Here is a 43,403-nt window from a genome sequence, read left to right as displayed (position 1 = left end):
CATAATTCGCTGCTGTCGCTGATATCGGGCCGTAACAGTTCGGACGGGAAGGGAGGCCGCTGATGCGCTACATCTTCGCATTGTGGGCCGCTCCAATGGCGCTGTTCTGGGGCTGGTTCTACCTGTCGCTCAACGACATGAATTTCGGCTATGTCATGCTCACCCGGCAACTGCACGATTTTGTGTTCCAGCTCTACGGCCAGATGCTCGGTATCGATCCGGCGATCATCCCCGGCATGGTGGCAAAAGCCTGCATATTCGACGGCCTGCTGCTGGTCGCGATATGGGTATTCCGCCGCCGTCGCGAAATCTGGGGCTGGATCAACCGGCGCCGGGCGGTTCAGGTTCCGTTCGAGAGGCTGCATCGAGTGACTGAAGCCGGTCCAAAACTCCCTGCAGAATAAAAGCGGCCGCCGCCGAATCGATCTTGCCGGCGCGTTTGGCGCGCGAGAAATCCATCTCGATCAAGGTGCGTTCGGCCGCCACCGTCGACAGCCGCTCGTCCCAGAACACGAAGGGCAGGTCGCTGAGTGGCGCCATGTTGCGCACGAATGCGCGCGATTTCTGCGCGCGGGGCCCCTCTGACCCATCCATGTTTATCGGCAGCCCGATCGCGACCGCGCCGACATTCTCTTTCCGCAGCAGGGCCAGAAGCGCGGCGGCATCGAGCGAGAATTTTCGCCGCATGATGACCGGACGCGGATGGGCGAAGGAGAATCCCTGGTCGGAAACCGCGACGCCGATCGTCTTGTCGCCGAGATCAAGCCCCGCAAGCGTCCTGCCAGCGGTGAGCCGGTCCGGCAATTGCTCGATCGTGATGACAGCCAACGGCTTTCCCTTGTCTTTTCGGCAACGCGCATCTTTCCGGGCGCGGCGAGCACTATACCCTTTGATCTCGGGGCCATCGGCGTTCTATCCTCTGGCGAGCCAAAAATCGAGGAATGCAATTCATGAAACTGACCTGGTACGGCCATTCGGCCTTCCGCATCGAAACCGGCGACGCCAAGATCCTCATCGACCCTTATCTGATCGGCAATCCGTCCTGGACAGGTGGTTGGGAAGGGCCTGCGGAGGGGATTACGCATGTGCTGCTGACGCACGGCCACAACGACCATATCAGCGGCGCTCTGGAAGTGCTCGGCAAGAGCGGCGCGCAACTGGTCGCCAATTTCGAGATCTGCATGTATCTGGTCGGCAAGGGCGCCGACGGCAGCAAGATCAATCCTGGCAATATCGGCGGCACCGTCGATTGCGGCGGCTTCACCACCACTTTTGTCCAGGCGGTCCACTCCTCCTCGTTTGGCGAGGACGGCGGCAAAAATGTCTATCTCGGCAATCCGGGCGGGCTGGTCCTGCATTTCCCGGATGACAAGACGCTCTACCACATGGGCGATACCGATATCTTCTCCGACATGGCGCTGATCAATGAGTTGCATGAGCCCAAGATCGGCATCGTGCCGGTAGGCGATCGCTTCACCATGGGCGGCGCGGTGGCGGCCCTGGCCTGCCGGCGCTTCTTCAATTTCGACACGGTTGTCCCTTGCCATTTCGGCACGTTTCCGATGATCGATCCGACACCGGAGAAGTTCGAAGCCGGATTGGAAGGCTCGGGTGTCAAGATCGCATTGCCCGGGATCGGCGAGACGATTACCATCTAGACAAAATGGAATGAAACCATGGCGTTGAGGCGATCTCTTTGCGTGTCGATGCTTGTCGCGGCGTCGTCTCCCGCGCTCGCCGCCGATGATTTCATCGAAGGGGTCTATCTTCAGTCCGAGGAGCTTTGCGCGCAGGCCAGGAAGGACACGCTGCAGACACTGATCGATACCGGCAACATCGTGCTCTCGGCGCACGGGTTGCAAGGTGTCGAGTACAACTGCGAGTTCGTCCAGATCAGCAAGGCGGCACGCTCTCCAAGCTGGGCGGTGACGGCCGTCTGCCAGGAGCCGGGCTATGTCTTTCCCGATGTGCTTTCAGTTACCCGGGTCAGTCCGACGCAACTCGATCTCGTGTCGGTCCGGCCTATCGATGACGAAAGCGAGGCGAGAGGCAACAGCGGCAGCTACTATCTGTGCGAGGGTGTTGCCCCGCCATGAGACTGCTGAATCGTGTGCAGTCGCTTTTTCGCCGTGAGCGGCCAGTGTTCCCAAAACTGGAACTGCATGTCGCGCACGGTTGCAATCTGTCCTGCGAAAGCTGTTCACATTACTCCAACCACCGTCATTCCGGAACCGTCTCGCTCGAAGAGGCGGACCGTTGGATGGGGTTTTGGAGTCGGCGCGTATCGGTAACCTGGTTCAATATCCTGGGCGGAGAGCCCACCATACACCCGCATCTGCCCGCCTTCGTCGGGCTTGTGCGGCGGCACTGGCCGGACGCCACGATAGAGATCGTCAGCAACGGCTTTTTCCTGCACCGTCACCCGACATTGCCGGCAATTCTCGCCGCCGATCGGGACGCCCGGCTGACGGTCTCGGTTCATCATGATTCGGAGGAATACCGGGAGAGACTGAAGCCGGTTTTCGATCTCCTGGATGCGTGGCGCCAGGAGCATGGGTTGCGCATCGACATTCGCCCGTCCAACAAGAACTGGACCCGGCGCTATCAGGGCTTAGGCGACGCCATGATGCCCTTCGAGGACGGCGATCCTCGCGCCAGTTGGGAAATCTGCCCGGCTCGCCACTGCAAGCAGCTCTACCAGGGGCAGATCTGGAAGTGCGCGCCGCTGGCCTACCTGCCGATGCAGAAGGCGAAATACCGCTTGTCGGAGAAATGGGAACCTTATCTCGCTTATCGGCCGCTTGAGCCTAGTTGTTCCGAGGTCGAGTTGAGGGCATTCGCTGCGCTGGAGGATGAGGACGTCTGCGGCATGTGTTCGGCAAAGAAGCGGCTGTTCGAGTTGCCCGATCCGCTGCGCCCCCGGAAGGCTCCGGTCAGCGCTGCGATTTGATCTGCGGCCCGACGAGCAGGCCGGCAACCGCCGTAGCCCCCATATCTCTGCGAGGGCGTCAATTTGCCTTGATCGTTGAGGATCGTTCCCGAACTCGGGGCGATACGGAGAGCGATTTGAACAGGGTTTCGAAGCTGAGTGCGGTGCTGTTGAACTCGGTTTTTTTAGGTCTCCTTTTGCCGTCCGGCAAAGCAACTGCCTGTGCAACCATGCACGATCTTGACCTGAACTACTTCAGCAATGCGCAGGTCGTCGTCCGCGCCAGGATGATATCCTATCAACCCGTATTTGACCCGGAACTCCAGAAGCGGCGGCGCGATTTTCTCGAAGCGATAAGCAAGGAAGGCTCCGGGCGGCTGGCGGATAAGCTATCGGATCGGTCGGCTGATAGCATTCGGATTAAGCTTGAAGTCGTAGAAACGATCTCCGGCGATCCGCGATTGCACAGTTGGGAGGCAAACTGGGTCCATTCGACATTCGGTATGGCGGAGCAATGGACCGGTCCGCAAAATGTCATCGTCGGTTTGCGCGCCGCCATCGATCGCCATGGAATGCCGTTTGTTCAGGTTGTCCAGCAACCTTGCGCGCCGACGATGATCCTTGGAGACAACCCCGAAAACCGCAAGGCGGTCATCGACGCCATTGCAGCGCAAAGCCGCAGACGTGCAGGCTATGTCTTTCAGTGAGATGTAGCTGATTGGTACCACGTGTAACCGAACTGGCACCAATATGTTGCGCGCGCCGCTCTGCGCCGCTATAGCGCGATCTGGTTTTCCCCGAGGCAAGAATATGTCCGTTGACGTCAAGACTGTGAAGCGCGTCGCGCGTCTCGCCCGCATCGCGGTGAGCGAGGAAGATGCAGAGCGCATGACCGGCGAGCTGAACACCATTCTGGGTTTCGTCGAGCAGCTCAATGAAGTCGATGTTTCCGGCGTCGAGCCGATGACCTCGGTGACGCCGATGGAGATGAAGAAGCGGCAGGACATCGTCACCGACGGCAACAAGGCGGCCGATATCGTCGCCAACGCGCCGGCGACCGAAGAGAACTTCTTCCTCGTGCCGAAGGTCGTGGAGTAGCGGGCCGATGGCAATCGAGATCGCCGTCGAGACGCCGCTGCAGGACGACGTGCGCGGCCTTGTCGCGGAACTCAACGCGACCTTGCTCGAACTGACGCCGCCGGAACATTGCTACCACCTGACCGTCGAACAGATGGCGGGCAAGGACACCACCGTCTTCATCGCGCGTGACGATGGCGTTGCCATTGGCTGCGGCGCGCTCAAGCGTCACGGCGTCGAGATCGGCGAGGTCAAGCGCATGTACACGCGGCCTACCCATCGTGGCCGCAAGATCGGCGCCAAGATCGTCGAACGCGTCGAGGCGCTGGCCCGTGAAGAGGGGTTGAAGCGTCTGGTACTGGAGACCGGAGACCGCCATCCGGCCGCCTGGACCGTTTACGAGCGCGCCGGATTTTCACGCTGCGGCCCGGTGCTGGATTATCCCGACTCCGAGTGGTCGGTGTTTTACGAAAAGAGCCTTTGATGAGCGACCTGACCCGACTGACGATTTCGCAGGCCCGCGCCAAGCTGCGCGCCAAGGAAATTACCGCGACCGAGATCACCGAGGCTTATCTCCAGGCGATCGATCGCGCCAATCCGGCGCTCAACGCCTATGTCGCGGTGACCGGCGACAAGGCGCGCGACATGGCCAAGTCATCCGATGCCAGGCTGGTGAAGGGCGAGGGCGGCGCGCTGGAAGGCATTCCGCTTGGCATCAAGGACCTGTTCGGCACCGAAGGTGTCCATACCCAGGCCTGCAGCCATGTACTTGATGGTTTCAAGCCTCGCTATGAATCGACCGTCACCTCTAATCTGTGGGCCGACGGCGCGGTCATGCTGGGCAAGCTCAACATGGATGAGTTCGCCATGGGCTCGTCCAACGAAACATCCTATTACGGCCCGGTCATCAATCCGTGGCGGCGCTCGCGCCTCGACACGGTGGTGATGCCGACGACGCACCAGGGCGACGGCGGCTTTGTTTCTGCGGGCGGCAGCAAGACGCAGCGCAGTCTGGACAATGCGCAACTGGTGCCGGGCGGCTCTTCCGGCGGCTCCGCCACCGCCGTCTCTGCCTTCCTGTGCGCCGGCGCCACAGCCACCGATACTGGCGGTTCGATCCGCCAGCCTGCCGCCTTCACCGGCACGGTCGGCATCAAGCCGACCTATGGCCGCTGCTCGCGCTGGGGGATCGTGGCCTTCGCTTCGTCGCTGGACCAGGCCGGACCGATCGCGCGCGACGTGCGCGACGCCGCGATCCTCTTGAAGTCCATGGCTTCGGTCGACCCGAAGGACACCACCTCCGTCGACCGGCCGGTGCCGGATTACGAGGCGGCGATCGGCAAGCCGATCAAGGGCATGAAGGTCGGCATTCCCAAAGAGTATCGCGTCGACGGCATGCCCGAAGAGATCGAGGCGCTGTGGCAGAAGGGCATTGCCTGGCTGAAGGACGCCGGCGCCGAGATCGTCGACATTTCGCTGCCGCACACCAAATACGCGCTGCCGGCCTATTACATCGTGGCGCCGGCCGAGGCGTCGTCCAACCTGGCGCGCTATGACGGCGTCCGCTACGGCCTGCGCGTGCCGGGCAAGGACATTGTCGAGATGTATGAGAAGACCCGGGCCGCCGGCTTCGGCCGCGAGGTCAAGCGCCGCATCATGATCGGCACCTATGTGCTGTCGGCCGGCTATTACGACGCCTACTACCTGCAGGCACAGAAGGTGCGCAACCTGATCAAGCGCGACTTCGAGAACGTCTTCGCTGCCGGCGTCGACGTCATCCTGACCCCGGCGACGCCGTCCGCCGCCTTCGGCATCGCCGACGAGGACATGGCCGCCGATCCGGTCAAAATGTACCTGAACGACATCTTCACCGTGACCGTCAACATGGCTGGGTTGCCGGGCATTGCCGTGCCGGCCGGGCTCGACCCCAAGGGATTGCCGCTCGGCCTGCAACTGATCGGCAGGCCGTTCGAGGAAGAGACGCTGTTCCAGACCGCGGCCGTCATCGAGCAGGCGGCCGGCACGTTCCAGCCGGAAAAGTGGTGGTAGATGGCTAAAGTTGCCAAGGTAATTGTCAGAACTATCCCACGAAAGCATAAAGAAATTCATGAGTATGAACTTCTGTGCTACGACGATGGCCTTTTCCCGATTTACAAAAAGATCATCTCCGCACGGAAAACAGAAGACTTTTTGGCAAGACGGCCTTCTTCGATAGATGAGGCCGCGACTTTGATACTGAATGGCCATCCAGCTCGCTTTGTCGCTAATGGGCCGACCTATTTCGGGCCCTCTGTGCTCTCACTGAAGAAACACAATGTCATTGTGGAGTATTCGGCCTAGCGAGGTCGGATAACGATGTTCTTCTATCTGTCGAAGATATTCTGGTTCTTCATCCAGCCGATCAACCTGGCGATCTTCCTGCTGTTGGCGGGCCTGATCTCGGTGACGATCGGCCGCCGGCGGCTGGCTGTAACCGGTAGCGTTCTAGCGTTTCTGATCCTGGCGCTGTCGGCGTGGACCTCGCTCGGCGCCATGATGCTCAATCCGCTCGAGGAGCGTTTCCCCAAACCGCCATTGCCGCAGAAGGTCGACGGCATCGTCGTGCTCGGCGGCGGCTTCGAAGGCGCCATCAATCTCGCGCGCGGCGGCTATGAATTGAGCACCAGCGGCGACCGCATGGTGGAGACGGCGATCCTCGCCCGGCGCTTCCCGCAGGCAAAGGTGGTCGTGTCCGGCGGCAATGGCTCGCTTTTCCTGGAGGGCGAGGGCGACGCCGACACCGCGCCCCGTCTGCTCGTCCCGCTGGGTGTGTCGGCCGATCGTCTCGTTCTTGAGGACAAGTCCCGCAACACCTATGAAAATGCGATCTTCAGCCGCGAACTTGTCAAGCCGAAGCCGGGCGAGACCTGGCTGTTGGTGACATCGGCCTTCCACATGCCGCGCGCCAAGGCGCTGTTCGACAAGGCAGGTTTTCCAACTGTCCCATGGCCGGTCGACTATCGCACGTCCGGCAAGGAAGGTGTCGGCATGTTCCGCGACAATCCGGCTGATTCCCTGGAGAATACGACCATGGCGATCCGCGAATGGATCGGACTGCTAGCCTATTGGCTTTCCGGCCGCATCGATCAGCCCTTTCCGGCGCCGGGCGGCTGACCGATGACGGCGCGCCGCGCCGCCGAGAAGAACTGGCGCCGCACCAGCACGGCCAGAAGCAGCACCGTCGAGAGCACGAACACCACCGGATCGACGAACCAGCCGAGATAGCCGATCGAGAAAAACACGCCACGCAGGCCGGAGTTGAAATGCTTGCCGGCCAGCATGTTCATCTGCGTCGCGCGCCACACGGCTGTCTGGCTGGCTGGACTACGTGAGGCCTCTCCATGGGGGATCGGCACGGCGCCGATCAGGATCGAACAGTAGTTGAATAGCCGGTAGGCCCAGCCGAACTTGAAGAACGAAAAAGCCAGGATCAGCACCAGTCCCAGGACCTTTATCTGGAAAGCCGGCCGTGACGGTGGGCCGCCCAGGGGCAGATTGCTCAAGACCTCGAGCACCCGGTCGGACGCGCCGAGCAGCGCGAAGCAGCCGCCGAGCGCGATGAGCGAACTGGAGGCGAAGAAGGCGGTGCCTTGCTGCAGGCCGCTCATGATGGCGGTGTCGACGATGCGGATTTCGCGCTCCGCCATGGTGCGCATCCAGGCCTCGCGCTGCGCGTTCATGGCAGTCGTCAGCGACATGCGGCTGACCAGCCTGCCGTCCGAGGCGAGCGTGTGCAGCACCCATGCCAGCAGGAAGAACGCAAGCGCGGCGATATCGGCCGTCGACAGGTAGGAGCTGCCCATTGGCTCAGGTCGGCAAAGCTTCGGCGGGTTCCGTCCGCAAGGCCGCGACGACCATGTCGGTCGTGGTGACCCATCCCAAGGCATTCTCGAAATTCCACAATGTCGACTGACGATTGAAGTCCGGACCCGAATGGTTCATTGCGTCCTCGACCAGGATCGGCCAGAACTCCCGCGAGTAGGCGTCTCGCGCGGTCGCATCGACGCAGATGTTGGTGGCGACGCCTGTGAAGAGCAGGTAGCGGGTACCTCGGGTCCGCAGATAGGCCTCCAGCTCGGTGTCGCAAAAGCCGCTGTAACGTGACTTGCGGATCACCTTGTCGCCGGCTTCGGGCTTCAACGCATCCACGATCCGCCAGTCCCAGCTGCCGTCGATCAGCAGTTTGCCATGAAGTTCGGGACGCTCGCGCATCATCACCATCCCCAATTCCTTGTGGTGGTTGGGGGAGGATATGTCCCCTCCATCGCTGAGGTCGGGTTTGTAGGACATCTGGAGGTAAACCACCGGCACGCCGTTTTCGCGGGCGGCGGCCAGCAGGCGCTTGTTGGCTTCGATGGCTGGCGCCGCGCCTGAAATGTCTATGCCCGCAAGGTCGAACATGCCGCCTGCCGAGGCAAAGGCGTTCTGCATGTCCACGACGACCACGGCTGTCCGGGCGGGGTCGATGCGCACAGGTTTGGGTCTGGCTTTCAACATGAACATAACATCCCCCTCGGCAAGCTTGGACCACGCTGGCGCGTCCGGTGCAGAATAGCCGCGCCGGGATGGTCGGGCAATCAATGTCGCTGCCGGAGCAAACAAGGTCGGCGGATGCCGCGCCGCGATTGTCAAAAGAGCGGAAACATCCCGCGAATTCCTATATGTAATTTCCGACGCACGACCCAGGAGACAACGTGTTCCTTTCGGTTTTCGACCTGTTCAAGATCGGCATCGGCCCCTCGAGTTCGCACACGATGGGGCCGATGACGGCCGCGCGGCGCTTTCTCGACGAGGTTGCGGGGGACGACTGGCCGCGTCCGACCGGCGCCAAGGTTGCCCGCATCGGCGCCAGCCTGCACGGCTCGCTCGCCTATACCGGCATCGGTCACGGCAGCGACCGCGCCGTCATCCTGGGACTTGCCGGCCAGACCCCGCAGACGGTCGATCCCGACCAGGCGGATGGTATCGTCAGCCGTATCGCGGCCGACAAGGCGATATCGCCGCCCGGCCATACCTCCTACCGCTTCGATCCGGCGACCGATCTGGTGCTCGACCGCAAGACGCCGCTCACCGGCCACGCCAACGGCATGGCGTTCTACGCCTACGATGCCGGCGGGCGCCTGCTGCTCAAGCGCATCTATTATTCGATCGGCGGCGGCTTCGTGGTTTCGGAAGAAGAGCTGCAGCGCATGAAGGCCAAGGGCTCGGTGACGACGGAAGGCAAGAAGGTGCCGTACCCCTTCAAGAACGCCGTCGAGATGCTGAAGATGGCCGCGAAAAGCGGTCTTTCCATCGCCGAGATGAAGCGCGTCAACGAGGAGACGCAGATGTCGCGCGAGGAGCTCGATGCCGGTCTCGATGCCATATGGGGCGCCATGAAGGGCTGCATCGACCGGGGCCTGTCGCAGGATGGCATTATGCCGGGCGGGCTGAAGGTGCGCCGACGCGCCCGGCAACTCCACGACAAGCTGCAGGAACAATGGCAGCAGAATCGCCCGAATCCGCTGCTCGCCAATGACTGGCTCTCCATCTATGCCATGGCCGTCAACGAGGAGAATGCGGCCGGCGGCCGCGTCGTCACCGCGCCGACCAATGGCGCGGCCGGCACGCTGCCCGCGGTGCTGCGCTACTGGCTTCATTTCCATCCCGAGGCCGATCAGCCGAGCATTCGCGACTTCCTGCTGACGGCCGCCGCTGTCGGCGGCATCATCAAGTCCAATGCATCGATCTCCGGCGCCGAGGTGGGTTGCCAGGGCGAGGTGGGTTCAGCCTCTGCAATGGCCGCGGCGGGGCTCTGCGCCGTCATGGGCGGCACGCCCGAGCAGGTCGAGAATGCCGCCGAGATCGCGCTCGAACATCATCTCGGCATGACCTGCGATCCGGTCGGCGGCCTCGTTCAGGTGCCGTGCATCGAGCGCAATGCACTCGGCGCCGTGAAGGCTGTGACGGCCGCGTCGCTGGCGATCAAGGGCGACGGTGTCCATTTCGTGCCGCTCGACGCGGCGATCGAGACCATGCGCCAGACCGGCCTCGACATGAACGAGAAATACAAGGAAACCAGCCTCGGCGGCCTGGCCGTGAATGTCGTGGAGTGCTGAGCGGCGGCGGCCTCGATCCGGCTATTCGCCTCCCGGTCAGGGGATGCGCCTGGCGCGATAGTCCTGACCGTCCTGATGGATGGTCAATCGCTGGGCGTCGGTTGAACCGTCGGTGTCGAACGTGAACACCGAATCGAACGCGGTCGTAAAGAAGTCCCGGTCGCTTTGCGGAAACAGTTGGAATTTCGCCTGTCCCGTCGCCTGCGAAAACAGATTTCCGCCTTCGTTCGAAATGTGAAGGACTGTGGTCGGGTTCAGTCGATAGTTTCCGGTAAAGCGGTCCAGCAGCCTTGGATCGATCGTCGCCAGTTTCCGCTCTTTTCGGACCCAGTCAGGCCATTGGTATTCGGCGGCGATGCTTTGCATGATCTCGGCGACCAGCACGTCGCCCTGATCGCCGTTTGTCATCACGATGGCGCCGTCGCCCGTTTCACCGGCGATCATCGAACTGATGAAACCCGCATTGACACCGTCATGGCCGAAACGGCGATGTGGCGGCGAGCTTCGGACGATGAGGCCCAGCCCGTAATTGCCCAATCCCGGGGTCAGCATTTGAATGACCGCCGGTTGGGAAAGGACCGGCATTGGCCGCCCCGCCCAGGCATCGAGCAGGGCCAAGTCGAAACGAGCCAGATCGGTCGGCGTCGTCCACATGCCTGCTGCGGCCAGTTCCGGATAGATGTGGGGACCGCCGGCCACGGGATCACCAGTTACGGTGTGAGGCATGGCGGCGTTGCCGAGCTCCCCGGCGGGCAGGGGCTGGCGATAGCTGGTGCGGGTCATCCCAAGCGGCGCAAGCACCATCTCATCCAGCAATTCGGCGAATGGCTTGCCGGTGACATCGATCAGCAGCTGCTGCACGATCGTATAGCCGCCGCCGGAGTACCGGAAGCGAACGCCCGGCCGCTGGTCGACGACAATGGGAGGATTGTTCGCCGGCGGAACGCCGTTCAAGACCTCGATGAGAGTGGGAACCGGCGTCCCGGCCTCATATCCGGCAAAGCCATGCACGGTCGTCCCGGCGGAGTGGCTGAGCAATTGCCGAAGTGTGACCTTCTCCTTGTCGGTGTAGGAATTCGCCGGAACCTTCCAACTCCTGAGATAGGAGTTCACGTCGGCATCGAGGTCGAGCCTTCCTGCCTGAACCAAAGCCAGAACCGCCATTGCGGCAACCGGCTTGCTGATTGATCCCGCCTGAAACAGCGTGTCCGGTCCGATCGCATGGCAATCATTCGTGGTGAGCCCGAAACCGCGCGCCCATTCAATGCTCCCGTTGTGGATGACCGCGACGCTGACGCCGCAAACATGCAGCGCCGTCATCCGGTCGGCCAGCGTCGCAAGAGGTTGGCCGGCAAATCCGATCGGCGGCCGGAGTCCAGCAAGAACCCGCTGGATGCGCCCTTCGATATCGGCGCCGGTTGTCTTCATCGGCGTTTTTCCATTGGCGGCGGCAATCCCGCTTTGACCTCTGACATCCGTGGTGATGGCGGATAGCGTCAGCGCCGCTGCCAGAAGCACGCTACGCCGATCCAGCCCTTGCTGGTTTCGGTCATGTGCCAAGATGACGATCACTCCGCATTTCGCCAGCATAGTCGCGGCGACGCGCCTCGCCACATCTTTCATTCCTGCTATCTAGCGTGCCAGGCTATCCCGCTGGCACTGTGGAGAACTCGTCCAGGCGGTTGACGCGTTCGCCCGCCGGATTAAATCTTCCGGCATGGCTCTCAATCTCTTAAAGCTCTGCGTCGGCTGTGACAGCGTCGAGGATCTCGAAGAATGGATCGAGTTTCGCCTTGATGAGCGCCGGCGGGCCGGTGAACCTGCCGAGCACTGGCACACGACCCGCATGGTGCCGACGCGCGGCGACGAGGTCACGGACGGCGGCTCGCTCTACTGGGTGATCAAGGGCAGCGTGCAGTGCCGCCAACTGATCACCGAAATCCGGCCCTTCACCGATGGCGAGGGCATCGGCCGCTGCCATCTGGTTCTCGACCCGCAAGTCGTGCGCACCGACTGGCAGCCGCGCCGGGCCTTCCAGGGCTGGCGCTATCTGAAGCCGTTGGACGCGCCGCTCGATCTCGGCAAGGGCAAGGCAGGATTGGTCGAGATGCCGCCGAAACTCAGGCGCGAGCTTGCCGATCTCGGCTTGCTGTAGGTCGGCAGGCCAAACCGCGGCCCATCTCCGTTACGGCCCCCTTTTCTGGCCCTAAATCTGGGCTGGCGCTGGACTTGCAAGCCGCGCGGCAACGCCACATCTTGAAAGTCGTGCGCGGGAAGCCCGTTGGGTTCGACAAAATCGCGGCGGCGAAGTCTGTCCGCGTCGCGGCCGTTCTGTAAGGGCAGGCCATGATTCCGGCGCAGAAAAAGTGTTGAAGTACATCGCGTGGCTATCCAGGTGGACGCAGGCCCGCGGGGCGGTAGGGAATGTTAGGCGCAATTATCGTTCTTGTCGCATTGTTGCTGGTGCTGCTGATCGCAGCCACGGCTTTCCTTCGCGCCGATCCGGGCAAGCTGGCAAACGACATGAGGACAGTTGGGCCGATCCTGCTGGGGCTCGTGGGCGGCGCCGTGCTGGTGGTCGGACGTAGCGGGATCGGTGGCATCATCCTGTTCGTTGCGGTCGCATGGTACGGCGCCACACGCGCAAACCGGCCGAATGCCAGGCTGACATCCGCAAAACGCTCGACAGTACGCACCGCTGCGCTCGAAATGGAGCTTGACCACAATACCGGCGGCCTCGAAGGACTGGTTCTGGCCGGCCGCCATGACGGCAAGATGCTCGGCTCGATGGGCCTTGCCGAGTTGCAGCATCTTTATCGCGAACTCTCCGGCGATGCGGAGAGCCGCCAGTTGCTAGAGACGTATCTTGACGGCAGATTTCCCGTCTGGCGCAAAAACACTGAGGCGAACGGTGGCGAAAGGCTGGGTGTTGCGCCAGGTCCGGGCGCCATGACTAAGGAGGAGGCCTACAAGGTCCTTGGTCTTGAAGCGGGGGCCGCCGCGGCGGATGTCCGCAAGGCGCACCGCCGCCTGATGCAGCGCCTGCACCCCGATATCGGCGGCACGTCTTTCCTGGCGGCGCGGATTAACGAAGCCAAGGACGTCTTGCTCTCCAATCACGACTAGTCTCCTTCGACGCAGAAAATTTCCGGGAGATCGTTTTCCACGCTGTCCTACTGTTGGACGGCGTAGCACTCGATTTTCTTCTTCTTCAAAGCGGTGCAGGCCTTCCAGGCGGCGTCCTTTGACCCGAACCCGCCGAAACGGGCGCGGTAATAGGTGACGCCGTCCTTGTCGAAGGCGACGGTAAAGCCGGACGCATCAGCAAGAACCTTGGGTGCCTGCTTGGTGGTCTTGTCTAGGAAGGCCTGGGCCTCGGACTGCTTCGGCGACGAAGCGACCTGAATGGCCCAGCCCGACGGCACGGAAGCGGTTTTCACCGGATCGACCGCCTGCGGCGCAGGCTCGGCATAGGCTGCCACGACCTGGGCCGTCGCGACCTTGGGGGCGGAGACGATGACCGTCTTCACCTTCCTTGCCGGAGCAACCAGCTTGGGCGCCTCGGCCTCGGCGCTGTCCTCGTCCTCGCTGTCGCCCTGGGCGATGGTCGCGTCGTCGGCTGCGGCGGTATCGGCTTCCGCCACGGCCACGGGCTTCTCATCGGGGGTCGGCGCATCGTGCTTGGGCAGCAAGACCTTGGCGAGCGCTTTGATCGGATTGCTGTCGGCCTTGGCGACGAGATCGCCGCCGCCACGGGTCGAAGCCCTCGGCATGTAGGTGTTGATCAGGCTTGCCATCTGGTTGTCGCGGCTGCCGCCCGATGTGCCGCCCATGACGACGGCGACCAGGCGGCGGTTGCCGTCGGACACCGACGAGACGAGGTTGAAGCCGGAAGCCCGGGTATAGCCGGTCTTGATGCCGTCGACACCCTTGATGCGGCCGAGCAGGCGGTTATGGCCGTTGATGCGCTGGCGGCCATAGAGAAAGGAGCGCTGCGAGAAATAGCCGTAATACTGCGGGAAATGCTCCCTCAGCGCGATGCCGAGCGTGGCCATGTCGCGCGCGGTGGTGAACTGGCCGGGGTCGGGCAGGCCGTTGGCGTTGCGGAAGACGGTGCCGTTCATACCGAGCTGCCGCGCCTTGGCGGTCATCATGCGGGCGAAATTGGTTTCGTTGCCGCCGATCATCTCGCCGAGCGCTGTCGCCGAGTCGTTCGCCGACTTGGTGACCATCGACAGGATGGCGGTCTCGACCGTGACCGAACCGCCTGGCTTAACGCCAAGCTTCGTCGGCGCCTCGGCGGAGGCCTTGGACGAAAACACGACCGGCGTGTTCTTGCTGATTTTGCCCTTCGCGAGAGCTTCGAAGGTCAGGTAGAGCGTCATCATCTTGGTGAGCGAGGCGGGATAGCGCCTGCCGTCGGCATCGGCCGAATAGAGCACCTTCCCGGTCTTGGCATCGACCACGATGGCCGCCGACCGCGCGGCGAACGACGAAGCGGCGCCGGCGACGACGAACGTCACCGCCATGGCGATGATCATGATCGTTTTGAGAGGGGAGATGGATTTGGAAACGATGCCCGACAACGCCTGACGCACTGGTAGTTCCTTTGAATTTCTCGTTGCGTTGGAGGCGGCAAAGGGATCCTGCCTCACTTCCGGCCAAGCTACCGGGGCAGCGTTACCAATCCGTTTATGGTAACCGCCGTGTTCACCATTTTGTTCGGGCTTGAAGCTCTCTTTATTTGATTTTTAGCAGTTGGCCGCGCAGCCGGCGGTGGCCCATTTGAAAATGTTGACTTTTGTGCGCCGCACAATATATTAGCGTGCATTGCACAAGAGCGCCCCGAAGAAGGACGCTTCAACCGTCAAGGGAATCGCGAAATGACCCAGACCTATGAAGACCTCAGCAAATTCGGCAAGGAGTTCACCGACACCGGATTGAAGAGCTTTGCCTCTCTGTCCAAGGGCGCTCAGGCGATCGCCACCGAGGCCGGCGAATACACCAAGAAGAGCTTCGAAGCCGGCAGCGCCGCTGTCGAGAAGCTGTTCTCGGCCAAGTCGCTGGACAAGGCCATCGAGATCCAGTCCGACTACGCCAAGCAGTCCTATGAGGCGTTCGTCGCCGAGGCCACCAAGATCGGCGACCTCTATGCCGAACTCGCCAAGGAAGCCTACAAGCCGTTCGAATCGATCGTTGCCAAGGCGAAGTAATTTTCGCCTGACAGTTTGAGATCCGGCCCTTTGGGGTCGGGACAGAACCCGGTCGCGCTTACGCGGCCGGGTTTTTTCATGCCGATTTCCGGTCCGCGGCAGCGTACCGCTTCACGATTGCGAAAATCCGCCACGTTGGTCACCTAGCCATATTGTCAGCTAACCAGAAGGGCTTAAAATCGTCCATCGAACACCTACATGTCGAACTCGCATGAGGATTCGAAAGAGGCAGGATTACGTGACGATCGGTTTGACTGCCACGCGATATGTGGCGCGGATGCAAAACGGCGGCGGTGACGGCAATGATGCCGGCCGCGGGACGGCCGTTATCACGCGCACCAAAACCAAGACCAAGAAGCCCAGCCTTTATCGGGTCCTCATCCTCAACGACGACTACACTCCGATGGAGTTCGTGGTTCACGTGCTGGAGCGTTTTTTCCAGAAGGACCGCGAAGCCGCCACACGCATCATGCTTCATGTTCACAATCATGGAGTGGGCGAGTGCGGGGTCTATACATTCGAGGTGGCCGAGACCAAAGTGTCTCAGGTCATGGATTTCGCCCGACAGAATCAGCATCCGCTGCAATGCGTGATGGAGAAGAAGTGAGGTAACATGCCGGCTTTCTCCCAAGGCCTGGAAAAGGCGCTTCACCAGGCGCTGACGCTCGCCAATGAGCGGCACCATGAATATGCAACCCTGGAACATCTGCTGCTCGCGCTCATCGACGATACCGAGGCCGCCGCCGTCATGCGCGCCTGCAATGTCGATCTCGATGAGCTCAAGCACACCGTTCTGACCTATATCGACACCGAACTCGACAATCTGGTTACGGGCTACGACGAGGATTCCAAGCCGACCGCCGGCTTCCAGCGCGTCATCCAGCGCGCGGTGATCCACGTGCAGTCGTCCGGTCGCGAGGAAGTGTCCGGCGCCAATGTGCTCGTCGCTATCTTCGCCGAGCGTGAAAGCCACGCCGCCTATTTCCTGCAAGAACAGCAGATGACCCGTTACGACGCGGTCAACTACATCTCGCACGGCATCGCCAAGCGCCCCGGCGCATCGGAAACGCGCTCGCCGCGCGGCGCCGATGACGAGCAGGGCGGCCAGAACGGCGCTGAGCCGCAGGAGGAAGGCGGCAAGAAGAAGCAGCAGCAGGATGCGCTGACGGCTTATTGCGTCAATCTCAACAACAAGGCCAAGGCCGGCAAGATCGACCCGCTGATCGGCCGCGAAAGCGAGATCAACCGCACCATCCAGGTGCTGTGCCGCCGCTCCAAGAACAATCCGCTCTATGTCGGCGACCCCGGCGTCGGCAAGACCGCGATCGCCGAGGGCCTGGCCAAGCGCATCGTCGAGGGCGACGTTCCGGAAGTGCTGCACAATGCCACCATCTTCGCGCTCGACATGGGCACGCTTTTGGCCGGCACGCGCTATCGCGGCGATTTCGAGGAGCGCCTGAAGCAGGTCGTCAAGGAGCTTGAGGACTATCCGGGCGCCGTGCTGTTCATCGACGAGATCCATACGGTGATCGGTGCGGGCGCGACGTCTGGCGGCGCCATGGATGCGTCGAACCTGTTGAAGCCCGCGCTGTCGTCGGGTGCGATCCGCTGCATCGGCTCCACCACCTACAAGGAGTTCCGCCAGTTCTTCGAGAAGGACCGCGCTCTGGTGCGGCGTTTCCAGAAGATCGACGTCAACGAGCCGACGATCGAGGACGCCATCGAGATCATGAAGGGCCTGAAGCCCTATTTCGAGGAGTTCCACAAGGTCAAGTACACCAGCGAAGCGATCAAGGCCTCGGTCGAACTGTCGGCGCGCTACATCAACGACCGCAAGCTGCCTGACAAGGCGATTGACGTGATCGACGAGACCGGCGCCTCGCAGATGCTGGTGCCGGAAGCCAAGCGCAAGAAGACCATCGGCATCAAGGAGATCGAAGCCACGATCGCCACCATGGCGCGCATCCCACCGAAGACGGTTTCGGCCGACGACGAGAAGGTGCTGCAGGGCCTCGATATCGAGTTGAAGCGCGTCGTCTACGGTCAGGACACGGCGATCACCGCTCTGACCTCGGCGATCAAGCTGGCGCGTGCCGGCCTGCGCGAACCGGAGAAGCCGATCGGCTCCTACCTGTTCTCGGGTCCGACCGGTGTCGGCAAGACCGAGGTCGCCAAGCAATTGGCTGCTTCGCTCGGTGTCGAGCTGATCCGCTTCGACATGTCGGAGTACATGGAGCGCCACACAGTCTCGCGGCTGATCGGCGCCCCTCCCGGCTATGTCGGCTTCGACCAGGGCGGCCTGCTGACCGATGGCGTCGACCAGCATCCGCACTGCGTGCTGCTGCTGGACGAGGTTGAGAAGGCGCATCCGGACCTGTTCAACATCCTGTTGCAGGTCATGGACCACGGCAAGCTGACCGACCACAACGGCAAGCAGATCGACTTCCGCAATGTCATCCTGATCATGACCACCAATGCGGGCGCATCGGATGCGCAGCGCGCGGCGATCGGCTTTGGTTCGACCAAGCGCGAAGGCGACGATGTCGAGGCGATCAACCGGCTGTTCACGCCGGAGTTCCGCAACCGTCTCGACGCGATCATCCCGTTCGGCTCGCTGCCGGTGCCGGTCATCCATCAGGTGGTGCAGAAGTTCGTCATGCAGCTGGAAGCCCAGCTTTCCGAGCGCGGCGTCACGTTCGACCTGTCGCCGGACGCGATCGCCTGGCTGGCCGACAAGGGCTATGATGAACGCATGGGCGCCCGGCCGCTCGGCCGCGTCATCCAGGAGCACATCAAGAAGCCGCTGGCTGACGAGGTGCTGTTCGGCAAGCTCAAGAAGGGCGGCACGGTGCGTGTCACCGTCGAGAAGAAGGAAACCGGCGAGACCGGCCTGAAGCTCGAATCGCTCGCCGACGAGGCGCCGGTGCAACCGAAAAAGGAAGAGCCGGAAGACGCGCCCAAGCCGCGCAAGGCCGTGGCCAAGAAGCCCGCCGCCAAGAAGGCCGTGGCGCAGAAGCCGGAGCCCAAGGGCAAGGATGGCGGCAAACGCAGCCTCGTGCCGCAACTGCCTCGCAAGGGCTGAGCCCCGTCGAAAATCGGAAAGAGCCCCGGCAACGGGGCTTTTTTCATTTGGGAGGTAGCCCATGGCAGGTCAGATCATCATCCTCAACGGTGCACCGCGATCGGGAAAGTCGAGCATCGCGCGAGCCATTCAGGAAAGCTTCGATGGCGCGTGGATGAACCTGGGCGTCGACAGCTATGAGCAGGTCACGCCGCCGCGACTTCGCCCGGGAATCGGATTGCGTCCTGGCGGAGAGCGGCCCGACCTCGAAGCCTTGGTGCCGCGTTTGTATGCCGCCCTCTACGAATCGATCGCGGCCCATAGCCGGCTGGAACTGAACGTCGTCGCCGATGTCGGCCACCACGACGCCTATTCTAGGCCCCTCGGCTGCCTCGCCGATTGCATGCGTCGGCTCGCCGGCCTGCCGGTGTTGTTCGTCGGTGTTCGTTGTCCCATTGACGTCATCATGGAAAGGCGTGCCGCCGGCGAACCGGGCAGGGCGTATGTCACCGGCTCATCAGACGATCCCCTGCCTTTGCCGGTGCGCTTGTGGCAGGAGGAGGTGCACCGACCCGGCACTTACGATCTGGAAGTCGACACCTCGATCCTGCGTCCCCAGCAGTGCGCCGATGAGATACGTAAGAGGATTCTAATAAAGGAAGCATAGTAGAAGGCGTAGTTACCGTGGTATCCTATTCCAACACTGCGGTCCGTACCTTCTGATGACATTACCAGCAGCGTTTTTCACCCTGAATTAACTCCGGGTGGTCATGTTGCCGGCATGATCTTGTTGCCCGCGGAACGGACGATATTCGCTATAATTTTAGCGTTGGTGGCTGTTTGCTTGTTTCTTGCCTGGGACAAGGAAATCACCGTTGCGCTCGATAGCCACAGCTTTTCCATCGGCTTTGCGGTCGTGATGGTCTTGCTTGGGCAATTTTATCGTCAGGTCCGTCGAGCCGAGCGGATTGCGCTTACCGCGCATGCCCTTGCCTTGTTCATCCTCTTTTCGGTGGTTGCCTCGCTCTTCAACCTTCTGCTTCTGCCGCGATACTCACCTCCGATCGACGCCACCCTGGTGGCGATCGACGCTTGGTTTGGCTATTCTTGGCCGGATGCCTGCGCATGGATCTCTCAATACCCGTTGCTTTCCGACATTCTCAGGCAGGTCTATGCCCTGACACTGGTCCAGATTCTGTTTGTCTTTCTCTTTCTGGGTATGGCCAAGGATCGGCGGCAATTGCATGCAGCCATGTTGGCGACTGTGTTTGCCGCGCTGGTCACCATCTTCTGCTGGGCGCTGCTTCCGTCCAGCGGGGCGTCCGCGTACTGGACCCTGGATCCCGAGATCGACCGTGTTGTTCGCCCGATAGTCAGTTCCGCTTACGGAGCGGAACTGAATCGTATGCTCGTTGACGGCATCAAGGACATTTCGGCCATACACGTTACAGGCTTGATAGGGTTTCCTTCATTCCACACCGTCATGGCGCTGATGTCCCTTATGGCGATCTGGCCGTATTTTTTCGGGCGTTTGGGGCTGATCCTCGTCAATGTCGCGCTGTTGCCGGCAATCCTCATCCATGGCGGGCACAATCTGATGGATGTCTTCGGCGGTGTTGTGGTCACGATCGGATGCTGGAGATTGGGCATGCGCGCATTCGAAGCGCAGCAACGCCGGTCGTGCTCCAGCGGCACATTGGAAGCGCCGGCGGCCCAGGGCTGAGCGTTACTGCTGCTTCAGCGCCGTCCGTATCTTTTCGGCGTTCTCGGCCAGAACCTCGGGTTTCTCCATCGCGCCGCTATGCGGCTTAAGCGGGATGCCGTCGAAACGGGGTATGACATGGACATGCAGGTGATAGACGGTCTGGCCTGACGCGGGCTCGTTGAACTGCATGATCGTGACGCCATCGGCATCGAGGGCTTTCCTGACCGCGAGCGCCACCTTCTGAACGACGGTGAAGAGCGGTCCGAATGTCGACGGCGCGGCGTCGAGCAGGTTGCGCGACGGTGCTTTCGGCACCACCAGCGTGTGGCCTGGTCCCTGCGGCATCACATCCATGAAGGCAATCACGGCTTCGTCCTCATAGACACGGTGCGAAGGAATCTCGCCGCGCAGGATTTTCGCGAAGATGTTGTCGGTGTCGTAGGTGGTTCCAGCCATGGCCGCACTCCGGATTGTGCCTCACCGTCCGGTGTAGCGAAGCGGCTCCAAAGCGGCAAGACGACGAGGCGATGCTATCAGGCGAGATCGACCATGCCGGCTTCGACAAGCGCGCGATGGAAGCTCCTTTTGCGTGGCGAGGCGCTGTCGAAATAAGGCGCCGCGCAATCGTGCAACAGAGCGGCACGGGTGGCGAAGATGGGGTCCAGCGGCAGTCCGGCGGCTTGCAGCGTCAATGTCGATAGGAAGGCGCTATCGAGCACGGGTGGTGCGGCGAGATCGTTTGGCAGCGAGCAGTTCACCGCCTCGACCGTATAGAATGTCCATCGCAAAACCGGATCCGACGGCGGCAGTCCGGTAAGCGTCGTGGTGAAGGACGGCTGGTGATCGCCGTAGCGCACGATGACGGCGGGCTGGCCGCTCAGCATGATTTCGAGCTGCTCGCGGAAGGCGTCGTAGGCCGCGACGCTCTCGGCCAGCCTTACGGCGTATTCGCCATAGGAGGGAATACCTGTCGCCGCCACGGCCTCGCGGCGCAGGTCCGCATGACGCTCGATCGGAAAGATCCGGCGGCGGTGATCACCATGGTTCATCAAAGTCGTGATCGACAGGAAGCAGGAGGCGCCGCCCTGCAGGCGGTTCGTGAGCTGCCCGCGCGCGTGGTCGTAGAGTTGCTCGTCATGATTCTCGCGTTTCCAGCGCGCTGCGTCGAACGGTGGCGGCAAAGTCTCGGCGTAGCTGACCACGTCAAACCCGGCCGATCGGTAGAATCGGCCGCAATTGACGAAGGAGGGCCGGTCGCAACTGATGTGGGACGTGCTGTAGCCCAACCCTTTCAGCGCCAATGGAAGCGTATGCCGCACGCGTCCGCTGAGCAGATGGAAGACATAGCGGCTGTCATTGCCGAAGGAGAGCGAGGAGAGGCCGGTCAGCACGGAAAACTCGGTCTGCAGGGTGCTGCCGCCGAAGACATCGACATGCAGCGCCCCTGAAAGGGCGCCCGGTGGCGTGAAGAACCGCTCGAACGTGTTGCTGATCGGAATGCCCAACTGCCTCGGATCGAAAGTCGATTCGTGCATGATCATGACGATGTGCGGCATTCGCTCGCCCGCTGGCCGTTTTGACGGCACGGGTGGCAAGAGCGGCAGGGCTTCCTTGTCGATGTCGATGAATGCCGGCCGCCGGGAGGGGCCGGCGCCGAACCATGAGGCGACGAAGGCGGAAAGATGAAACCGACCGTCGGTCAGATGGTGAAAGCGAAACCGCTTCGGGCCGCCGCTTGCCCAGAGCACGCACAGATAGACAAAAGCTGCCACGCAGAACAAGGCAAACCGCTGTGGGAGTGGCATTGCCGGTTCGGCGAGTGCCAGCGCCAGCGCAATTATTCCCAGCACGATCGTGATCATGGCGGCGAGAGCCGGGATGGTCATGCGCGCATGATCGGCAAGCACGCTTCGAAAGCTGGTCGCGGCGAGGTGGTAGATGTCACCAGCGAGAAAATTGAAGCCGAGATGGCGATATTTCAGCTTGGAGACGATGCCGATGATCGCCGTCAGCATCAGCGCCGCCCACAGGGCGACGATATTGCCCGCAAAGGGGAGATGCGTGAGGCCGAACAGAAGAAAGAAGGTCGCGAAACCGAGAGGCCAGGCGGTGCGCCTGCCCTCGAGCCAGGCAACCAGTGGCGGCGCGACCACCAGCCCCGCTGCACCGAGCCATTGCCCGACACCCAGAGATGCCAAACCCTGCATTCTACCCCCAGGATGCTTGCGCACCCATGCCCGGGGCATGACTTAGCGGATTCCAGCCGGACGGTAAACGGTGACCAGTGGAATGCCGAAAGGCGGCTAGTCCTCGAGATCCTTGCGGAACGGCGTATGCTCTTCCAGGTATTCACCCATCCGCTCGACCTCGCGGCGCTCGCGCCTGAGATAGTCGGCGACCGCGTTGCGCAGCCCTGGATGCGAGATGTAGTGCGCCGAATGCATCGTCACCGGCCGGTAGCCGCGCGCCAGCTTGTGCTCTCCCTGCGCGCCTGCCTCGACCACCTTCAGCTTGCGTTCGATGGCGAAGTCTATGGCCTGGTGGTAGCAGACCTCGAAATGCAGGAAGGGGTGGTCCTCGATGCAGCCCCAGTTGCGGCCGTAGAGCGCGTCCGAGCCGATGAAATTGATGGCGCCGGCAACGTAGCGGCCGCCGCGCTTGGCCATCACCAGCAGAATGTCGTCAGCCATGCGCTCGCCGATCAGCGAGAAGAACTGGCGGTTGAGGTAGGGGCGGCCCCATTTGCGGCTGCCGGTATCCATGTAGAAGGCGAAGAAATCGTCCCAGGCCTTTTCGGTCAGGTCCTTGCCGGTCAGCCAGTCGATCGAGATACCATCGGCAAGCGCTTCGCGCCGCTCTTTCTTCATCGCCTTGCGCTTGCGCGAGGCAAGCGTGGCGAGAAAGTCCTCATAGGTCGCAAAACCTTCGTTGAAGAAATGGAACTGCTGGTCGGTGCGATGCAGGAAACCCGCCGCCTCCAGCGTCACGACGTCACTCTCCTGCGCGAAGGTGACATGCGCCGAGGACACGCCGAGCTTGTCGGTGACCATCTTCAAACCGGCGGCAAGCCCGGCTTTTGCCGCTTCGGGATCCTCGTGCCTGCCGACCAGCAGGCGAGGGCCGGTGACCGGGGTAAACGGCACGGCGCATTGCAGTTTTGGATAGTAACGTCCACCGGCGCGTTCGAAGGCATCGGACCAGCCATGATCGAACACATATTCGCCCTGGCTGTGCGATTTGAGATAGCAGGGAACCGCACCGAGCAGCCTGCCTTGCGCGGTCTCCAGCCGCAGATGGTGTCCTTGCCAGCCGGTGCGCCGCACGGCACAGCCGGAATCTTCAAGCGCGCTTAAAAAGGCGAATGAAACGAGTGGGTTGTACCCATTTTTGGTATCGTCACGTGTGGTGCCCGCGAACCCGTTCCATTCATCGCGCGTGAAGGAGCCTATGCTTGCGGCGACGCGGATCGAATAGTCCGCGTTCGCTGTTTGCCCGTCGCCTTCGTCGCCCTGATCCATGAGGCTTATTTAAGCTCCATCCGAGCCGCTACAAGTCACGTTTCGGGCACTCTCATCAGGCAACTTTCATCAGGTCGGGCTCGAACCCCTCGAACGTCATCTGATCGGCATATTTCACGGTGAGATCGATCGCGGGCTGGTCATGCACCGTCCAGGTGATGACAGGCATTTTGAGTTTTTCACGCACGAAGCTGACGAACGGATTCGGCAGATCGCCGGCGGCGTAGGACGTGAAGGAGAGCTCATGTGCCAGCATGGCGAAATGCGCCTCGATCAGCTTGCCGTCCTTGCCGTACGCGGTCAATCCGGCCGGAATGCCGGGAGCATGCTTCGGGAAGTCGCGGATCAGCCAGTGATCGAACGACATGATCGCCGCCTTGCCCTTGTAGCGCTTCAGCATCTTGCCGACGCGCGCCACCAGGCCTTCGTCGCGACCCGGAATGCCTTTCAGTTCGATAACCATCGGCACGCGGCCGTCAACAAGGTCGAGCGCTTCCTGCAGCGTCGGCACGTGGTCCGCCGTGCCGCCGACCTTGAGCGCGGTGAGTTCAGCCGCGCTACGCTGCCAGACGAAGCCGTCCTCTCCGGTCAGCCGTTTCAGGTCGTCGTCATGGATGACGATGGGAACACCATCCGACGACAGATGCACGTCGCATTCGATGGCATAGCCGCGTTCGGCGGCCGCCTCGAAAGCCGAAAGCGTGTTTTCCCAGCGCGTCTTGTTCATGTCGTGGAAGCCGCGATGGGCCACGGGCCGGGCGATCAGCCAGGAAAGATCGGTCATGTCAGGCTCACTCGACTTCGAAGATCGCTTCGATTTCCACCGCCGCGTTAAGCGGCAGCGAGGCGGTGCCGACGGCCGAGCGGGCGTGCTTGCCACGCTCGCCGAGCGCCGCGACCAGGAAGTCGGAAGCGCCGTTGGCAACCAGATGCTGCTCGACGAAATCGGCCGTCGACGCGACGAAAACGGTGATCTTCACCAGGCGGCGGATCTTTTCGAGATCGCCCAGCGCGGCCTTGGCCTGAGCCAGGATGTTGATGGCGCAGTATTTCGCCGCGTCCTTGCCGGCGGCGGTGTCGACGTCGCGGCCGAGCAGGCCGCTCGCCTGCAGCTTGCCATCCTTGAGCGGCAATTGCCCGGCGGTGAACAGCAGGTTGCCGGTCCTGCAATAGGGCACGTAGTTGGCGGCGGGCGCGGCGGCGACAGGAAGCGTGACGCCCAGATCACTTAGCCGCTTTTCGATTGTTTCACTCATTGCTTTTCCCTATTGCTTGAAGGCGCCGCGCTGGCCGGGCCGAAATTGCTATTTTTGCCTCGCTTCCGCCACGACTTTTTTTAAGCTGGACCATCTTTCCCTGCGGCCTGTCATCAGCCGCGACGATCGGAGTACCTCATGCGCGCAACGCGCCTTGCATTCCACGCCGTTCTTTTGTCGGCGCTGTTCCCCGTAGGCTCCGCTTTCGCCGTACCGGCCTTGCAGGCGCATCGCGCCGTCTACGACCTCACCCTCAAGAAGGCGGATGACCGGTCCGGAATTACCGGCATCACCGGCCGCATGGTCTACGAATTCAATGGTTCCGCCTGCGAAGGCTATACGGTGAAGTTCCGCTTCGTCACCCAGATCGCCACCAACGACAACACCAAGTTGACGGACCAGCAGACGACGACGTTCGAGGACGCCGAGGGCAAGACGTTCTCCTTCGTGACCAAATCCTTTGTCGACCAGAATCTGGACAAGGAGGTCAAGGGTGTGGCGACGAAGAATGCCAAGGGGCTGAAGGTCGACATCGACAAGCCGGAGAAGAACAGCCTGGAACTCGCGGCCACCCAGTTTCCGACGCAGCACCTGGTCGAACTGATCGCCAAGGCCGAGAAGGGCGAGAACTTCTACCAGACCAACCTGTTCGACGGTTCCGAAGACGCCAACAAGGTGATGACCACCACCGTCGTCGTCGGCAAGAAGACCGAAGCCGACAAGGCCGACCCGGAAGCGCCCGCGCTGGCCAAGCTCGCCACCGACAAATACTGGCCCGTCGACATCGCCTATTTCGACGACAGCGCCCAGAACGGCGAGGAAGTGCCGGAGTACCGCATCAGCTTCAAACTGCATGAGAACGGCATCACGCGCGACCTGGTCATGGACTATGGCGACTTCTCCATGACCGGCAAGCTGGTCAACCTGTCGCTGTTCGACCAGACGAAGCCTTGCCCCGTCTCGAAATAGCGACCGCGTTCCCTGCGGCTATCCGGTGGCAGTCTACGTCGATGCGGCGATATGGAAGTGGGCCGGCCATCGCTGGTGCCACCTGATGGCCGACGACACCGACGAACTCCACCGGTTCGCAGCACAACTCGGCGTCAAGCGCTCGTCCTACCAGGGGCCACCCAAGACATCGGCGCCGCATTATGACATAACAGGCTTCGAGCGCGACCGCGCCGTGCGGCTCGGCGCCGTCGAATGTAGCCGCGAGGAGATCGTCGCGATTTTCCGCCGCGTGCGGGTGCCCAACGGAAAGGCCCGGTCATGACACCAACAGCATTCCTGGCTTACTGCGCCGCTGTCACGCTTGCGGCGGCGACACCGGGGCCAGCCATGTTCACGGTCATCACCAATGGCGTGTCACGCGGTTTCCTTCGCGCCTTCATCGCCGGTGTTGGGGTCGCCGCCGGCGATGCCGTGCTGGTTACCTTGGCGTTGCTCGGGCTGGTGGCGCTCGCCCAGACATTCGAATGGATATTCCTGCTGCTGAAATATGCCGGCGCCGCCTATCTGATCTTCCTCGGCGTCAAGATGTGGCGCGCTTCGGCCGGTGCGTCGCATGAACCGCAGACGGTCGAGGCGCGGTTGTCGCGGTCTTTCTTTCTCGGCGCGTCCATCGCCTTGGGAAATCCGAAGGCGATCCTGTTCCATGCCTCGATCATGCCGCTCATCCTCAATCTCGACACCATGACCTTTTTCGACGGCCTGCTGGTTGTGGCCGTCGTCATCAGCGTCAACATCCTTACCATGGGAATGTACGCGGCGCTTGCCGGCCGGGCCTCCGGCTGGTTCAGAACCCCGAAGCGCATGCGCCTGATGAACAGGTTTGCCGGCAGCGCCATGATCGGCACCGGGGCGCTGATTGCCGCACGCTGAGCGTTAGAGCGGCACACGGCTTGCGTTTATCGCGCTTCCCCTCTATATGCGCGCTCATTCCACACACGGACTTTGGTGTCTGCCCGGGAGAAATCCGGCTGAAACCTCCGGTGGCGTTCGAGGACTTGGTCCAAAAATGCCTGTGTCCGTGGAGGCTAACCGGAAAGGAAAATGAGAATGGCACTGCCTGATTTCAGCATGCGCCAGCTTTTGGAAGCTGGCATTCACTTCGGCCACCAGACCCACCGCTGGAACCCGAAGATGGCGCCTTACATCTACGGCGCCCGCAACAACATCCACATCATCGACCTCTCGCAGACGGTGCCTTTGCTGCACCAGGCGCTGAAGCAGGTTTCCGACACTGTCGCCAAGGGCGGCCGCGTGCTGTTCGTCGGCACCAAGCGCCAGGCATCCGACATCGTCGCTGACGCCGCGCAGCGTTCGGCCCAGTACTACGTCAACTCGCGTTGGCTCGGCGGCATGCTGACCAACTGGAAGACGATCTCGAATTCGATCCAGCGCCTGCGCAAGCTCGACGAGATGCTGGCCGGCGAAGCCCAGGGCCTCACCAAGAAGGAACGCCTGAACCTCGATCGCGAGCGCGAGAAGCTCGACAAGGCGCTCGGCGGTATCAAGGACATGGGCTCGACGCCGGATCTGATGTTCGTCATCGACACCAACAAGGAAGCGATCGCCATCCTCGAGGCCAAGCGCCTCGGCATCCCGGTCGTCGCCATCATCGATTCGAACTGCGATCCGGACAAGATCGACTTCCCGATCCCCGGCAATGATGACGCCGCGCGTGCCATCCAGCTCTATTGCGACCTGATCGCCAAGGCCGCCATCGACGGCATCGCCCGCCAGCAGGGCGCGCTGGGCGTTGACATCGGCGCCTCGGTCGAAGCTCCCGTCGAGCCGGCGCTCGACCCGGCTCCGGCTTCGGAAGCCCCGGAAGCCTGATAATCGAAGGCCGGTCCACGGCCTTCATCTTTCTCATATTTTGGCACGCCAAACAGACGCATCATCGAGATTCGATGGTGCGTCGGCGCATTTGAAACAAAGAGGCGACAATGAGCATTTCGGCTGCACAGGTCAAAGAACTCCGCGACTTGACCGGCGCGGGCATGATGGACTGCAAGGCTGCGTTGAACGAAACCAACGGCAACATGGAAGAGGCCGTTGACTGGCTGCGCAAGAAGGGCATCTCCAAGGCCGACAAGAAGGCCGGCCGCACGGCAGCCGAAGGCCTGATCGGCGTCGACGCCGGCGTGCGCGAGGCCGCGGTCGTCGAGGTCAACTCGGAAACCGACTTCGTTGCCCGCAACGCCGCCTTCCAGGAAATCGTCGCCAACGTCGCCAAGGTGGCGCTCGCTTACGGCGCGACCGAAGCCGTCGCAGCGGCGAAGTATCCGGGCTCCGACAAGTCGGTCACCGACACCATCAAGGATGCCGTCGGCACCATCGGTGAGAACATGGGCTTCCGCCGTTCGGCCAAGCTCACCGTTCCGCACGGCGCAGTCGCGACCTACGTCCATAACGCGGTTGCCGACGGCCTCGGCAAGCTCGGCGTGCTGGTGGCCATCGAGACCACCGGTAACGAGCACGCGGCCAATGCGTTTGCCCGCCAGGTCGCCATGCATGTCGCCGCCACCAACCCGATGGCGCTGACCGCCGAGCAGATCGATCCGGCCGCCGTCGAACGCGAGAAGGCGATCTTCTCCGACCAGGCGCGTCAGTCGGGCAAGCCGGAAGCGATCATCGAGAAGATGGTCGAGGGCCGTCTGCGCAAGTTCTACGAGGAAGTCGTGCTCCTGAAGCAGGCCTTCGTGCTCAATCCCGACATCACCGTCGAGAAGGCGCTGAAGGATGCCGAAAAGGAAATCGGCGCTCCGGCAAAGATCACCGCTTACCTGCGCTTTGCGCTCGGCGAAGGCATCGAGAAGGAAACGACCGATTTCGCGGCCGAGGTCGCGGCGGCCGTCAAGAAGTAAGCTTATCGCTTTATTCTGACAGTGTTTTTCGGCCTGATGTCCGTAGGGATGTCAGGCCGATTTCGTTTGCGGTGTCGATGAAGGCCCTGAGCTTCGGCGCCATCGAGGCACGACGCGGGAAATAGAGAAACAGTCCGGGCTCCTCTATCGCCGTCTGCGGCAGGATCTGGACGAGGCGGCCGGCGGCGATGTCCGCGCGCACCAGCGGCTCGAAGACATAGGCAAGCCCGACGCCTGCGAGCGCCAGATCGATGGCGGCAATCGAATCCGTGACGATAACCGTGCCGCGCGTCTCGGCCACGATATCCTTGCCGTTGTCGCTCAGATCCCAACGGTAGAGCGCTCCGGAGCGAACCAGCCGGTAACCGATGCAATTGTGGTTCGCGAGATCGGCGATGCCAAGCGGGCGGCCGCGCCGCCCGATATAGGCAAGCGAGGCGACGATGACCGCCTTGAACGGCTGGGTCAGCCGCACCGTGACCATATCCTGCGCGATCATTTCGCCCAGCCTGATACCGGCGTCGAAACCTTCGCCGACGATGTCGATCAATCCCTGGTCGGTCAGCAACTCCACCGTCACATCCGGATAACGCTCCGCCATCGCCGCGACCACTGATGTAACCGCCAATGGGAGGGCAATGGTGGGGACATTGATCCTGAGCAGGCCGGAAGGGCGTCCTTTGATGCCGCGAATGCGGTCCATCCGCTCGGCAATATCCTGAAGGGCAGGGGCTGTCGTCTCCACCAGCGCCTTGCCGGCCTCGGTCAGCGAGACGCTGCGTGTCGTGCGCGCAAACAGCGGTTGCCCGATGCGCTCTTCCACCAATCGCACCGCGTGGCTGACCGCCGAGGGGCTCATGCCGAGCTCGGCCGCGGCGAGCGCGAAGCCGCCGCGCCGGGCGACGGCGACGATGACAGGCAGGTGGCTGAGGAGATCCCTATCCATTCATGCATGATATCGCATGGCCTTTGCAGACAATGCAATCTTATCGAGGAACGTTCTCCGGGCCATACTTCCTCAACAAGCGGCGTCGAGCCGGTTCACTGAGGAGATAGAGACATGAGCGCCTTGAAACATGAGACATTTGCAGCAGGCCTGGTGCTGGCGCCGATCGATGCCGGCGGGGCCGAACCATCCGACTGGCGCGCATTGGCCGACGAGAGGTCCGTGATCCGCATCGCCGACGCCATCGATCGCGCAGTCGACACACAGGACTGGAAACTTGCCCGCAGCTACTTCGCGGACAAGGTCACAGCTGATTTCAGCAGCCTTTCAGGACAGCCCGCCGCCACCATTCCTTCAGACGATCTGATCGGCGCCTGGGCCGGCAACCTCAAGGGCAGCAAGACCAGCTTGCATCTGCGCACCAACCATCAGGTGGTGCTTGATGCCGATGCCGCCACCGTCCGTTCCAATGGCTATGCCTGGAACAGGATGGAAGGCAATGGCGATCAGCTCTGGGAGGTCTGGGGCACCTATGAACACCACCTGACGCGCTCGGCCGGCGGCTGGAAGGTCGACGGTTTTACGTTCCGCAAGACGCATGAGCGCGGCAACCCTTGGGTCAAGACGACTCCCGGCCAGTGATTGTCAGCGTCAATCGAGCAGCGATCGGAAAAGACAATGACGATGAACTACTACACACTCGGCAACAGCGGCCTGCGCGTCAGCCGGCTGGCGCTTGGCACCATGACCTTCGGTACCGAATGGGGCTGGGGCGCGGATAGGGAAACCGCCCGCTCGATATTCGACGCCTATGTCGAGGCCGGCGGCAATTTCTTCGACACGGCCGACCTTTATACCAACGGTACGGCGGAGGCCTGGCTGGGTGAATTCGTTGCCGAACGGGGTTTGCGCGACAAGGCGGTCATCGCCACGAAGTTCACCATGAATTCGCATCCCGGGAACCCTAATGCCGGCGGCAACGGCCGCAAGAACATCATGCGCGCCGTGGATGCTTCCCTGAAACGGCTCGGGACCGATTACATCGACCTCTACCTCATGCATGTCTGGGACAGGCTGACACCGGCCGAGGAGGTCCTTCGCACGCTGGATGATCTGGTGCGGACCGGCAAGATACGTCATGTCGGCCTGTCCGACGTGCCTGCCTGGTACGCCGGCCGCGCCCAGGCCATCGCCGAATTGCGCGGCTATGAGCCGGTTTCGGCGCTGCAGCTCGAATACTCCCTGGCCGAACGCGCCATCGAGCATGAGTTCGTTCCATTCGGGACGCGTCACGGCGCCGGGATCATGGTCTGGAGCCCGCTGGCCAGCGGCTTGCTCAGCGGCAAATACAGGGCGACGCCGGATGGCAACGCCGGCAGGCTCGATGGTTTCCGTAACACCACCCACCCGGGATTCCGGAAGTTCAGCGAGCGCAACTGGGCGATCGTCGCGGAACTGGACAAGGTGGCTGCCGAACTCGGCCGCAGCATGGCCCAGGTCGCGGTCAACTGGGTCGCGACACAGCCAGGGATCGCGTCGGTCATTCTAGGGGCGACGAAACTTTCCCAGGTCGAGGATAATCTCGCGGCACTCGATTTCTCCATTCCCGCCGCGCTGCGCCGGCGGCTGGATGAGGTGAGCAGCACGCCGGCGCCTTTCCCGCATTCCTATTTCGGTCCCGAGATTCAGGTTCGGGTCGCCGGCGGTGTCGTCACCGGCGACAAACCGCTCGGCTATTCGCTGCCGGTTGTTGTCGAGGGCGACGCCGTCGCCATCAGCAGTAACTGATCGCAAAAGCCTGGAATTTTGCACAGGGGCGCGGCGTGACATCGCTGCGCCCTTCGTGTATCCGGTCAACCCGTCATGACAGCACCGCCGGGGCGAACAGAGGGCCTTTCCGCCTTCAGAATTTGCCGCGCCGCGATTTTCGAGGAACCAGATGACGGTAAAGCCCCTCTACCGACGTGTCCTGCTGAAAGCTTCTGGCGAGGCGTTGATGGGCGAACAGCATTTCGGCATCGACGTTTCCGTCGTCGACCGCATCGCGGCTGACATCGCGGAGGCCCGCGAGATGGGCATCGAGGTGGGTGTCGTCATCGGCGGCGGTAATATCTTCCGCGGCGTGGCCGTCGCCTCCAAGGGGGGAGACCGCGTCACAGGCGACCACATGGGCATGCTTGCCACGGTCATCAATTCGCTGGCGCTGCGGACGTCGCTCAACAAGATCGGCGTCGACGCCGTCGTGCTGTCCGCCATCGCCATGCCCGAGCTTTGCGAAAGCTTTTCGCAGCGCCAGGCTACCGCCTACATGAACCAGGGCAAGGTGGTCTTCTTTGCCGGCGGCACCGGTAATCCCTTCTTTACCACTGATTCGGCGGCGGCACTCCGTGCGGCCGAAATCGGCGCGGATGCGCTGTTCAAGGGTACGCAGGTCGACGGCGTCTACTCGGCCGACCCGAAAAAGGACCCGAACGCGACGCGTTTCGAGCGCATCAGCCATGCCGAAGTCATAAAACGCGGCCTTTCCATCATGGATACGGCCGCAATTGCACTTGCGCGCGAAAACAACATTCCGATAATCGTCTATTCGATCCACGAAAAGGGTGGTTTCGGCGATATTCTGAGGGGCGGCGGCCGTTGCACGGTCGTCGCGGACGATTGATCTGGAGCCTGATCCGGGAAGGAAACCGGGTTTTTGAAATCAGGCTCGAACAAGGGGTATTTGCCCCGAGGCATGAACCCGCGTCAGACGGGTCGAGGAGACTAAGATGAGTGGTGAGTACGACGATCTGAAGCGGCGCATGGATGGGGCGATCGCCGCGTTCAAACATGATCTGGCTTCGTTGCGGACCGGCCGTGCCTCCAGCAACCTGCTCGACGCGATCCAGGTGCAGGCCTATGGCACCACCATGCCGATCAACCAGGTGGCCAACGTTACGGTGCCCGAGCCGCGCATGATCTCGGTGTCGATCTGGGACAAGTCGATGGTCAGCGCCGTCGATCGCGCCATCCGCGAGTCCAATCTGGGCTTCAACCCCATCGTCGACGGCACCAATCTCAGGATCCCGCTGCCCGAGCTCAACGAGCAGCGCCGTAAGGAACTGGTCAAGATCTCGCATGGCTACGCCGAGAACGCCCGCGTCGCCGCGCGCCATGTGCGCCGCGACGGCATGGACTTCCTGAAGAAGGCGGAAAAGGACGGCACCATCAGCGAGGACGACCAGCGCAAGCGCTCCGATCAGGTGCAGAAGCTCACCGACGAAACCATCAGCACCATTGACCATCTGCTTTCCGACAAGGAAGCTGAAATCATGCAGGTTTAGGGTTGGCCTTCCGCTGACCCGAAAGCGAGACCATGGCAACGCCCGCGCATGTCGCGATCATCATGGATGGCAATGGACGCTGGGCCAAGGCGCGCGGCATGCCGAGGCTCGCGGGTCATCGCGCCGGGGTGGAGGCGTTGCGCAAGACGGTGCGCGCCGCCCCTGATCTCGGCATCTCCTTCCTGACCGTCTACGCTTTCTCCTCGGAGAACTGGTCGCGGCCCAAGTCCGAGGTCAGCGACCTGATGGGCTTGTTGAAACTGTTTATCCGCCGCGATCTGGCCGAACTGCACCAGAGCGGGGTTCGCGTCAAGATCATTGGCGACAGGGCAGGGCTGCAGGCCGACATCAGGGGACTGCTCGACGAGGCCGAATCGCTGACGATGCACAACACGTCGCTGACGCTGGTTATCGCCTTCAACTATGGCGGGCGCGATGAAATCGTGCGCACGGCTCGCAAACTGGCCGAAGCCGTGGCTCGGGGCGAAATGGACAGCGAGTCGATATCGGCCGAAAGCTTTGCCGGCGCTCTCGACACGCAAGGCATCCCGGATCCCGAACTCGTCATACGCACCAGCGGTGAGCTTCGCCTGTCCAACTTCCTCTTGTGGCAGGCCGCCTACAGCGAGCTTGTCTTCCTGCCATGCTACTGGCCGGACTTCAGCCGGGAGCACCTGGCGGAGGCCTTGCGCGAGTTTTCCGGCCGCGAGCGCCGTTTCGGTGGCCTGGGCCCGCAAGACGTTGCCTCCCGGCCCGCAGCGGGATGAGCAACCTTCAGCTCCGCGTCATTTCGGCGATCGTGCTGGCCATCGTCGCCCTTGGCCTGACGTGGCTTGGCGGTCTGCCTTTCCGATTGCTGTGCGCGGCCATGGCGGCAATGATCTTCTACGAGTGGACGCGCATGTCACGGTCCGCCGCGACCAATGGGCTCGGCTTCCTGCCGGAAGCGGCGGCGGTCGCCTTCATCGCCGCCTTGATCGCCGGGCTTCCCGCATTCTGGTTGCTGTCGCTCGTCGTGATTCTGGTTGCGCTGACAGCGGTCGCGGCAAGGGTTCGCGGGGCGGGCCAGTGGGACGCGGGTGGTCTTGCCTATGCCTGTGTGTCCGGCCTGTCGCTTGCCCTGCTGCGCGACGGTGACCATTCGGGCCTTGTCGCCATCCTGTTCCTGTTCGCTGTTGTGTGGGCGACGGACATTTTCGCCTATTTCGTCGGGCGTGCCGTTGGCGGTCCCAAACTGGCGCCGTCGATTTCCCCCGGCAAGACGCGCAGCGGCGCGCTCGGCGGCGCGGCCGGAGGTGTTGTCGCCGGGCTTGCCCTGGCCGCCATCGCCGGAGCCGGCAACCTGCCGTTGCTCGGGCTTGTGGCGCTCGTGCTTTCAATTGTCGCCCAGGCTGGCGATCTGTTCGAATCCTGGGTCAAGCGGCGACATGGCTGCAAGGATTCGGGCGTGCTTATCCCTGGCCATGGCGGCGTCATGGACCGTGTCGACGGGCTTGTCGCGGCAGCACTTGCCCTATACGTGATCGGCTGGATTTCGGCGGGCGCCGATCATCCGGCACGGGGGCTGTTTCCCATTTGAACGGTGTCTTTCCACGATCTGGCGGACGTGCCTTGGATTCGCCTGGATTGATGTCACAGTCACGGCGCGACCGCGGAAGAATTTGAGGGCCTGAGTTGAACGAGATTCTTCACGCGATTTTCAGCACCGAAGGGTTCTTTCTCGGCACGCTCGTGCCGTTCCTCTTTGTGTTGACCGTGGTGGTGTTCGTCCACGAAATGGGCCACTACCTCGTCGGCCGCTGGTGCGGCATCGGCGTCAGGGCCTTCTCGATCGGTTTCGGCCCCGAACTTGTCGGCTTCAACGACAGGCACGGCACGCGCTGGAAACTTTGCGCCATACCGCTCGGCGGCTATGTCAAATTTGTCGGCGACATGAACGCCACCTCCAGTCAGCCGACCTCGGAAGAGCTGGAAACGCTGACCGACGACGAACGCAAGGTTGCTTTCCACACCCAGGCGATCTGGAAACGCGCGGCCACGGTGGCGGCCGGGCCGCTGTTCAATTTTCTGCTGACGATCGTGGTCTTTGCCGTGCTGTTCGCCGCCTACGGGCGTTATGTCGCGGAGCCGATGGTAGCCGAAGTTACCGCCGACAGCCCGGCGGCCAAAGCCGGCATCCTGCCCGGCGACCGATTCGTCAGCGTCGACGGCAGCAAGGTGGAAACCTTCGGCGATGTGCAGCGGCTGGTTTCGGGGCGTGCCGGCGACATCATTACCTTCGTCATGCTGCGCAACGGCAAGGAAGTCACCGTGACCGCGACGCCGCAGTTGATGGAGCAGGAGGACGCGCTCGGCAACAAGGTCAAGGTCGCGGTGATCGGCGTCGTCAACAACAAGGAGCTCGGCCAGCCCCGGCTCATCACCTACACGCCGGTCGGCGCCGTCGCGGCGGCTGTCGAGGAAACAGGCCATGTCATCGAGCGCACCGGCCAGTTCCTGCAGCGTTTCGTCGTCGGCCGAGAGGACAAGTGCCAACTGGGCGGTCCCGTCAAGATCGCCGACATGGCAGGCAAGGCGGCGAAGCTCGGCTTCGAATGGCTGGTGCAGCTCGTCGCGCTGCTGTCGGTCGGCATAGGTATTCTAAACCTTTTGCCGATTCCCCCCCTCGACGGCGGCCATCTCTTGTTCTACGGGGTGGAGGCCGTCATTCGCCGGCCGGTGTCGGAACGGATGATGGAAATGGCCTATCGGGCCGGTCTGCTCCTGGTGCTGTGCTTCATGGGTTTTGTGTTCTGGAACGATCTGTTTGGGTGCTGAAATCATGAAGGAATTTGGCTTTGGCATGGTCGATGTTGAGACGCCGTTTACCATGCACGGGGATATGAGTGACGCGAAAGCCACGCAACAGGGTTAAGTAAATACAAATTAACCAGAAGCCTTGCGTGTAGGGAAAATCCGGTTAATACGGTAGGGGAAACGACCGCACGTCCGGTTTTCTCGCCGTGGGGACTACGAGAAAAGGTTATTAAGCCCGATGAAGGCAGCATCCAAGTTTCTGAGCGCCGCGTCAGCGGCGGCACTGTCCGCCGCTCTGGTCGTACCAGGTGCGCTCGCAGTGCAGTTCGTTGCCACATCGGCGGCCGAGGCCGCTGTCGTCAGCAGGGTGGAAGTGACTGGCAATCAGCGCGTCGACGCTGAAACCATCCGCAACTACATCACCATCAAGCCCGGCAAGGCTTTCTCCAGCTCCGACATCGACGCCGCGGTCAAGGCGCTGTTCGGCACCGGGCTGTTCTCGGATGTCCAGATCAACCAGGTCGGCTCGACCCTGGTGGTCAAGGTTTCCGAATACAAGGTCGTCAACCAGGTGTTGTTCCAGGGCAACAAGAAGCTCAAGGACAATGCGCTCCAGATCGCGGTTCAGCTGAAGCCGCGCGGTACGTTCTCGCAGGCGACGCTCGATTCGGACGTCGAGGCGATCAAGGCCGCCTACCGCCGCATTGGCCGTGATGATGCCGGAGTGACCACGCAGGTCATGGACCTCGGCGACAACCGCGTGAATGTGCTGTTCAAGATCACCGAAGGTGACCGCACGCAGATCGCCGCCATCAATTTCGTCGGCAACAGTGCCTATTCGAGCCGCCGCTTGTCGGATGTGATCAACACCAAGCGCTCGTCGTGGCTTTCGTTCATCCTGCGTGATGACGTCTATGACGATGACAAGCTGCGCGCTGACCAGGAACTGCTGCGCCGCTTCTACTACAATCACGGCTATGCTGATTTCCAGGTTGTGTCCGCTGTCGGCGAGCTCGACAATGCGACGAACAAGTACACCGTCACCATCACCGTCCAGGAAGGTGAGCGCTACAATTTCGGCGACATCAGCGTCGAGAGCACCATTCCGGAAGTGGATTCGAAAGCGCTGGAATCGGTGGTCGAAACCCGCAAGGGCGACGTCTACAACGCCAAGAACGTTGAAGATTCGATCATCGCGCTGACCGAAAAGGTTGCCGGTTCCGGCTATGCGTTCGCCCAGGTGACGCCGCGCGGCGACCGCAACTTCGAAAACCACACGATTTCGGTTGTCTATACGGTCGACCAAGGCACCAAGGCCTATATCGAGCGCATCGAAATTCGCGGTAATGATCGTACGCGCGACTATGTCATTCGCCGCGAGTTCGATGTCAGCGAAGGTGATGCCTTCAATCAGGTGCTCATCCAGCGCGCGAAAAAGCGCCTGGAGAACCTTGATTACTTTACGTCGGTCGATATCTCGACAGTGCCCGGCTCGCAGCCAGACCAGGTCGTTCTCGTGGTCACGGTTGTCGAGAAGTCGACCGGTGAGTTCTCGATCGGCGCCGGCTATTCGACCGGTGGCGATGCGGCAGGTCCGACCGTTGAAGGATCGATCACCGAGCGAAACTTCCTCGGCCGCGGCCAGTTCATCAAGCTGTCAGCGGGCGGCGGCAAGAATTCGCGCGACTACAGCCTGTCGTTCACCGAGCCGTACTTCCTCGGACGGCGCATTTCCGCCGGCTTCGACATCTTCAAGTCGACGCGGGAATACAACAACAACTACGACAGCGACACGACTGGCGCGACCGTCCGCTTCGGGCTGCCGATCACCAACAGCATCACGACCCAGCTTGCGTACAACATCTCGCAAGAAAAGTATAAGGTCGACGATAGCTGCTTGACCAATGGCGCCTATATTCCCGGTAGCCCTTGCAATATCTCTACAGCAATTCTGAACGGCATAGATCAGAGCCCGTGGATCAAATCGTCCGTCAGCCTTGGGCTGGTCTATAACACGATCGATGACATGAAGAACCCGCATGAGGGTATCTATGCCAACACGAGCGTGGAAGTCGCCGGCCTTGGTGGCGACGCCAAGTTCGTGAAGCTCACGGCACGCGGCAGCGTGTATCAGACACTGTCCGAATCGCTTGACCTTGTCGGCCTGATTTCGGGTGGCGCTGGTCATGTCGAGGGTTATGGCAATGATGGCCTGCGCATCTTCGATCAGTTCCAGAGCTCGGACCGAATGATCCGAGGCTTTGCCTACAACGGCATCGGCCCGGTGGACCCAAGTACGGGAGACCATCTCGGCGGTACGACCTATTTTAATGCTTCTGCGGAGGCTCAATTCCCGTTGCCAGTTGTCCCTGAGAGCTTTGGCCTGCGTGGGGCCGTGTTTGCGGATGCTGCCACCCTGTATGGTAGCGCCATCAAAACATCCTTCGTGCAGGCATCCACTGATATGCAATTGCGCGCATCGGTGGGTCTTGGCTTGATGTGGGCTTCGCCGTTCGGCCCGATCCGTATCGACTATGCGATCCCGGTCAAGAAGCAGGCAGGCGACGACGTGCAGGAATTCAACTTCGGCATATCGACCCGCTTCTGATCGGCGGCCAACGATGCTCCCGGGTTCTCGTGATCCGGGAGAAATGTTCCGACCTAGCTGGATATAGCTTCTGGAATGACCGAACCGGTGTTCTTCGCGCCATCACGCCGGTATACGGCGGCCGAAGTCGCGAATCTGACCGGCTCCACGCTCGTCGATTCCGGCCAATCCGACGTTTCCATCGAAGCGCTCGCGCCAGCCAGTGAAGGTGGCGCCAATGCGCTCGTCTTCGTCGACGGCAGGCGCAATTCCGCGCTCATGCCGTCGTTGCGGGCGGCTGCGGTGCTGTGCCCGGCCGAGTTTGCCAACAAGGCGCCTGATGGCATAGCGGTCCTGGTACATCCGCGTCCGCAGCAGGCATTCGCGCTGGTCGGCCGATTGCTGTTCCCCACAGCCGCTACGCCGGGGCCGATGACCGGCGAGACCGGTGTTTCACCGCACGCCCATGTCGATCCGACCGCCCATGTCGAAGCCGGTGCCATCATTGAGGCGGGCGCTGTCGTTGGACCCGGCGTCTCGATCGGCCGCGGCACCGTCATCGCGCCCAACGCGGTCATTGGACAACTGTGCCAGATCGGCCGCGACGGCTATATCGGCCCGGGCGCAAGCATCCAGTATGCGCTGATCGGCAATCGGGTCATCATCCATGGTGGCGCCAGGATAGGCCAGGACGGATTCGGCTTTGTCGGCGGCGCCAAGGGGCCGGAACGTGTTCCGCAGATCGGTCGGGTGGTCATCCAGGACGACGTCGAAATCGGCTCCAACTCGACTGTCGACCGCGGTGCGATGTCCGATACGGTCATCGGGCAGGGCTCCAAGATCGACAATCTCGTGCAGATCGCCCATAACGTCCGTATCGGGCGCAATTGCATTGTAGCCGGGCTTTCGGGTATCTCCGGTTCCGTGGTCGTGGGTGACAATGTCACCATGGGCGGCGGTGTCGGGCTCGCGGATCACCTGACGATCGGCACTGGGGCCAAGCTTGCGGCCAGAAGTGGATTTATGAGCAACGTTCCCGCCGGCGAGATCTGGGGTGGTTATCCGGCACAGCCGATGGCGGAGGCCATGCGGGAAATAGCCATGTTGCGCACGATGGCCAGGGCACGCAAGCAGGGCAAGGACAATGGCTGACATGGTGGCGGCAACGACGCTGGAGGCGGTTGACATAATGGGGCTGATGAAGCTCCTGCCGCATCGCTATCCGTTTTTGATGATCGACCGCATCGTCGACATCGAGGGCAATGATTCCGCTATCGGCATCAAGAACGTCACCATCAACGAGCCGCATTTCCAGGGGCATTTCCCGGAGCAGCCGGTGATGCCGGGCGTGCTGATCGTCGAGGCGATGGCGCAGACGGCAGGCGCCATCTGCATCCGCAGCCTTGGGGCGTCGAAGCCCTCGCTGGTCTATTTCCTGACCATCGACAACGCCAAATTCCGCAAGCCCGTGGTGCCCGGCGACCAGTTGAAGATCCACGTCAAGAAAATCAAGATGCGCGGCAACCTGCTCAAATTCGCCTGCGAAGCCATGGTCGAAGGGACCAGGGCGGCCGAGGCCGAGATTTCAGCCATGATGGTCACCGGCGACTGACGATCGAGTGCTTATGAAAATCAAGACTTCCATCCACCCTTCCTCCGTTGTGGAAGAAGGCGCTCAAATCGGCGAGGGCGTTCGCATAGGGCCGTTCTGCCATGTCAGTGCCGATGCCGTGATCGGCGATGGCGTGGAACTGGTCAGTCACGTCTCGGTGATGGGGGCGACCACGATCGGGGCGTCGACCAAGGTCTATCCGATGGCGACACTGGGCGCGCCACCGCAGAACACCAAGCATAAGGGTGGACGCACGACGCTGGTCATCGGCGCCAACTGCACCATCCGCGAAGGCGTGACCATGCATGTCGGCACCGACACCAGCCGTGGCGAGACGACGGTCGGCGACAATGGCAATTTCCTTGCCTATGCCCACATCGCCCATGACTGCGTTGTCGGCAAGAACGCCACCTTCGCCAATGGCGCGACGCTGGGCGGACATTGCGAGATCGGCGACAACGTCTATATCGGCGGCCTCAGTGCCGTTCATCAATTCGTGCGTGTTGGCGACAACGCCTTCCTTGGCGGATGCTCGGCTTTTGTGGGTGACGTCATTCCCTACGCGATTGCCGTTGGCAATCGCGCCTCCTTGCGCGGCCTGAACATCATCGGCCTCAAGCGTGCTGGTCTGCCGCGTTCCGAAATCTACCTGTTGCGCAAAGCCTACAGGACGATTTTCGACCGCTCCCGCACCGTCGGTGAGAACATCGAATTCGCCAAGGCCGAGTTTGCCTCTTCGCCGACCGCCATGAAGATCGTCGATTTCATCTCAAGTCGCGGCAAGCGGCACTATGCGGTGCCATCGCTCAAGGGCGGCGATGGCGACGATACCGATGACGAAGGCTGAGACAGCCGCCGCTGGTCTTCACCTTCCGCCCGGCGCCAGGGTTGGCATCATTGCCGGCGGCGGCAGTCTTCCGGTCGAAGTGGCACATGGCTTGGCCGCTCACGGCTACCCTCCTTTCGTCCTGCTGATGGAGGGGGAAGCCGATCGCAAGCAGGACCTGCATCGCTATGAGCACGACAGCCTCGCGCTGGAGCAGATCGGTTCGCTGGTGCCGACGCTGAAGCGATACGGGATCACGCATCTGGTTTTGGCCGGCGAGATCAAGCGCAGGCCCCAATTGGCCAGGATCCGGCCTAGCCTTGGCTTGCTGGCGATCATACCTTCGGTGATCATGGCCTTGGCGCGCGGCGACGACGGCCTGTTGAAGGTTGTGACGCGAGGACTGGAGAAGCGGGGCATCAAGGTGATCGGCGCGCATGAGGTCGTTCCCGAACTCGCGGCCGGCGAAGGCACCCTTACCGCCACGGAACCAAAGCAATCGGACTGGCGCGATATCGAGGCGGCGCGGCAGGCTGCGAAGGCGATCGGGGCGCTCGACATCGGCCAGGCGGCGATCGCCATAGGCGGACGGACGATCGCCCTGGAAGGTGTCGAGGGCACGGCAGGGTTGCTCGAGAGGACGCGGGAACTGCGCGGCCACGGTCGGCTCGCGGGCAAAAGCCGCGGGGTGCTGGTGAAGTGCGCCAAGCCCGGCCAGGAGCTACGCGCCGATCTCCCGTCCATCGGCCCACAGACAGTCGAAGCCGCGCATGCCGCCGGGCTTGCGGGCATCGCTGTCGAGGCCGGCCACTCTCTGATTCTTGAAGGCCCGGCAACCATCGCGCGGGCCAATCAACTCGGCCTATTCATCGTCGGCCTGCCGGCATCGGAGACGCGGCATGGCTGACAGGGCGCTGAAGATCGCGATCGTCGCGGGCGAGGAATCAGGCGATCTGCTCGGCGCCGACATCGTGCGTTCTTTGAAGGCATCGACAGGCCGCGAGGTACAACTCGTCGGTCTTGGGGGCCGCCATCTGCAAGGGCTTGGGCTGGTTTCGCCTTTCGATGCCGGCGAGATCGCGCTCATGGGTTTCAGCGCTGTGTTGCGCGATCTGCCGCGCCTCATCAAACGGATCGGCCAATTGGCCAGATCTATCGCAGACGAAAAGCCAGATTGCCTCATCACCATCGACAGCCCGGATTTTTCCTTGCGCGTCGCCAGGAAAGTGCGGGCTGCCAATCCGTCCATCCCGATCGTCCACTATGTCTGCCCCAGCGTGTGGGCGTGGCGGCCGGGCAGGGCGGCAGCGATGAAGCCTTATGTCGATCATATCCTTTGCATCCTGCCATTCGAGGTCAAGGAACTGGAACGGCTGGGCGGCCCGCCCGGCACTTATGTCGGCCACCGCCTGACGCATGACGCGGGCGTGCTTGCGGCCGCGAAGGCGCAGGAACTGCCACGCGACCTTGCTCCGGATCGTGTCAAGACCTTGCTCGTCTTGCCGGGTTCGCGGCGCGGCGAAGTGCGGCGGCTGATCGAGCCGTTCGGCGAAACGGTATCGATGCTGCGCGCGCGTGGGCACCGGCTGCGGTTGCTTTTGCCGACGGTTCCGCACGTCGCCGATCTCGTCAAATCCTCGGTAACCCGGTGGGACGAGAAGCCTGAAATTATCGTCGATCCCCAGCGAAAGTGGCAGGCTTTCGGCAAGGCCGATGCCGCACTGATCGCGTCGGGAACAGTATCCCTGGAACTGGCGCTGTCCGGCGTGCCGATGGTGTCCTGCTATCGGCTCGACCCTGTCGCGCGGGTCGTGGCGCCATATCTGGTATCCGTCTGGTCGGCGCTGCTGCCCAACCTGATCTCGGATCGTGCGCTGATCCCGGAATTCTACAACGAGTACGTCAAGCCGAACAATCTGGCACGCCAGTTGGAAGCGCTATTCGCCGACACCGGCATGCGCGCCTGGCAGAAGGATGGCTTTGCCGAGATCGCGCGGCGCATGGCGACGGACAAGCCTTCGGGCGAGATCGCTGCGCAGGTGGTGATGGGGTGTATCAGGAAGGCAGTAGGCAGTAGGCAGTAGGCAGTAGGAGCGGGCTCATTGCCTATTCGCTACTGCCTAACCCCTACTGCCCAATCCCTAGTATCTATCTCTTTGCGATCGGCACGTAGTCGCGTTCCGGCGCACCGGTGTAGAGCTGGCGCGGACGGCCGATCTTCTGGCGCGGATCCTCGATCATTTCCTTCCACTGCGCAATCCAGCCGACGGTGCGGGCGACCGCGAACAGCACGGTGAACATGGTGGTGGGGAAGCCCAGCGCCTTCAGCGTGATGCCGGAGTAGAAGTCGACATTCGGATAGAGCTTCTTCTCGATGAAGTAGGGATCGGTCAGCGCGATCTTTTCCAACTCCATGGCAATGTCGAGCAGCGGATCGTCCTTGATGCCGAGTTCGCCCAGCACCTCATGCGCCGTCTTCTGCATGATTTTCGCACGAGGATCGTAGTTCTTGTAGACGCGGTGGCCGAAGCCCATCAGGCGGAAC

The 43,403-nt window shown here is 62.0% G+C and carries 48 protein-coding genes; 36 read left to right on the top strand and 12 right to left on the bottom strand.

What is annotated here, in order from left to right:
* Window positions 1-62: 62 nt before the first annotated feature.
* Window positions 63-404 carry a DUF6105 family protein gene (locus J0I79_RS14650; protein ID WP_292859667.1) on the top strand — a complete coding sequence of 114 codons (342 nt, stop codon included), beginning with the start codon at window positions 63-65 and terminating at the stop codon, window positions 402-404.
* Here J0I79_RS14650 and ruvX read toward each other — a convergent pair.
* Entirely contained in the window at window positions 322-828 is a 507-nt protein-coding gene (gene ruvX, locus J0I79_RS14645; RefSeq protein ID WP_292859664.1) for a Holliday junction resolvase RuvX, read from the bottom strand. The genes J0I79_RS14650 and ruvX overlap by 83 nt on opposite strands.
* Window positions 829-950: 122 nt before the next feature.
* On the opposite strand from ruvX, the gene J0I79_RS14640 reads away from it, so the two are divergent.
* The 9 genes from J0I79_RS14640 to J0I79_RS14600 all read left to right on the top strand — a co-directional run bounded on the left by J0I79_RS14640 (window position 951) and on the right by J0I79_RS14600 (window position 7,159).
* Window positions 951-1,658, top strand: a complete 708-nt coding sequence (locus tag J0I79_RS14640) for a metal-dependent hydrolase (RefSeq protein WP_292859661.1) — start codon at window positions 951-953, stop codon at window positions 1,656-1,658.
* Between the two features lie 18 nt (window positions 1,659-1,676).
* Complete coding sequence (locus J0I79_RS14635) at window positions 1,677-2,096, top strand: hypothetical protein (protein WP_292859658.1); 420 nt, start codon at window positions 1,677-1,679, stop codon at window positions 2,094-2,096.
* Complete coding sequence (locus J0I79_RS14630) at window positions 2,093-2,950, top strand: radical SAM protein (RefSeq protein WP_292859655.1); 858 nt, start codon at window positions 2,093-2,095, stop codon at window positions 2,948-2,950. Before J0I79_RS14635 ends, J0I79_RS14630 begins: the two co-directional genes overlap by 4 nt.
* 116 nt (window positions 2,951-3,066) lie before the next feature.
* On the top strand, window positions 3,067-3,636 hold the full coding sequence (locus tag J0I79_RS14625; RefSeq protein ID WP_292859652.1) for a hypothetical protein: 570 nt from the start codon (window positions 3,067-3,069) through the stop codon (window positions 3,634-3,636).
* A gap of 103 nt (window positions 3,637-3,739) precedes the next feature.
* Window positions 3,740-4,027 (top strand): Asp-tRNA(Asn)/Glu-tRNA(Gln) amidotransferase subunit GatC, encoded by a 288-nt coding sequence (gene gatC, locus J0I79_RS14620; RefSeq protein WP_292859649.1) that lies wholly within the window; start codon window positions 3,740-3,742, stop codon window positions 4,025-4,027.
* 7 nt (window positions 4,028-4,034) lie between these two features.
* On the top strand, window positions 4,035-4,490 hold the full coding sequence (locus J0I79_RS14615) for a GNAT family N-acetyltransferase (protein ID WP_292859646.1): 456 nt from the start codon (window positions 4,035-4,037) through the stop codon (window positions 4,488-4,490).
* The gene (locus tag J0I79_RS14610) at window positions 4,490-6,055 is read left to right on the top strand and encodes an amidase family protein (RefSeq protein ID WP_292859642.1); all 1,566 of its coding nucleotides are present in this window, start codon (window positions 4,490-4,492) and stop codon (window positions 6,053-6,055) included. Before J0I79_RS14615 ends, J0I79_RS14610 begins: the two co-directional genes overlap by 1 nt.
* Window positions 6,056-6,346 (top strand): hypothetical protein, encoded by a 291-nt coding sequence (locus J0I79_RS14605; RefSeq protein WP_292859640.1) that lies wholly within the window; start codon window positions 6,056-6,058, stop codon window positions 6,344-6,346.
* 15 nt (window positions 6,347-6,361) lie between these two features.
* Window positions 6,362-7,159, top strand: coding sequence for a YdcF family protein (locus J0I79_RS14600; protein ID WP_292859637.1), 798 nt, complete (start codon window positions 6,362-6,364; stop codon window positions 7,157-7,159).
* On the opposite strand, the gene J0I79_RS14595 is transcribed toward J0I79_RS14600, so the two are convergent.
* Both J0I79_RS14595 and J0I79_RS14590 read right to left on the bottom strand, forming a co-directional pair.
* Window positions 7,132-7,848 carry a DUF599 domain-containing protein gene (locus J0I79_RS14595; RefSeq protein WP_292859634.1) on the bottom strand — a complete coding sequence of 239 codons (717 nt, stop codon included), beginning with the start codon at window positions 7,846-7,848 and terminating at the stop codon, window positions 7,132-7,134. The two genes, J0I79_RS14600 and J0I79_RS14595, sit on opposite strands and share 28 nt — an antisense overlap.
* 4 nt (window positions 7,849-7,852) lie before the next feature.
* Entirely contained in the window at window positions 7,853-8,677 is an 825-nt protein-coding gene (locus J0I79_RS14590; protein ID WP_292859631.1) for an isochorismatase family cysteine hydrolase, read from the bottom strand.
* Window positions 8,678-8,739: 62 nt separating this feature from the next.
* Between J0I79_RS14590 and J0I79_RS14585 the strand changes: the two genes are divergently transcribed.
* The gene (locus J0I79_RS14585; protein WP_292859628.1) at window positions 8,740-10,143 is read left to right on the top strand and encodes an L-serine ammonia-lyase; all 1,404 of its coding nucleotides are present in this window, start codon (window positions 8,740-8,742) and stop codon (window positions 10,141-10,143) included.
* A gap of 36 nt (window positions 10,144-10,179) precedes the next feature.
* Here J0I79_RS14585 and J0I79_RS14580 read toward each other — a convergent pair whose 3' ends face one another.
* Window positions 10,180-11,766, bottom strand: a complete 1,587-nt coding sequence (locus tag J0I79_RS14580; protein ID WP_292859625.1) for a serine hydrolase — start codon at window positions 11,764-11,766, stop codon at window positions 10,180-10,182.
* A 94-nt stretch (window positions 11,767-11,860) separates the two neighbouring features.
* On the opposite strand from J0I79_RS14580, the gene J0I79_RS14575 reads away from it, so the two are divergent.
* Both J0I79_RS14575 and J0I79_RS14570 read left to right on the top strand, forming a co-directional pair.
* Window positions 11,861-12,298: a DUF1489 family protein gene (locus J0I79_RS14575; RefSeq protein ID WP_292859622.1), complete on the top strand. Its 438-nt coding sequence runs from the start codon at window positions 11,861-11,863 to the stop codon at window positions 12,296-12,298.
* A 269-nt stretch (window positions 12,299-12,567) separates the two neighbouring features.
* A complete protein-coding gene (locus tag J0I79_RS14570) occupies window positions 12,568-13,269 on the top strand; it encodes a DnaJ domain-containing protein (protein ID WP_292859619.1) in 702 nt (233 codons plus the stop codon).
* Window positions 13,270-13,316: 47 nt separating this feature from the next.
* Here J0I79_RS14570 and J0I79_RS14565 read toward each other — a convergent pair whose 3' ends face one another.
* Entirely contained in the window at window positions 13,317-14,741 is a 1,425-nt protein-coding gene (locus J0I79_RS14565) for a D-alanyl-D-alanine carboxypeptidase (RefSeq protein ID WP_292859616.1), read from the bottom strand.
* A gap of 285 nt (window positions 14,742-15,026) precedes the next feature.
* On the opposite strand from J0I79_RS14565, the gene J0I79_RS14560 reads away from it, so the two are divergent.
* From J0I79_RS14560 to J0I79_RS14540, 5 genes are all read left to right on the top strand, one after another.
* Entirely contained in the window at window positions 15,027-15,356 is a 330-nt protein-coding gene (locus J0I79_RS14560; protein ID WP_292859613.1) for a phasin family protein, read from the top strand.
* Window positions 15,357-15,633: 277 nt separating this feature from the next.
* Window positions 15,634-15,963 (top strand): ATP-dependent Clp protease adapter ClpS, encoded by a 330-nt coding sequence (gene clpS / locus J0I79_RS14555; RefSeq protein ID WP_292859670.1) that lies wholly within the window; start codon window positions 15,634-15,636, stop codon window positions 15,961-15,963.
* A gap of 6 nt (window positions 15,964-15,969) precedes the next feature.
* Entirely contained in the window at window positions 15,970-18,438 is a 2,469-nt protein-coding gene (gene clpA / locus J0I79_RS14550; RefSeq protein ID WP_292859610.1) for an ATP-dependent Clp protease ATP-binding subunit ClpA, read from the top strand.
* 61 nt (window positions 18,439-18,499) lie between these two features.
* Complete coding sequence (locus tag J0I79_RS14545) at window positions 18,500-19,084, top strand: chloramphenicol phosphotransferase (RefSeq protein WP_292859607.1); 585 nt, start codon at window positions 18,500-18,502, stop codon at window positions 19,082-19,084.
* A gap of 177 nt (window positions 19,085-19,261) precedes the next feature.
* Window positions 19,262-20,140, top strand: a complete 879-nt coding sequence (locus J0I79_RS14540) for a phosphatase PAP2 family protein (protein WP_292859604.1) — start codon at window positions 19,262-19,264, stop codon at window positions 20,138-20,140.
* A gap of 3 nt (window positions 20,141-20,143) precedes the next feature.
* Here J0I79_RS14540 and J0I79_RS14535 read toward each other — a convergent pair whose 3' ends face one another.
* From J0I79_RS14535 to J0I79_RS14515, 5 genes are all read right to left on the bottom strand, one after another.
* The gene (locus J0I79_RS14535) at window positions 20,144-20,578 is read right to left on the bottom strand and encodes an HIT family protein (protein WP_292859601.1); all 435 of its coding nucleotides are present in this window, start codon (window positions 20,576-20,578) and stop codon (window positions 20,144-20,146) included.
* Window positions 20,579-20,655: 77 nt separating this feature from the next.
* Entirely contained in the window at window positions 20,656-22,329 is a 1,674-nt protein-coding gene (locus tag J0I79_RS14530) for a sulfatase-like hydrolase/transferase (RefSeq protein ID WP_292859598.1), read from the bottom strand.
* 96 nt (window positions 22,330-22,425) lie between these two features.
* Window positions 22,426-23,640: a GNAT family N-acetyltransferase gene (locus J0I79_RS14525; RefSeq protein ID WP_292859595.1), complete on the bottom strand. Its 1,215-nt coding sequence runs from the start codon at window positions 23,638-23,640 to the stop codon at window positions 22,426-22,428.
* A gap of 55 nt (window positions 23,641-23,695) precedes the next feature.
* Entirely contained in the window at window positions 23,696-24,424 is a 729-nt protein-coding gene (locus J0I79_RS14520; protein WP_292859592.1) for a glycerophosphodiester phosphodiesterase, read from the bottom strand.
* Between the two features lie 7 nt (window positions 24,425-24,431).
* On the bottom strand, window positions 24,432-24,896 hold the full coding sequence (locus J0I79_RS14515) for a RidA family protein (RefSeq protein ID WP_292859589.1): 465 nt from the start codon (window positions 24,894-24,896) through the stop codon (window positions 24,432-24,434).
* 138 nt (window positions 24,897-25,034) lie between these two features.
* Here J0I79_RS14515 and J0I79_RS14510 point away from each other — a divergent pair, with 138 nt between their 5' ends.
* The 5 genes from J0I79_RS14510 (at window position 25,035) to tsf (ending at window position 28,768) form a co-directional block, all read left to right on the top strand.
* Window positions 25,035-25,865, top strand: coding sequence for a cell envelope integrity EipB family protein (locus tag J0I79_RS14510; protein ID WP_292859586.1), 831 nt, complete (start codon window positions 25,035-25,037; stop codon window positions 25,863-25,865).
* 25 nt (window positions 25,866-25,890) lie between these two features.
* The gene (locus J0I79_RS14505) at window positions 25,891-26,169 is read left to right on the top strand and encodes a DUF4031 domain-containing protein (RefSeq protein WP_292859583.1); all 279 of its coding nucleotides are present in this window, start codon (window positions 25,891-25,893) and stop codon (window positions 26,167-26,169) included.
* Window positions 26,166-26,777, top strand: a complete 612-nt coding sequence (locus J0I79_RS14500) for a LysE family translocator (RefSeq protein ID WP_292859580.1) — start codon at window positions 26,166-26,168, stop codon at window positions 26,775-26,777. The genes J0I79_RS14505 and J0I79_RS14500 overlap by 4 nt, the downstream gene beginning before the upstream one ends.
* 177 nt (window positions 26,778-26,954) lie before the next feature.
* Entirely contained in the window at window positions 26,955-27,737 is a 783-nt protein-coding gene (gene rpsB / locus J0I79_RS14495; protein ID WP_023777441.1) for a 30S ribosomal protein S2, read from the top strand.
* Window positions 27,738-27,847: 110 nt separating this feature from the next.
* Complete coding sequence (gene tsf / locus J0I79_RS14490) at window positions 27,848-28,768, top strand: translation elongation factor Ts (RefSeq protein ID WP_292859576.1); 921 nt, start codon at window positions 27,848-27,850, stop codon at window positions 28,766-28,768.
* Window positions 28,769-28,778: 10 nt separating this feature from the next.
* On the opposite strand, the gene J0I79_RS14485 is transcribed toward tsf, so the two are convergent.
* Window positions 28,779-29,714 (bottom strand): LysR family transcriptional regulator, encoded by a 936-nt coding sequence (locus J0I79_RS14485; RefSeq protein ID WP_292859573.1) that lies wholly within the window; start codon window positions 29,712-29,714, stop codon window positions 28,779-28,781.
* Between the two features lie 114 nt (window positions 29,715-29,828).
* Here J0I79_RS14485 and J0I79_RS14480 point away from each other — a divergent pair, with 114 nt between their 5' ends.
* The 13 genes from J0I79_RS14480 to lpxB all read left to right on the top strand — a co-directional run bounded on the left by J0I79_RS14480 (window position 29,829) and on the right by lpxB (window position 42,942).
* Window positions 29,829-30,356, top strand: a complete 528-nt coding sequence (locus J0I79_RS14480) for a nuclear transport factor 2 family protein (RefSeq protein ID WP_292859570.1) — start codon at window positions 29,829-29,831, stop codon at window positions 30,354-30,356.
* A 36-nt stretch (window positions 30,357-30,392) separates the two neighbouring features.
* Window positions 30,393-31,502, top strand: a complete 1,110-nt coding sequence (locus tag J0I79_RS14475) for an aldo/keto reductase (RefSeq protein WP_292859568.1) — start codon at window positions 30,393-30,395, stop codon at window positions 31,500-31,502.
* 151 nt (window positions 31,503-31,653) lie between these two features.
* A complete protein-coding gene (gene pyrH, locus J0I79_RS14470) occupies window positions 31,654-32,376 on the top strand; it encodes a UMP kinase (protein WP_292859565.1) in 723 nt (240 codons plus the stop codon).
* A gap of 106 nt (window positions 32,377-32,482) precedes the next feature.
* Window positions 32,483-33,037: a ribosome recycling factor gene (gene frr / locus J0I79_RS14465; protein ID WP_292859562.1), complete on the top strand. Its 555-nt coding sequence runs from the start codon at window positions 32,483-32,485 to the stop codon at window positions 33,035-33,037.
* 32 nt (window positions 33,038-33,069) lie between these two features.
* Window positions 33,070-33,804: an isoprenyl transferase gene (locus J0I79_RS14460; RefSeq protein ID WP_292859560.1), complete on the top strand. Its 735-nt coding sequence runs from the start codon at window positions 33,070-33,072 to the stop codon at window positions 33,802-33,804.
* Window positions 33,801-34,616 carry a phosphatidate cytidylyltransferase gene (locus J0I79_RS14455; RefSeq protein ID WP_292859558.1) on the top strand — a complete coding sequence of 272 codons (816 nt, stop codon included), beginning with the start codon at window positions 33,801-33,803 and terminating at the stop codon, window positions 34,614-34,616. Before J0I79_RS14460 ends, J0I79_RS14455 begins: the two co-directional genes overlap by 4 nt.
* A 95-nt stretch (window positions 34,617-34,711) precedes the next feature.
* The gene (rseP, locus tag J0I79_RS14450) at window positions 34,712-35,854 is read left to right on the top strand and encodes an RIP metalloprotease RseP (RefSeq protein WP_292859556.1); all 1,143 of its coding nucleotides are present in this window, start codon (window positions 34,712-34,714) and stop codon (window positions 35,852-35,854) included.
* Between the two features lie 217 nt (window positions 35,855-36,071).
* Window positions 36,072-38,441: an outer membrane protein assembly factor BamA gene (bamA, locus tag J0I79_RS14445; RefSeq protein WP_292859553.1), complete on the top strand. Its 2,370-nt coding sequence runs from the start codon at window positions 36,072-36,074 to the stop codon at window positions 38,439-38,441.
* Between the two features lie 75 nt (window positions 38,442-38,516).
* Window positions 38,517-39,572, top strand: a complete 1,056-nt coding sequence (gene lpxD, locus J0I79_RS14440) for a UDP-3-O-(3-hydroxymyristoyl)glucosamine N-acyltransferase (RefSeq protein WP_292859550.1) — start codon at window positions 38,517-38,519, stop codon at window positions 39,570-39,572.
* Window positions 39,565-40,032 carry a 3-hydroxyacyl-ACP dehydratase FabZ gene (gene fabZ / locus J0I79_RS14435; RefSeq protein WP_292859547.1) on the top strand — a complete coding sequence of 156 codons (468 nt, stop codon included), beginning with the start codon at window positions 39,565-39,567 and terminating at the stop codon, window positions 40,030-40,032. Before lpxD ends, fabZ begins: the two co-directional genes overlap by 8 nt.
* 13 nt (window positions 40,033-40,045) lie before the next feature.
* A complete protein-coding gene (lpxA, locus tag J0I79_RS14430) occupies window positions 40,046-40,879 on the top strand; it encodes an acyl-ACP--UDP-N-acetylglucosamine O-acyltransferase (protein ID WP_292859544.1) in 834 nt (277 codons plus the stop codon).
* Entirely contained in the window at window positions 40,866-41,765 is a 900-nt protein-coding gene (locus J0I79_RS14425; protein WP_292859541.1) for an LpxI family protein, read from the top strand. Before lpxA ends, J0I79_RS14425 begins: the two co-directional genes overlap by 14 nt.
* Window positions 41,758-42,942: a lipid-A-disaccharide synthase gene (gene lpxB / locus J0I79_RS14420; protein WP_292859538.1), complete on the top strand. Its 1,185-nt coding sequence runs from the start codon at window positions 41,758-41,760 to the stop codon at window positions 42,940-42,942. Before J0I79_RS14425 ends, lpxB begins: the two co-directional genes overlap by 8 nt.
* Before the next feature lie 64 nt (window positions 42,943-43,006).
* Here lpxB and J0I79_RS14415 read toward each other — a convergent pair.
* Window positions 43,007-43,403: citrate/2-methylcitrate synthase (locus J0I79_RS14415; protein WP_292859535.1), on the bottom strand; the 397-nt coding region annotated here is incomplete at its 5' end.

Source organism: Mesorhizobium sp., assembly GCF_017306585.1.
In the GTDB taxonomy this organism is placed as follows: Bacteria; Pseudomonadota; Alphaproteobacteria; order Rhizobiales; family Rhizobiaceae; genus Mesorhizobium.
The sequence above is the reverse complement of the archived record's forward strand: the minus strand, read 5'-3'. Positions and strand labels throughout refer to the sequence as shown.

What these genes read in the sequence shown, in the direction of transcription:
- J0I79_RS14650 (WP_292859667.1), top strand. Translation starts at nt 63, where the DNA reads ATGCGCTACATCTTCGCATTGTGGGCCGCTCCAATGGCGCTGTTCTGG.
- J0I79_RS14640 (WP_292859661.1), top strand. Translation starts at nt 951, where the DNA reads ATGAAACTGACCTGGTACGGCCATTCGGCCTTCCGCATCGAAACCGGC.
- J0I79_RS14635 (WP_292859658.1), top strand. Translation starts at nt 1,677, where the DNA reads ATGGCGTTGAGGCGATCTCTTTGCGTGTCGATGCTTGTCGCGGCGTCG.
- J0I79_RS14630 (WP_292859655.1), top strand. Translation starts at nt 2,093, where the DNA reads ATGAGACTGCTGAATCGTGTGCAGTCGCTTTTTCGCCGTGAGCGGCCA.
- gatC (WP_292859649.1), top strand. Translation starts at nt 3,740, where the DNA reads ATGTCCGTTGACGTCAAGACTGTGAAGCGCGTCGCGCGTCTCGCCCGC.
- J0I79_RS14615 (WP_292859646.1), top strand. Translation starts at nt 4,035, where the DNA reads ATGGCAATCGAGATCGCCGTCGAGACGCCGCTGCAGGACGACGTGCGC.
- J0I79_RS14610 (WP_292859642.1), top strand. Translation starts at nt 4,490, where the DNA reads ATGAGCGACCTGACCCGACTGACGATTTCGCAGGCCCGCGCCAAGCTG.
- J0I79_RS14605 (WP_292859640.1), top strand. Translation starts at nt 6,056, where the DNA reads ATGGCTAAAGTTGCCAAGGTAATTGTCAGAACTATCCCACGAAAGCAT.
- J0I79_RS14600 (WP_292859637.1), top strand. Translation starts at nt 6,362, where the DNA reads ATGTTCTTCTATCTGTCGAAGATATTCTGGTTCTTCATCCAGCCGATC.
- J0I79_RS14595 (WP_292859634.1), bottom strand. Translation starts at nt 7,848, where the DNA reads ATGGGCAGCTCCTACCTGTCGACGGCCGATATCGCCGCGCTTGCGTTC.
- J0I79_RS14580 (WP_292859625.1), bottom strand. Translation starts at nt 11,766, where the DNA reads ATGAAAGATGTGGCGAGGCGCGTCGCCGCGACTATGCTGGCGAAATGC.
- J0I79_RS14575 (WP_292859622.1), top strand. Translation starts at nt 11,861, where the DNA reads ATGGCTCTCAATCTCTTAAAGCTCTGCGTCGGCTGTGACAGCGTCGAG.
- J0I79_RS14570 (WP_292859619.1), top strand. Translation starts at nt 12,568, where the DNA reads ATGTTAGGCGCAATTATCGTTCTTGTCGCATTGTTGCTGGTGCTGCTG.
- J0I79_RS14560 (WP_292859613.1), top strand. Translation starts at nt 15,027, where the DNA reads ATGACCCAGACCTATGAAGACCTCAGCAAATTCGGCAAGGAGTTCACC.
- clpS (WP_292859670.1), top strand. Translation starts at nt 15,634, where the DNA reads ATGCAAAACGGCGGCGGTGACGGCAATGATGCCGGCCGCGGGACGGCC.
- clpA (WP_292859610.1), top strand. Translation starts at nt 15,970, where the DNA reads ATGCCGGCTTTCTCCCAAGGCCTGGAAAAGGCGCTTCACCAGGCGCTG.
- J0I79_RS14545 (WP_292859607.1), top strand. Translation starts at nt 18,500, where the DNA reads ATGGCAGGTCAGATCATCATCCTCAACGGTGCACCGCGATCGGGAAAG.
- J0I79_RS14535 (WP_292859601.1), bottom strand. Translation starts at nt 20,578, where the DNA reads ATGGCTGGAACCACCTACGACACCGACAACATCTTCGCGAAAATCCTG.
- J0I79_RS14530 (WP_292859598.1), bottom strand. Translation starts at nt 22,329, where the DNA reads ATGCAGGGTTTGGCATCTCTGGGTGTCGGGCAATGGCTCGGTGCAGCG.
- J0I79_RS14525 (WP_292859595.1), bottom strand. Translation starts at nt 23,640, where the DNA reads ATGGATCAGGGCGACGAAGGCGACGGGCAAACAGCGAACGCGGACTAT.
- J0I79_RS14520 (WP_292859592.1), bottom strand. Translation starts at nt 24,424, where the DNA reads ATGACCGATCTTTCCTGGCTGATCGCCCGGCCCGTGGCCCATCGCGGC.
- J0I79_RS14515 (WP_292859589.1), bottom strand. Translation starts at nt 24,896, where the DNA reads ATGAGTGAAACAATCGAAAAGCGGCTAAGTGATCTGGGCGTCACGCTT.
- J0I79_RS14510 (WP_292859586.1), top strand. Translation starts at nt 25,035, where the DNA reads ATGCGCGCAACGCGCCTTGCATTCCACGCCGTTCTTTTGTCGGCGCTG.
- J0I79_RS14500 (WP_292859580.1), top strand. Translation starts at nt 26,166, where the DNA reads ATGACACCAACAGCATTCCTGGCTTACTGCGCCGCTGTCACGCTTGCG.
- rpsB (WP_023777441.1), top strand. Translation starts at nt 26,955, where the DNA reads ATGGCACTGCCTGATTTCAGCATGCGCCAGCTTTTGGAAGCTGGCATT.
- tsf (WP_292859576.1), top strand. Translation starts at nt 27,848, where the DNA reads ATGAGCATTTCGGCTGCACAGGTCAAAGAACTCCGCGACTTGACCGGC.
- J0I79_RS14485 (WP_292859573.1), bottom strand. Translation starts at nt 29,714, where the DNA reads ATGGATAGGGATCTCCTCAGCCACCTGCCTGTCATCGTCGCCGTCGCC.
- J0I79_RS14480 (WP_292859570.1), top strand. Translation starts at nt 29,829, where the DNA reads ATGAGCGCCTTGAAACATGAGACATTTGCAGCAGGCCTGGTGCTGGCG.
- J0I79_RS14475 (WP_292859568.1), top strand. Translation starts at nt 30,393, where the DNA reads ATGACGATGAACTACTACACACTCGGCAACAGCGGCCTGCGCGTCAGC.
- pyrH (WP_292859565.1), top strand. Translation starts at nt 31,654, where the DNA reads ATGACGGTAAAGCCCCTCTACCGACGTGTCCTGCTGAAAGCTTCTGGC.
- frr (WP_292859562.1), top strand. Translation starts at nt 32,483, where the DNA reads ATGAGTGGTGAGTACGACGATCTGAAGCGGCGCATGGATGGGGCGATC.
- J0I79_RS14460 (WP_292859560.1), top strand. Translation starts at nt 33,070, where the DNA reads ATGGCAACGCCCGCGCATGTCGCGATCATCATGGATGGCAATGGACGC.
- J0I79_RS14455 (WP_292859558.1), top strand. Translation starts at nt 33,801, where the DNA reads ATGAGCAACCTTCAGCTCCGCGTCATTTCGGCGATCGTGCTGGCCATC.
- bamA (WP_292859553.1), top strand. Translation starts at nt 36,072, where the DNA reads ATGAAGGCAGCATCCAAGTTTCTGAGCGCCGCGTCAGCGGCGGCACTG.
- lpxD (WP_292859550.1), top strand. Translation starts at nt 38,517, where the DNA reads ATGACCGAACCGGTGTTCTTCGCGCCATCACGCCGGTATACGGCGGCC.
- fabZ (WP_292859547.1), top strand. Translation starts at nt 39,565, where the DNA reads ATGGCTGACATGGTGGCGGCAACGACGCTGGAGGCGGTTGACATAATG.
- lpxA (WP_292859544.1), top strand. Translation starts at nt 40,046, where the DNA reads ATGAAAATCAAGACTTCCATCCACCCTTCCTCCGTTGTGGAAGAAGGC.
- J0I79_RS14425 (WP_292859541.1), top strand. Translation starts at nt 40,866, where the DNA reads ATGACGAAGGCTGAGACAGCCGCCGCTGGTCTTCACCTTCCGCCCGGC.
- lpxB (WP_292859538.1), top strand. Translation starts at nt 41,758, where the DNA reads ATGGCTGACAGGGCGCTGAAGATCGCGATCGTCGCGGGCGAGGAATCA.